The 57671-nt window shown below is 67.1% G+C and carries 53 protein-coding genes (1 of these 53 running past the window's edge); 26 read left to right on the forward strand and 27 right to left on the reverse strand.

Features of this window, described 5'->3' with window-relative positions:
- Positions 1–54: 54 nt before the first annotated feature.
- On the reverse strand, positions 55–1164 hold the full coding sequence (locus ACIBK2_RS41530; protein ID WP_396976000.1) for a DNA polymerase IV: 1110 nt from the start codon (positions 1162–1164) through the stop codon (positions 55–57).
- Positions 1165–1278: 114 nt separating this feature from the next.
- Here ACIBK2_RS41530 and ACIBK2_RS41535 point away from each other — a divergent pair, with 114 nt between their 5' ends.
- Entirely contained in the window at positions 1279–1875 is a 597-nt protein-coding gene (locus ACIBK2_RS41535; protein ID WP_396976001.1) for a DUF1707 domain-containing protein, read from the forward strand.
- 97 nt (positions 1876–1972) lie between these two features.
- Here ACIBK2_RS41535 and ACIBK2_RS41540 read toward each other — a convergent pair whose 3' ends face one another.
- The 5 genes from ACIBK2_RS41540 to ACIBK2_RS41560 all read right to left on the reverse strand — a co-directional run bounded on the left by ACIBK2_RS41540 (position 1973) and on the right by ACIBK2_RS41560 (position 7757).
- Positions 1973–3592 carry an FAD-dependent monooxygenase gene (locus ACIBK2_RS41540; RefSeq protein ID WP_396976003.1) on the reverse strand — a complete coding sequence of 540 codons (1620 nt, stop codon included), beginning with the start codon at positions 3590–3592 and terminating at the stop codon, positions 1973–1975.
- Between the two features lie 95 nt (positions 3593–3687).
- Complete coding sequence (lon, locus tag ACIBK2_RS41545; protein ID WP_396976005.1) at positions 3688–6108, reverse strand: endopeptidase La; 2421 nt, start codon at positions 6106–6108, stop codon at positions 3688–3690.
- A gap of 104 nt (positions 6109–6212) precedes the next feature.
- Positions 6213–6482, reverse strand: coding sequence for a Txe/YoeB family addiction module toxin (locus ACIBK2_RS41550; protein WP_396976007.1), 270 nt, complete (start codon positions 6480–6482; stop codon positions 6213–6215).
- A 4-nt stretch (positions 6483–6486) separates the two neighbouring features.
- Entirely contained in the window at positions 6487–7098 is a 612-nt protein-coding gene (locus tag ACIBK2_RS41555) for a type II toxin-antitoxin system Phd/YefM family antitoxin (RefSeq protein ID WP_396976009.1), read from the reverse strand.
- A gap of 92 nt (positions 7099–7190) precedes the next feature.
- Positions 7191–7757: a dihydrofolate reductase family protein gene (locus tag ACIBK2_RS41560; RefSeq protein WP_396976011.1), complete on the reverse strand. Its 567-nt coding sequence runs from the start codon at positions 7755–7757 to the stop codon at positions 7191–7193.
- Positions 7758–7984: 227 nt separating this feature from the next.
- On the opposite strand from ACIBK2_RS41560, the gene ACIBK2_RS41565 reads away from it, so the two are divergent.
- A complete protein-coding gene (locus tag ACIBK2_RS41565; protein ID WP_396976013.1) occupies positions 7985–8527 on the forward strand; it encodes a hypothetical protein in 543 nt (180 codons plus the stop codon).
- Complete coding sequence (locus ACIBK2_RS41570) at positions 8524–9570, forward strand: PrsW family intramembrane metalloprotease (protein ID WP_396976015.1); 1047 nt, start codon at positions 8524–8526, stop codon at positions 9568–9570. Before ACIBK2_RS41565 ends, ACIBK2_RS41570 begins: the two co-directional genes overlap by 4 nt.
- 5 nt (positions 9571–9575) lie before the next feature.
- Here the strand turns inward: ACIBK2_RS41570 and ACIBK2_RS41575 are convergent, their stop codons facing one another.
- On the reverse strand, positions 9576–10289 hold the full coding sequence (locus ACIBK2_RS41575; RefSeq protein ID WP_396976016.1) for a cupin domain-containing protein: 714 nt from the start codon (positions 10287–10289) through the stop codon (positions 9576–9578).
- Positions 10290–10491: 202 nt separating this feature from the next.
- Here ACIBK2_RS41575 and ACIBK2_RS41580 point away from each other — a divergent pair, with 202 nt between their 5' ends.
- From ACIBK2_RS41580 to ACIBK2_RS41605, 6 genes are all read left to right on the forward strand, one after another.
- Positions 10492–11847: a hypothetical protein gene (locus ACIBK2_RS41580; RefSeq protein ID WP_379283219.1), complete on the forward strand. Its 1356-nt coding sequence runs from the start codon at positions 10492–10494 to the stop codon at positions 11845–11847.
- Between the two features lie 125 nt (positions 11848–11972).
- A complete protein-coding gene (locus ACIBK2_RS41585) occupies positions 11973–12764 on the forward strand; it encodes a TIGR03084 family metal-binding protein (RefSeq protein WP_396976018.1) in 792 nt (263 codons plus the stop codon).
- A 361-nt stretch (positions 12765–13125) separates the two neighbouring features.
- Positions 13126–13818 (forward strand): hypothetical protein, encoded by a 693-nt coding sequence (locus ACIBK2_RS41590; protein WP_396976020.1) that lies wholly within the window; start codon positions 13126–13128, stop codon positions 13816–13818.
- 22 nt (positions 13819–13840) lie between these two features.
- On the forward strand, positions 13841–15049 hold the full coding sequence (gene lhgO, locus ACIBK2_RS41595; protein ID WP_396976021.1) for an L-2-hydroxyglutarate oxidase: 1209 nt from the start codon (positions 13841–13843) through the stop codon (positions 15047–15049).
- Positions 15050–15211: 162 nt separating this feature from the next.
- Positions 15212–15682, forward strand: a complete 471-nt coding sequence (locus ACIBK2_RS41600) for an SRPBCC family protein (protein WP_396976023.1) — start codon at positions 15212–15214, stop codon at positions 15680–15682.
- A 10-nt stretch (positions 15683–15692) separates the two neighbouring features.
- Positions 15693–16265, forward strand: a complete 573-nt coding sequence (locus ACIBK2_RS41605) for a ribonuclease H (RefSeq protein WP_396976025.1) — start codon at positions 15693–15695, stop codon at positions 16263–16265.
- Between the two features lie 79 nt (positions 16266–16344).
- Here the strand turns inward: ACIBK2_RS41605 and ACIBK2_RS41610 are convergent, their stop codons facing one another.
- The 9 genes from ACIBK2_RS41610 to ACIBK2_RS41650 form a co-directional block, all read right to left on the reverse strand.
- The gene (locus ACIBK2_RS41610; RefSeq protein ID WP_396976027.1) at positions 16345–17160 is read right to left on the reverse strand and encodes a hypothetical protein; all 816 of its coding nucleotides are present in this window, start codon (positions 17158–17160) and stop codon (positions 16345–16347) included.
- A 132-nt stretch (positions 17161–17292) separates the two neighbouring features.
- Positions 17293–18465, reverse strand: a complete 1173-nt coding sequence (locus ACIBK2_RS41615) for an MlaD family protein (RefSeq protein WP_396976029.1) — start codon at positions 18463–18465, stop codon at positions 17293–17295.
- A complete protein-coding gene (locus ACIBK2_RS41620; RefSeq protein ID WP_396976031.1) occupies positions 18462–19553 on the reverse strand; it encodes an MCE family protein in 1092 nt (363 codons plus the stop codon). Before ACIBK2_RS41620 ends, ACIBK2_RS41615 begins: the two co-directional genes overlap by 4 nt.
- An 8-nt stretch (positions 19554–19561) precedes the next feature.
- Complete coding sequence (locus tag ACIBK2_RS41625) at positions 19562–20671, reverse strand: MCE family protein (RefSeq protein WP_396976033.1); 1110 nt, start codon at positions 20669–20671, stop codon at positions 19562–19564.
- The gene (locus ACIBK2_RS41630) at positions 20668–21666 is read right to left on the reverse strand and encodes an MCE family protein (protein ID WP_396976035.1); all 999 of its coding nucleotides are present in this window, start codon (positions 21664–21666) and stop codon (positions 20668–20670) included. Before ACIBK2_RS41630 ends, ACIBK2_RS41625 begins: the two co-directional genes overlap by 4 nt.
- On the reverse strand, positions 21666–22709 hold the full coding sequence (locus tag ACIBK2_RS41635; RefSeq protein WP_396976036.1) for an MCE family protein: 1044 nt from the start codon (positions 22707–22709) through the stop codon (positions 21666–21668). Before ACIBK2_RS41635 ends, ACIBK2_RS41630 begins: the two co-directional genes overlap by 1 nt.
- 73 nt (positions 22710–22782) lie before the next feature.
- Positions 22783–24273 carry an MCE family protein gene (locus ACIBK2_RS41640; RefSeq protein ID WP_396976037.1) on the reverse strand — a complete coding sequence of 497 codons (1491 nt, stop codon included), beginning with the start codon at positions 24271–24273 and terminating at the stop codon, positions 22783–22785.
- Positions 24274–24279: 6 nt separating this feature from the next.
- Entirely contained in the window at positions 24280–25143 is an 864-nt protein-coding gene (locus tag ACIBK2_RS41645) for an ABC transporter permease (protein WP_379283202.1), read from the reverse strand.
- Positions 25144–25962, reverse strand: a complete 819-nt coding sequence (locus ACIBK2_RS41650) for an MlaE family ABC transporter permease (RefSeq protein ID WP_379283201.1) — start codon at positions 25960–25962, stop codon at positions 25144–25146. It lies immediately after the preceding gene.
- 560 nt (positions 25963–26522) lie between these two features.
- Between ACIBK2_RS41650 and ACIBK2_RS41655 the strand changes: the two genes are divergently transcribed.
- On the forward strand, positions 26523–27197 hold the full coding sequence (locus tag ACIBK2_RS41655; protein WP_379283200.1) for a serine protease: 675 nt from the start codon (positions 26523–26525) through the stop codon (positions 27195–27197).
- A 69-nt stretch (positions 27198–27266) separates the two neighbouring features.
- On the opposite strand, the gene ACIBK2_RS41660 is transcribed toward ACIBK2_RS41655, so the two are convergent.
- Together ACIBK2_RS41660 and ACIBK2_RS41665 are read right to left on the reverse strand one after the other, a co-directional pair.
- Complete coding sequence (locus ACIBK2_RS41660; RefSeq protein WP_396976039.1) at positions 27267–28730, reverse strand: DHA2 family efflux MFS transporter permease subunit; 1464 nt, start codon at positions 28728–28730, stop codon at positions 27267–27269.
- Between the two features lie 60 nt (positions 28731–28790).
- The gene (locus tag ACIBK2_RS41665; RefSeq protein ID WP_396976041.1) at positions 28791–29411 is read right to left on the reverse strand and encodes a hypothetical protein; all 621 of its coding nucleotides are present in this window, start codon (positions 29409–29411) and stop codon (positions 28791–28793) included.
- A 231-nt stretch (positions 29412–29642) separates the two neighbouring features.
- Here ACIBK2_RS41665 and ACIBK2_RS41670 point away from each other — a divergent pair, with 231 nt between their 5' ends.
- The 8 genes from ACIBK2_RS41670 (at position 29643) to ACIBK2_RS41705 (ending at position 38602) form a co-directional block, all read left to right on the forward strand.
- Positions 29643–30182 (forward strand): DUF6764 family protein, encoded by a 540-nt coding sequence (locus ACIBK2_RS41670; RefSeq protein WP_396976043.1) that lies wholly within the window; start codon positions 29643–29645, stop codon positions 30180–30182.
- A 50-nt stretch (positions 30183–30232) separates the two neighbouring features.
- Positions 30233–31501, forward strand: coding sequence for a serine hydrolase domain-containing protein (locus ACIBK2_RS41675; protein WP_396976231.1), 1269 nt, complete (start codon positions 30233–30235; stop codon positions 31499–31501).
- 42 nt (positions 31502–31543) lie between these two features.
- Positions 31544–32935 (forward strand): cytochrome P450, encoded by a 1392-nt coding sequence (locus ACIBK2_RS41680; protein ID WP_396976045.1) that lies wholly within the window; start codon positions 31544–31546, stop codon positions 32933–32935.
- Between the two features lie 301 nt (positions 32936–33236).
- A complete protein-coding gene (locus ACIBK2_RS41685) occupies positions 33237–34145 on the forward strand; it encodes a L,D-transpeptidase (RefSeq protein ID WP_396976047.1) in 909 nt (302 codons plus the stop codon).
- Between the two features lie 170 nt (positions 34146–34315).
- Positions 34316–35245 (forward strand): carbohydrate ABC transporter permease, encoded by a 930-nt coding sequence (locus ACIBK2_RS41690; RefSeq protein WP_379283192.1) that lies wholly within the window; start codon positions 34316–34318, stop codon positions 35243–35245.
- Positions 35246–35295: 50 nt separating this feature from the next.
- Positions 35296–36108, forward strand: coding sequence for a carbohydrate ABC transporter permease (locus ACIBK2_RS41695; protein WP_396976233.1), 813 nt, complete (start codon positions 35296–35298; stop codon positions 36106–36108).
- A 16-nt stretch (positions 36109–36124) separates the two neighbouring features.
- On the forward strand, positions 36125–37453 hold the full coding sequence (locus ACIBK2_RS41700; RefSeq protein ID WP_396976050.1) for an ABC transporter substrate-binding protein: 1329 nt from the start codon (positions 36125–36127) through the stop codon (positions 37451–37453).
- A gap of 69 nt (positions 37454–37522) precedes the next feature.
- A complete protein-coding gene (locus ACIBK2_RS41705; RefSeq protein ID WP_396976052.1) occupies positions 37523–38602 on the forward strand; it encodes an ABC transporter ATP-binding protein in 1080 nt (359 codons plus the stop codon).
- A 46-nt stretch (positions 38603–38648) separates the two neighbouring features.
- Here ACIBK2_RS41705 and ACIBK2_RS41710 read toward each other — a convergent pair whose 3' ends face one another.
- The 3 genes from ACIBK2_RS41710 to ACIBK2_RS41720 all read right to left on the reverse strand — a co-directional run bounded on the left by ACIBK2_RS41710 (position 38649) and on the right by ACIBK2_RS41720 (position 42004).
- On the reverse strand, positions 38649–40676 hold the full coding sequence (locus ACIBK2_RS41710; protein WP_396976235.1) for a M13 family metallopeptidase: 2028 nt from the start codon (positions 40674–40676) through the stop codon (positions 38649–38651).
- Positions 40677–40761: 85 nt separating this feature from the next.
- A complete protein-coding gene (locus ACIBK2_RS41715; RefSeq protein ID WP_396976054.1) occupies positions 40762–41142 on the reverse strand; it encodes a DUF397 domain-containing protein in 381 nt (126 codons plus the stop codon).
- A gap of 10 nt (positions 41143–41152) precedes the next feature.
- On the reverse strand, positions 41153–42004 hold the full coding sequence (locus tag ACIBK2_RS41720; RefSeq protein ID WP_396976056.1) for a Scr1 family TA system antitoxin-like transcriptional regulator: 852 nt from the start codon (positions 42002–42004) through the stop codon (positions 41153–41155).
- A 136-nt stretch (positions 42005–42140) separates the two neighbouring features.
- On the opposite strand from ACIBK2_RS41720, the gene ACIBK2_RS41725 reads away from it, so the two are divergent.
- The gene (locus tag ACIBK2_RS41725; RefSeq protein ID WP_396976058.1) at positions 42141–42650 is read left to right on the forward strand and encodes a hypothetical protein; all 510 of its coding nucleotides are present in this window, start codon (positions 42141–42143) and stop codon (positions 42648–42650) included.
- Positions 42651–42718: 68 nt separating this feature from the next.
- Here the strand turns inward: ACIBK2_RS41725 and ACIBK2_RS41730 are convergent, their stop codons facing one another.
- The gene (locus ACIBK2_RS41730) at positions 42719–43204 is read right to left on the reverse strand and encodes a DUF4190 domain-containing protein (RefSeq protein WP_396976060.1); all 486 of its coding nucleotides are present in this window, start codon (positions 43202–43204) and stop codon (positions 42719–42721) included.
- A 187-nt stretch (positions 43205–43391) separates the two neighbouring features.
- Positions 43392–44177, reverse strand: a complete 786-nt coding sequence (locus ACIBK2_RS41735) for a pirin family protein (protein WP_396976062.1) — start codon at positions 44175–44177, stop codon at positions 43392–43394.
- Between the two features lie 312 nt (positions 44178–44489).
- Between ACIBK2_RS41735 and ACIBK2_RS41740 the strand changes: the two genes are divergently transcribed.
- Both ACIBK2_RS41740 and ACIBK2_RS41745 read left to right on the forward strand, forming a co-directional pair.
- On the forward strand, positions 44490–44954 hold the full coding sequence (locus ACIBK2_RS41740; protein ID WP_396976064.1) for an NUDIX hydrolase: 465 nt from the start codon (positions 44490–44492) through the stop codon (positions 44952–44954).
- Between the two features lie 64 nt (positions 44955–45018).
- Positions 45019–46362 (forward strand): MFS transporter, encoded by a 1344-nt coding sequence (locus ACIBK2_RS41745; RefSeq protein WP_396976237.1) that lies wholly within the window; start codon positions 45019–45021, stop codon positions 46360–46362.
- An 8-nt stretch (positions 46363–46370) separates the two neighbouring features.
- Here ACIBK2_RS41745 and ACIBK2_RS41750 read toward each other — a convergent pair whose 3' ends face one another.
- On the reverse strand, positions 46371–46979 hold the full coding sequence (locus ACIBK2_RS41750; RefSeq protein WP_396976066.1) for a hypothetical protein: 609 nt from the start codon (positions 46977–46979) through the stop codon (positions 46371–46373).
- 185 nt (positions 46980–47164) lie between these two features.
- On the opposite strand from ACIBK2_RS41750, the gene ACIBK2_RS41755 reads away from it, so the two are divergent.
- On the forward strand, positions 47165–48736 hold the full coding sequence (locus tag ACIBK2_RS41755) for a DUF4185 domain-containing protein (RefSeq protein ID WP_396976068.1): 1572 nt from the start codon (positions 47165–47167) through the stop codon (positions 48734–48736).
- 1 nt (position 48737) lies between these two features.
- Here ACIBK2_RS41755 and ACIBK2_RS41760 read toward each other — a convergent pair whose 3' ends face one another.
- A complete protein-coding gene (locus tag ACIBK2_RS41760; RefSeq protein ID WP_396976070.1) occupies positions 48738–49436 on the reverse strand; it encodes an allophanate hydrolase subunit 1 in 699 nt (232 codons plus the stop codon).
- A 37-nt stretch (positions 49437–49473) separates the two neighbouring features.
- Entirely contained in the window at positions 49474–50229 is a 756-nt protein-coding gene (locus ACIBK2_RS41765) for a LamB/YcsF family protein (RefSeq protein WP_396976239.1), read from the reverse strand.
- A 167-nt stretch (positions 50230–50396) separates the two neighbouring features.
- Here ACIBK2_RS41765 and ACIBK2_RS41770 point away from each other — a divergent pair, with 167 nt between their 5' ends.
- Positions 50397–51212, forward strand: a complete 816-nt coding sequence (locus ACIBK2_RS41770) for a hypothetical protein (RefSeq protein ID WP_396976072.1) — start codon at positions 50397–50399, stop codon at positions 51210–51212.
- On the opposite strand, the gene ACIBK2_RS41775 is transcribed toward ACIBK2_RS41770, so the two are convergent.
- Complete coding sequence (locus ACIBK2_RS41775) at positions 51209–52669, reverse strand: CCA tRNA nucleotidyltransferase (protein ID WP_396976074.1); 1461 nt, start codon at positions 52667–52669, stop codon at positions 51209–51211. The two genes, ACIBK2_RS41770 and ACIBK2_RS41775, sit on opposite strands and share 4 nt — an antisense overlap.
- 99 nt (positions 52670–52768) lie before the next feature.
- Here ACIBK2_RS41775 and ACIBK2_RS41780 point away from each other — a divergent pair, with 99 nt between their 5' ends.
- The 3 genes from ACIBK2_RS41780 to ACIBK2_RS41790 all read left to right on the forward strand — a co-directional run.
- A complete protein-coding gene (locus tag ACIBK2_RS41780; protein ID WP_107659875.1) occupies positions 52769–53305 on the forward strand; it encodes an NUDIX hydrolase in 537 nt (178 codons plus the stop codon).
- Entirely contained in the window at positions 53302–55959 is a 2658-nt protein-coding gene (locus tag ACIBK2_RS41785; RefSeq protein WP_396976077.1) for a DUF6049 family protein, read from the forward strand. Before ACIBK2_RS41780 ends, ACIBK2_RS41785 begins: the two co-directional genes overlap by 4 nt.
- Positions 55960–56220: 261 nt before the next feature.
- A protein-coding gene (locus ACIBK2_RS41790; RefSeq protein ID WP_396976079.1) for a lipid II flippase MurJ crosses the window boundary here: on the forward strand, positions 56221–57671 show its start. Its footprint extends 2956 nt past the window's final position; only the first 1451 of its 4407 coding nucleotides appear in the window; the start codon lies at positions 56221–56223; the stop codon falls past the right edge of the window.

The raw sequence follows: 57671 nt of genomic DNA on the forward strand, positions 1-57671 counted from the left end.
CGATGCCACGGCATCCAGTGTCGTCATCACGGCACCTTCCTCGCTGAACATCGTTCAGCGTGTTGGGCCGGAACCACCGTTAAATCCACAGTCCCACTCCGGGACGAGTTCGAGGCGGACGCCGAGGAGGCGGATGGGGCGGTCCAGGGGGAAGCGGTCGATTATTCGGAGGGCGGTTTCGGTGATTTGGGCGGGGTCGATGGTGGGGGTTGGCAGTTTTTCTTGTTTGCTGCGGGTGTAGAAGGTGTTGGTGCGGACGGTGACCGAGACTCGGGTGCCGATGCGGCCCGCTTCGGCCATTTCCTCGGCTACCTCGGTGGCCAAGCGGGCGACCTGGGTGCGGATTTCGGCGGGGTCGGTGAGGTCGTGCGGGAAAGTTTCGGATTTGCTGCGGCCCACCGGGATTCGGGGTTCGGTGGTGACGTCGGTGTCGCCTTTGCCGTGGCCGAGGACCCACAGGTAGGGGCCGGTGTTCGGGCCGAATTCGGCGGCGAGGCGGTGCCGGTCGGCGGCCATCAGGTCGGCGACAGTGTTGATGCCCAGGTCGGCGAGGCGGGTGGCGATTCGAGTGCCGATGCCCCACAACGCATTTGTCGGGCGGTGCGCCATGACCTCGGTCCAGTTCGCGGCGGTGAGGCGGAAGACTCCGGCGGCCGCGCCCGCATCGGTGGCCGGGCCGTCGGCCGACTTGCCGGTCGATTTGGCGAAGCCGGTGGCGAGTTTGGCGGTGAGCTTGTTGTCGCCGATGCCGATCGAGCAGGAAAGCTCCAATTGCTCGATGGCGCTGCGGATTTCGCGGGCCAGCGCCTCCGGATCGTCGGTGTCGGTGGCGAGGAACGCCTCGTCCCAGCCCCACACCTCGACGCGGCCGGGGAAGGTGCGCAGCAGCGACATGACCTCGTCGGACGCCTCCTCGTAGCTGGCCATGTCCAACGGCAGGAACACGCCCTCGGGACACTTGCGCTGGGCGCTGCGCAGCGCCATTCCGGCCCGCACGCCGAACGCCCGCGCCGGATAGGACGCGCAGGTGACCACCTTGCGCGGCTCGGCGGGGTCGCCATTACCACCGACGATGACCGGCAGGCCGCGCAGCTCCGGGTGGCGGCGGAACTCCACCGCCGCCTGGAACTGATCGAGATCGACATGCAACAGCCATCTGGCCATAGGACCGTCTTACCCCACGGGTGTGACAGGCAGCCGGAATACCGGTCCGACGGCGGCGCCGAGCGGGATCATGGCCGTACGATTTCCCTGAGCACGAACAAGGGGAGCAGACCGATGACCGATGCGCAGGACAAACCTGTCGCGCTGCCCGCGGTTCGGGTCGCGGACACCGACCGGGAAGTCGCGGTACGCAGGCTGCACATCGCGGTGACCGAGGGTCGCCTGGATGTGCTGGAACTGGACCGGCGACTCATCCGGGCCTACTCGGCCCAAACCAGCGCCGAACTGGTCGCTGTCACCGCGGACCTGCCCACGGCCACCGAGCCGGTCGAGTTGCGCACCGGCAGCGGATCGCGCGACAAGCGCGGGCAGTGGATCGTCCCCGCCGAGCTCATCGCCGAGTGTAGGTCCGGCAGTATCACTTTCGACTTCACCCAGGCGCTCTGCGCACACAGCGAGATCGCGCTGCACGCCACCGCGGGCTCCGGCAGCATCAAGCTGATCGTGCCGCGCGGGTGGCGAGTCGATGTCGATCGGGTGCGGACCAAGAGCGGCAGCGTCTCGAACCGCGCGACCGAACCGCTGCTGCCCGGCGCGCCGGTGCTGCGGGTCGATGGGAAGGTCGGCTCCGGTTCCCTCAGCGTGCGGTACCCGCGGCCGCCGCGCCGGTCCTTCCTGGCCTGGCTGCTGCGTCGGCCGCGTCCGGCCTGACCTACCGGGTCACGTTCGACTATCGCCCCCGGACGGCGCGACCGAGAGATAGCTGGTGGCATCTCACCCGTGCCAGTCGTCCGCATTACCGCCCAGATCAGGCACCGGCGGCTGCGTCGTCGAGAGACCTTGCACCGCTGGACAACCCGCCGACGATGCGGCACAGCGCCGCGGTGAGTGTGCTCGGGTACAGCTCTTCGTCGGAGCGACCGGCGACGATCCCGTCCGGCCGGACGAGCAGCGCGCCACCCTCGGGTAGGCCGGTGCGCGCGAACCAGTCGGCGACGGGTAGCGCGTGCACTGTGATGTCGATTCCGGTGTCCCACTGGGCATCACTGACCGCGTCACGCCACGCGGCGGAGGTGCCGGTGACCAGCAGCGCGAAACCGGGACCGTTCAGATCCAGCGTCGAGATCCGCTGGGACCCGTCGATCCACAGATGCGGCACCCGGGTACCGACCTGGCCGGTCAGCTGGTCGACGTGCGGTGTATCGGCGGTGCCCCCCAGGACAGCGGCCGAGGTGTACCGGTACTGGGTCATCACCGTGTTGGTACTCAGTTGACTGGCGAGATCGGCGGCGTTGTCCGGGGTTTCGATGCCGTAGCGGGTGGCGAAGTCGGTGCCGAGCCGGGCTTGCTCGGCAGCGATCAGGGCGCGCGGACGCCGCTCGGGCTGGTAGCTGTCGAGCAGTGCGGGCGCTGCCGTGCCGGACAGCACCGCCGCCAGTTTCCACATCAGGTTGTGCGCGTCCGCGATTCCGGTGTTGGCACCGTATCCACCCCACGGCGCGTGCCGGTGTGCAGCGTCGCCAACCAGGAAGACCCGGCCGCGGCGGTACTCGTCCGCGACGAAAACACCGGTGTCCCATGCGGCTTTCGCCAGCACCTCGACCTCGATGTCCGGTACGCCGATCGCGGCCCGGACCAGCTCGACGCAGCGTTGCACCGGATAGTCGGTGAGATCCGTACGCGCGGCATCGTATTCGAGGTGGAACGACCACTCGTCGGTGTTGTTCTTCGCCAGTACCAGCCCACGCACCTCGTCGTTGACGATCTCGCACTGGCTGAACGTGCGGCCGTGCAGTACCTCGGCGAGGTCGGTCCGCACGAAGAGGTTGAGGTAGTGGTGCGTCGGCGGCAGCTCCCAGCCGGTGATGCCGAGCGCTCGCCGGATCGGGCTGCCCGCGCCGTCGGCGGCGATGAGATAGTCGGCCTCGATGGTCGAGGTCATGGCGGTCCGATCCCGCAGCGTGGCGGTGACACCGCGGTCAGTGGCCGCGAATTCGCTCAGCTCGACGCCGAAGCGCAGGTCACCGCCGCGCTCGCGGGCCGCCTCGGTGAGCAGCGGCTCCAGCTGCACCTGCGGCAGGAAACAGAAGCTGGACGGACTCGGCTCCGGGTTCTGCAGGCTCTTCATGAAATTGGGCAGCTCGAGCTGCTCGGCGGCCAGCAGCGTGGCGCCCCGGCTCGCGCCCCCGAACCGGCCTGCCTTCAACGCGGACGCGGCGGCCCGCTGGACCCGATCCTCGACGCCGAGCTGCCGGAACAGCTCGACGGTCCGAGTGTGCACGCCGCGGGAACGTGGCAGCACCGACACGGCGGTCCGCTTCTCCACGAGTACGAAGGGCACCCCGTGATATTCGAGGAAGAGCGCGGCGGACAGTCCGACCAGACCACCGCCGACGATGAGAACGGGTACTTGCTGCGTCGAGGTCATGCACCGATGTTGTGCCCGTCCGCTTGCACCGCCCTTGCACGCCGATTACACGAGAAAGGCCGGGCACCCGAGGTGCCCGGCCTTGCTCCCGCATGTCAGGCGGTAGCCGCGAAGGCCCGTCCGTCCAGTGCGGGCTCGGCGACCGGCTCGATGGCGTAGGCCAGGATGTCGGCCACGTCGGCGACGGGGCGAACCTCCAGTGCGGCAAGCACTTCGGCCGGGACGTCGTCCAGGTCCGGCTCGTTGCGGGCCGGGATGAACACCGTCTTCAGACCGGCTCGCTGCGCCGCGAGCAGCTTCTGCTTGACGCCGCCGATCGGCAGCACCCGCCCGTTCAGCGTGACCTCGCCGGTCATGCCGACATCGGCGCGCACCTGCCTGCCCAGTGCCAGCGACACCAGCGCGGTGACCATGGTGACGCCCGCCGACGGTCCGTCCTTGGGGACGGCGCCCGCCGGGAAGTGCACGTGGATATTGCGATCGAGCACCGACGGTTCGATGCCGATCTCCTCCAGGTGCGAGCGCACATAGGTCAGTGCAATCTGCGCGGATTCCTTCATCACGTCGCCGAGCTGACCGGTCAGGGTCAGCGAGCGCTCGCCCTCCGCGGCGTTGGCCTCGATGTAGAGGACATCGCCACCGAGTCCGGTGACCGCGAGACCGGTCGCCACACCCGGGACCGCGGTGCGTTCCACCGAGTCGGGGGTGAAGCGTGGGCGGCCCAGGTATTCCTTCAGATCACCCAGATCGATCGTCAGCGACTTCTGCGGGCCGCTGTCGGACTTCACCAGTGCGTCATAACCCAGCTCGGATTCGTAGCCGAGATCGGCCGTGGCCGAGCCCTTTCCGTCCTCGGACAGGCGAGTCGCGGCCTTACGCAACGCCTTCGCGATCAGTCGCTCCATCTGCCGCACGCCGGCTTCCCGGGTGTAGTTGGCGGCGATCTCGCGCAGCGCCTCGTCGGTGACGGTCACCTCGTCGGTGGTCAGCGCGTTGCGCTCCAGCTGCCTCGGCACCAGGAAGTCGCGGGCGATGCCGACCTTGTCGTCCTCGGTGTAGCCGTCGACGGTGATCAGCTCCATCCGGTCCAGCAGCGGGCCGGGGATGGTGTCCATGACGTTGGCGGTCGCGATGAACAGCACGTCCGACAGGTCGAGATCCAGATCCAGGTAGTGATCGCGGAACGTGTGGTTCTGCGCCGGATCGAGCACCTCGAGCAGCGCGGCCGCCGGGTCGCCCCGGAAGTCCGAGCCGACCTTGTCGATCTCGTCCAGCAGGACAACGGGATTCATCGAACCCGCCTCCTTGATGGCGCGGACGATCCGGCCGGGCAGCGCGCCGACGTAGGTGCGCCGGTGGCCACGGATCTCGGCCTCGTCGCGCACGCCGCCCAGGGCGACGCGCACGAACTTGCGGCCCATGGCGCGGGCCACCGATTCGCCGAGCGAGGTCTTGCCGACACCGGGCGGACCGACCAGCGCGAGCACCGCACCGGAGCCACGTCCACCGACGACCTCGAGCCCACGCGAGGCGCGCCGGGAACGCACCGCCAGGTACTCGACCATCCGGTCCTTGACCTCGTCCAGGCCGTGGTGATCGGCGTCGAGCACCGCGCGAGCGGCCGAAACATCGGTGCTGTCAGTCGTTTTCACCGTCCACGGCAGCTCGAGCACGGTGTCCAGCCAGGTCCGGATCCAACCGGTTTCCGGGCTCTGATCGCTGGACCGCTCCAGCCTGCCGACCTCACGCAGCGCCTCTTCGCGGACGTTGTCCGGCAGGTCGGCCTGCTCGACCCTGGTGCGGTAGTCGTCGGCGCCGTCGGGCTCGCCCTCGCCGAGTTCCTTGCGGATCGCGTTGAGCTGCTGGCGCAGCAGGAACTCGCGCTGGCTCTTCTCCAGGCCCTCGCGGACGTCGTCACTGATCTTCTCGGTGACCTCGGCCTCGGCGATATGGTCCTTGGTCCACTCGATCAGCGTGTTCAACCGCTGGGTGACGTCGGGGGTTTGCAGCAGTTCGCGCTTCTGATCGTCGGTCAGGTACGGCGCGTAACCCGCGGTGTCGGCGATCGCCGACGGATCGGTCAGTTGATTGACCGCGTCGATGATCTGCCAGGCCTCGCGGCGCTGCAGTACCGAGACGACCAGCTTCTTGTATTCGGCGGCCAGCTCTTTCGTCCGGCCGTCCGGAGCGGGGATCTCGACCGGCTCGGCCTCGACCCACAGCGCGGCACCCGGCCCGGTCACCCCGTGCCCGATCTTCGCGCGCCGTTCCGCCTTCAGCACGGCCGCCGGTGCGCCACCGCGCATCCGGCCGACCTGTTCGATAGTGGCGACCACGCCGTAGGAGGCGTAGCCCTCGGTGAGCCGCGGCGCCAGCAGCACCGCGTCGGTCTTGGCCGCGCGCGCGGCATCGATGGCAGCCTGCGCCGATTCGTCCAGTTCGATGGGCACGACCATGCCCGGCAGCACGATCGGATCGGTCAGGAACAGCACCGGCAGGTTCTGTGGTGTAGTCACGTGTTCGACCCTTCCAAAAGTTGAGCGATACCAACTCAACCCCGGCCCTTCCCCCTTTGTTCCGAATACCTCCCCACGTTCGCTGTGGGCGAAGTCGACGCGAATCAGTCGTCGTAGTGGCTTCCCACCTGCACGACGACCACCTCGGTATCGGTGACGTAGTAGATCAACCGGTGCTCCTGGCTGATCCGTCGCGACCAGTGCCCGGCAAGTTGATACCGCAGTGGCTCGGGCTTGCCGATCCCGGTGAACGGATCGGCAAGTACGGCGTTGATCATCTTGTTCGCCGCCTTCAGTACCGCACGATCCCGCGGCAGCCAGGATGAATAGCTACGCCACCCCTGGGCGGTGAACGTCAACTTTCGATCAGGCACGCCATCACGCCTTCCGTCGGCGCGGACGTACAGACCGGTGAATTTCGGTTGTGTCGTCCGGCTCGTCGGTCCACAGCGACACGAAGTTGTTTTCAGCTACGCGAGACTGCAACTCATCCATGAAGCGCTTGAAGCGATCCGCGGAGTTGGTTGCTCCGGCGTCGTCGGCATAGATCTTCTCCGCGATTGCCCACAGCGCCGCACCTGGCGCGACCGCGTATTGCTTCGCGCCCTCGACGAGAAGCTTGTCCGGGGCGTCGTCATCGGCGGCAGATTCGTTGTGGAACTTGGGCTCGATCGCCCAGACCACGTCACCGCGCCGGAGCGTGAAAGCGCGAGTCGGTGGCTCTGCCGACGTCTCGTCGTCCGGATCGATCAGGGCGTGCGCTTCCGTGCGGCCGGCACGAGCGTCGTCAGCGGAGGCCAGCAATTGCGCGCCTCCGTGGGTCCGGAGCACGTACAAGGTCTCCATAATCGAGTTCCAATCGGACTCGGCCACCAGCACAGCATTCTCACCGGTCTTCGTGACCACCGTCACCTGATCGTGGTCGTCGTTGACCTTCTTCACCATTCCGAATAAGTCCTGACGAACGGTCGAGATCGGTAGCGCTGACATCGGCAATCACCCCTTTAGAAGTCGTACAACATATCGTACACCTCAATTCGTACAATATGTCGTACAACTACAGTGACAACCGCGCATGCAGGTCAGGAGGTTTTCGGGGCGTAGTGGAGGGCGGTGATGCCGCAGGCGAAGGGGGTGGCGGCGACTGTGGTGAAGGGTTGGTTGGGGCCGATCGGGAAGACGGGGAGGCCGGTGCCGATGGTGGTGGGGTTGATGAAGAGGTGGAGTTCGTCGATTAGTTGGGCGGCGATGAGGGTGGAGACGAGGGTGCCGCCGCCATAGACGATGAGGTCGCCGCCGGGCTGGTTCTTGAGGTCGGTGATGAGCTTGGTGAGGTCACCGCCTGCGACGGTGGTGTTGGCCCAGGGGGACTCGATGAGGGTGTTGGTGATGACGATTTTGGGGGTGTTGTTCATCCAGTCGATGGTGGCCTGGTCTTCGCCGTCGGCTTCGGTGCGGGTGGACCAGGTGGGGATGAAACCTTCGGCGAGGTTGCGGCCGAGGAGGATGGTGTCGACGGAGGACATGAGGGTGGCGATGTAGGCGGCTACGTCGGGGGTCCAGGGAAAGGTCATCCAGTCCATTTCGCCGTTCGGGCCGGACATGTAGCCGTCGATGGTGGTTTGGACCTGGAGCTTGAGCTTGCGCATCGGGTTTTCCTTTTCTAAGGGGCGGGTTGGGGGCCTGCCGTTCTGGTGTGTCTCTACTGTGCTGGAGGCGGTTTACGGATTGTTTACGGTCTGCTGCGGGCGGGTGCGGTGCGGTGGGCGTGTTCGCGGGCAAACCACGGGGGCTGACTTATCGTTGAGGTGGCTGCGCCGCTGGTCGGTGGCAGTTTTTCGGTGGGGCGCAGCGGACCCTCGATGGGAGCATGTGCATGAGTTGGCCGATCCGGACCGGGCATGACTGGCGACAGGCCGGACTGGTGATCGCGGTGGTCGCGGCGTTGCTCGCGGTGCCGTCGGCGGTCGCCGCGCTGGTGCCGACGCGGGAGACGGCGGTTGCGCCCGATGCGGAGATCAAGCTGACGGCGCCGGGGGAGGAGCCTGACACGGTCGGTTTCGGTGGGGTCGGCGGGTGGCAGCGCAGGCCGACGGGGGATCAGACGACGGCCGCGCTGATCGCTCCGGATGGTTCGCGACTGGCGGTCAGCGTGATCGACGGCGTCACGGACTTCGCCGACGCGGCCGACTGGCGGTTGAAAGTGCTTGGTGCACAGGGTTTCAAGGCGGATTTCGACGGCGGGGAGGTCAAGACGCCGAACGGCTTCAGTGGCCGGACCTGCCGCGGCACGGACCGAGCCGGGGTATGCGCGATCGTCGGCAACGAGAAACTGGCGGTCACGCTGGTGCTCATCGGTGACGACGCCACGTTGCCGGAACTGACGCCGGTCCTGGAAACGCTGACGGTGCGGCGATGAAGTGGTTCCAGCCGAAGTCGGCGCTGTTCTGGGCTTACTGTCTGATCTCGTTCCTGGGGCTAGCCGGGCTGGTGCTCCAACTGGCCCCGGTGGCCGCGCTGACCTGGCGCGACATCCTGGTGGGCCTGCCGTTCACCCTCGCGACCCTGCTCGTATTCGGTTGGCTTGTCCTGCATTTGGATCGGCTGCGCGCGCGGCGGCGGATCCGGACACCGTTGGTCATGGGCTTCCTCTGGGGTGCGCTCGCCGGACCCGGTATCGCGATGTTCGCCAACGACAACAACATGCGCATCATTGAGAACCTGGCGGGCGACGCGTTCGCGATCGACTGGCAGGCACCGATTTCCGCCGCGATCGTGGAGGAGGCGGTCAAGGGCATCGGCGTGTTCGCCGTCGCGTGGCTTGCCCGGCCACTGCTGAACCGGCCGATGCACGGCCTGCTGCTTGGCGGCTGCACCGGCCTCGGCTTCCAGGTCGTCGAGAACATCACCTACTCGGCCAACGCCGGATTGCTGTCGGCACAGGACAATTCGGCGACCGCGGTGCTGGTCGGCATCGTGCGACTGCTCACCGGCATCACCTCGCACTGGATGCTGACCGCGCTCGCCGGCATCGGCATCGTGCTGGCGGTGGCGCGATCGGATTGGCCGGCCGGCCGACGCGCGCTGGTCTTCGTCGTGTTCTATCTGCTCGGTGCCGCACTGCATTTCGGTTGGGACGCGCCGAGCCCGGCGAACATTCCGGTCGGCTCGATCCTGGCCAGGACGATCCTGTACATCCTGATCTTCGCCGCCGTCTACACCTGGGTGGTGCACACCGAACGGCAATGGTTCCGCGCGGTGGTCAACTGGGCGGTAACGCGGGGCATCGCGCCTGCGGGCGAGTTGAGCACGTTGATCTCGCGCCGAAGTCGACGCCGAGCCCGTAAAGCGGAACAGCTGAGCGGCCAGTACAACCGTCGCCACCAGGTGCAACGGCAGCGCGTGCTGCTCGACTGGGTCCAGGACACCGGCGCGGGATCGGGCATTCGTATCCCGGTGTGAGGCACCTACTTACACCTGGTGATCACCACCGGCTTCACCTCGGTCGGGATGCCGCCGAACGCGGCGACCGGAACACCGAACGCGGCCGCGAGAATCTCCCTCGGCAGCGAATTCACGGTGGCCACGATGCCGATGTCGTCGTTGGGTTCCTGCGCGCTGGTATTGAAAACCACCAGAACCTGCAGGGACTGTTCGGTGCTCGAGTTGCCGAAGTAATGGAAGAAGCCCTGCGGCACGAACACCAGATCGCCCTGCTTCGCCTCGAAGACATCGTTGCGATAGGTGCCGTCGGGATGGGTGCCGAGGATCGTCCAGTCGGCCTTGCCGGAAATGATGTAGTTGAGCTCCCACGCGGTCGGATGCCAATGCGGCTCCCGGATGGCGCCGACCTCGAGTTCGACGAAGTAGACCGACGCCTGCTGACCGGTGAGCACCGGAAAGGTGCCCTCGTGCGCGCCGCGCAACGTGCCGCCGTCGTATCGGTCCGGCTCGGCGGCGGTGAGGTGGTACAGATGCGAGTCGGTGTCCAGTTTGGTATCGGCCGCCGACGCGGGCATCGCGTTGCCCTGCTCGGCTCGGGCCGACCCGCCCACCGTCGCGGCGAGCGCCCCGCCGAGGGCCGCGCCACCGAGGGCGGCGCCGGTGCCGATGATCCGGCGGCGGCTGAGCCGCTCGTCGTCCTCGCTCGGTAGCTCGTCGGGCACTGAGTTTTCGGACACGCGACCTCCTGCGACGTCGGCGGTCCGCGACCGCGCGTGGGGGATGTCAGGCTCACGCCCAGGTCCAGCTCGGGCGCGCTCATGGTAGCCCCGCCGCACTACCGTGTGCCCGCGTTGACACTCACTCCGGCGCAATGACAATGTTGGGGCCTTGATACCTCATACCGGCGGTTCCGTCGGTTCGGCCTAGGGAGATCCATCGATGAGTTCACTCGCCGCCGGCGTGTTCATCGATTGGGAAGATCTGACGGGCCAGTCCAAGTTCGTGGTCGATCTGGTGACGTTCCCGATCTTCAGCGCGCTGGCGGGCTGGCTGACCAACTGGACCGGCGTGCTGATGTTGTTCTGGCCGGAGCGATTTCGCGGCTTCCGGATCCCGGGTCTGTATCTGCTCTATCCGTATTTCCCGCGCCGGGTGCAGGTGCTGCCGACCTTCTCCGGGGACGGGCAGCAGCTCGGATTCCAAGGCTTCATCCCGGCGCGGGCCGAGAAGATGGCCAGCATCTGCGTCGACAAGGCGCTGATGCGGATCGGCAGTCCGCGCGACTTCATCCACGAACTCGACCTGGACGGCATCGCCGACTACGTCGCGGTGCTCGCCCGCAAGCAGGTGCAGCCGCTGGTCGACGAGCTGATGAACCGGGAGAACCCGGACCTGTGGCGGAGCGTGCCGCGCGCGGCCAAGCAGATCATCTACCAGCGGGTGGATCGGGAGATGCCCGCGCTGTCGCGGCGCGCGTTCGAATCGCTGGGCGACAACGTCGATCAGCTCATCGACATCAAGAGCTTCGTCATCCGGTATCTGCAGGACAACCCCGGCATCCTCAAGGATCTGACCACCACGATCGCGGCGCCGGAGTTGCGCTTCATGGTGCGGATCGGCCTGCTCGGCGCGCCGTTCGGCCTGCTGCTCGCGCTGTATATGCATGTGCACCAGCACATTCCGGTACTGGGCTGGGTGCCGGGCTGGGTGATCGTGCTGCTCGCCTCGGCGGCGATCGGCGTGATCGTCAATGTCATCGCGGTCAAGATGGTGTTCGAGCCCGGCGACCCGCAGCCCTGGTACAAGTACCTGTGGCAGCAGGCGCTGCTGGCCAAGCGGCAGCCGCAGGCGGCGACCGACCTCGCGCACATCCTGGCCTATCAGGTGCTCACCCTGCCGAACCTGTCGCGGGAACTGCTGGACGGACCCAACGGCGACAAGACCCGCCAGCTGCTGGAACGGCTCGTCTCCGACGAGATCCATCGGCAGCTCGGCCCGACCACCTCCTTCGTGCGGGCGGCGCTGGGCCGTCGCCAGTTCGACAACCTCAAGGCGGGCGCGGCCGGTGCCGCCGTCGGGCTCGCGCCGAGCCTGGCCGAGGACGAGGAATTCATCCTGGAGCAGGCCAAGACCATCGATGTGTTCGCGGCGCGCAAGCTCCGGCAGCTGACGCCGGGGGAGTTCATGGAGATGTTCTATGCCTCGGTCGAGCAGGACGCGTGGCTGCTCTATCTGCACGGCGCGGTGCTCGGGTTGGCGGTCGGCGCCTCGCATCTGATCATTTTCGGCTGGTAGCCAAGCCTTCTGGGCGGTCGGTCTAAATACAAGCACGCGTGCTTGCATTTTTCGGCGGCCGCTGCGATGCTGAACCGCGACGGCACACGAGGTGGTGTGCGTTCGACTGATCGGCAGGGGAACAGATGGCTGACCTCGAGGCGCTGCTCAACGATTTCGCCGACGAGTGCGCGGACCTGGAACGCCTCGTCACACCGCTGGCGGCGGCCGACTGGGCCCGCCCGACACCCGCGGCAGGCTGGACCATCGCCCATCAGATCGGCCATCTGGCCTGGACCGATGAGGTCGCCACGCTCGCCGCCGCCGATGACGCGGGCTTCCAGCGACTGGTGGCCGAGGCCGCGCCCAAGGCGACAACCTTCGTCGATGAGGCCGCCGAGGAAGCAGCGACCACGCCGCCCGCCGAACTGCTGGACCGGTGGCACCGCGGCCAGAAGACCCTTACCGACGCACTGCGCGTGGTCCCCGCGGGCAGCAAGCTGCCGTGGTTCGGCCCGCCGATGAGCGCGGCCTCGATGATCACCGCCCGCATCATGGAAACCTGGGCGCACGGCCAGGACGTGGCCGACGCGCTCGGCATCACCCGCACCCCCACCGCGCGGCTGCGCACCGTGGCCCACATCGGCGCGCGGACCAGGAACTACGCCTACACCGTGCACGGAAAGACGCCGCCCGCAGCCGAATTCCGGATCGAGCTCACCGCGCCCGATGGCACGATCTGGTCGTGGGGACCCGAGGACGCCGCGCAGCGGGTGACCGGACCGGCCCTCGATTTCTGCCTGCTGGTGACCCAGCGCCGCCACCCTGACGACCTCGCGATCGAGACGGTCGGCGCGGACGCGGCGGAATGGCTCACCCTCGCACAGGCTTTCGCGGGACCGACGGGAACGGGTCGCACGGCGGGTCAGTTCGCCTGACCTTCGCCGGAAACGGCAGCGACGGCCGGATGCGTACATCCGACCGTCGCCCACCCGACCCGATCCATAGTTTCGGGAGCGGGCGAGCGCCACACTTGGGTGCGCCGTTCGTGTCGGCCGGACGCCATTGGCCGGGTGTCTCGATGTGGCAGTCGAGGATGACGCTCGCCAGCTAGAGAATTATTTACCCGCCCTTGAGGTGCCGGAAACATAAACAATCGACGAATTCGGCGCCGATCCGTCGCGGAGTGTGATTCTGCTCTCTCCGAGGCAATGCCCCGTACGGCCGCGCCGTAACCTGGACAACCGTATGGCTTTCAACGATGTGGGCCGCTGCCGGGGAGCAGGGAAGGAACGCATCGTGACCAGAAATAAGCATGTCCAGATCGCTCGGCACGCCGCGATCGTCCTCGCGGGCGCCGCCAGCCTCAGCCTCACTGTGATCGCCGGTTCATACATCGTGCACCAGATGGCCGACCTCAACCGGACCGGCGGTGTCGCCGCACCGCCCGCGCAGGCCGCCGAGGATTCGTCCAGCGAGGCCGACTGGACCGACACCGTGCTGACGGGCGGCCACTACGAACTGCCCGCCGTATTCACCAGGCACCCAGTAGATATGGTCGTGCCGATCCCGAAAGCGGCCGACCACCACACAGATTCGGTGGTCGTCTCACACCCGCGCACCGTCGGCGGAAAACTGCTGCTCGGCGACGCCTACGTGGACGCGCAGGTGGCCGCTGTGCGCACCGACACCATCTCGATCACCGTCGGCACCAACGCCTTCACCATGCTGACCGGCCACACCCCGCTCGACGAGCACCCGAAGTCCGCGGGCGTGACCCAGCTGCGCACCGAATTCGACACGCGCAGTGGTGAAGTGGTGCTGATGCTGACCGATCCGGCGCTCGGCGACCACGACCTGCACCTCAACCGCATCCCGGCACCGAACACCAAACCCGCGCCGGACACGACCGCGGTGCACGAACCGACCACGACGGATCCGGCGACCTTGCCGAGCACGCATCGCGGCACGGAACCGACCGTGGCGGTGTAACTCTGGGCCTACTGTTCTCGGTATGCCGAACAGTACGTACGATTTCTGCGTGATCGGCGGTGGCATCGTCGGGGTGGCGACGGCGCATCGAATACTGCACCGCCATCCCGGCGCGACCCTCGTGCTGCTGGAGAAGGCCGACGCGCTGGCCACCCACCAGACCGGACACAACAGCGGTGTCATCCACTCGGGCATCTACTATCCGCCGGACAGCCTGAAGGCGCGGCTGTGCCGCCGCGGCGCCGCGTGGACCAAGAAATTCGCTGCGACACACGGGATTCCGTTCGAGGTGTGCGGCAAGCTGCTGGTCGCTACGGACGCTGTCGAGCAGCGCAGGATGCTGTCCTTGCACGAGCGTTCGGTCGCCAACGGCGTCGCGGTCGAACTGCTCGACGCCGCCGAGCTCCATCGGCGCGAGCCGAGGGTGACCGGCGTCGGCGCGCTGTTCGTGCCGGACACCGGCATCGTCGACTACACCGCCGTCACCACCGCGCTGGCCGACGAGGTCCGTTCGGCGGGTGGGCAATTGGTCTTCGGCGCCGAGATCACCTCGCTCACCGAAACCGATGCCACGGTCACCGCCGCGGGCCCGGCCGGGTCGTGGACGGCCCGCACCCTGGTGGCGTGCGCGGGGCTACAGGCCGATCGGCTGGCTCGAATGGCCGGGCTGCGCAACGATTTCCGGATCGTCCCGTTCCGCGGCGAGTACTACCAGCTGCCGCCGGAGCGGGCCGGGCTGGTGCGCACGCTGATCTATCCGATCCCCGATCCCACGCTGCCCTTCCTCGGCGTGCATCTGAGTCCGACCATCGACGGCACACTGACCGTCGGCCCGAACGCGGTGCTCGGGCTGGCCAGGGAGGGCTATCGCAAGGGCAGTTTCGACGCCAAGGACGCACGGGCGGTGCTCGGTTTTCCCGGCGTGCACCGGGTGGCCGCGGCGAATGTCCGAACCGGGCTGCGCGAACTGCGCAACTCGCTGTTCAAGCGCGGTTATCTGGCCGAATGCCGGCGCTACTGTCCCGAGCTGACCCTGGCCGATCTGCGGCCACGCGAGGCGGGCATCCGCGCGCAGGCGGTGCTGCGCGATGGAACGCTGGTGCACGACTTCATGATCGAGCGCACGCCGCGCTCGGTGCACGTACTCAACGCACCGTCGCCGGCGGCCACCTCCGCCATGCCGATCGCGGAGCACATCGTCGATCAACTGTGTGCCGATAGTCGAACCTAGAACGAGACCGACCGGTCCGATCCAGCTATTGACCAGCCATGAGCAACCAAGCAACCGCCCGGTAGCAATGTGGAAAACCGGCACACCAAATACCGCGCAACCGCTCCAATAAAGAGGAGAGCTGTAGTACTTTTAACGCCAGTCGTGGAACAGGGAGGGCCTATGGGCCACATCAAGTACGCGAGTGACGTCGGGGCACCGGTCGAGGTGGCCTTCACCTATACGGACAACCATCTGTTCGTACCGGACTGGATGTTCGCGGTCGCCGCCTTCGAGCCGACCGGCGAACTCGACTCCGGCCTCGGTGCCCGCTTCACGACCAGCGCGCGGCTGGTGCTCTGGCGGCCGACGATGACATGCGAGGTCACCGAATATCGTCGCAACGTGGTGATCGGGTATACGCTGCGTGGGCGTTTGTCCGGGACCCTGACGCTGCGCTTCGATCCGCTCGGATACGGGCGGTCGGTGCTGACGTCCGAGGCGGAGTACAGCCCCCCGCGTGGCTTGCTGGGGCGCCTCTGTGTCGGTCTGGTGGATTCCGCCGTGAAATCGGCGCTCCGCCGCACCGAGTCCCAATTGCGAAGGGAGATAGAAGAATTCCACGGTACCGATCTTGTCGGTCGGATTGCGTAGGGTGCCAGCCATGATCATCGTGAGCACCGACGGATCCTGCCTCCGCAACCCCGGCGGCGCCATCGGCTGGGCTTGGGTCAATCATCAGGGCTCCTCGTCGAGCGGCGGCGGCCCGTCCGGCACCAATCAGGTGGCGGAGCTACGCGCGGTACTGGAGGCGATTCTCGCCCATCCCGGCGCCGAACCTCTACTGATCGAAAGCGATTCGCTCTACGCGATCAAGTGCGCGTCGGAATGGATCTCCAGTTGGCGGCTCAACGGCTGGCGCACCTCCACCGGTGGCGCCGTGAAGAACGTCGAACTCATCCGGCAGATCGATAAATCCATCGCCAGCAGGCCCGGCCCCGTCCGGTTCCGTTGGGTCCGTGGACATGTCGGCAACTACTTCAACGAGCAGGCCGACGCGCTTGCCGGTGAAGCGGCTCGGAAGGTGGCCGCGACCACGGCCGTCGCCGAGGCGAACACCGCGGAACTTCCCGCGGTGACTGTGGAAGAAACGCCGACGGCGCCGGAAGCGCCGATCGACCAGGCCGCGGGGAAGGCGGCCGCGCCGTCGGCGCCGCAGACTCTGATGCTGTTCTGATCCGGCAGCACAGGCAACGACTGCCCGAATGACCTCCGGCGGTGGTGGCTCGGCCCACCGCCGGAGGCACTCGTTATCGCTAGTTGCCCGGAGCCGGGGCAGGCGCGGGTTGCCCACCCGGAGCTGGCGCGGGCGCACCGGGTGCCGGGGCACCAGGCGCGGGAGCACCGGGCAGCCCGGTGCCCGCACCCTTGAGCATCGGCGAATCGAGCTTCTCGACCAGCCACTTGTCGCCGGACTTGGTCAGCTGCGCGATCACCACGACGAACTGCCGCTCCGGCGTCGTCTGGGTGAAGTTGGTGCGGAACTGCGTGAGCGTGACAAGCACCTTGGCCTCGGACTTGTCACCGGACTGGTAACCACACTGCACGTCGTCGACCCAGGACTTCACCTGCGCCTGCACCATGGCGTCCTTGAGCGCCTTGGTCGCGTCGTCGAACTCCTTGAAGAATTCGCCACTCGCGCCGGACTTCACCTTGGTGAAGTAGTCGTCGAGGTTCTTGGTGTAGTCGTAGCTCGAGACGTCCTTGCCGAAGTTGCAGCCGGCCGCGGTCGAATCGTGGATCGCGTCGATCTTTTCGCCGCGATCCTTGCCCTGCAGGAAGAACACCACCACCGCGGTGATCGCGGCCACCGCGAGCACGCCCGCCACGAACGCGGCGATCAGCGGCAACGAGGTGGACCGACCCGAGGCGGCCGGACTGCCCGCGCCCTTACCGAGATCGGTCTTCGGCGCCTCATCGACCTTTTCGGTCGCTACCTTGTCGGACTTCGACGGCTCTTGGTCCGCCTTCGACAGTTCGGGCTTCGCCACCGCGGCAGCCTCGGCCTTTTCGGCCGTGGTGTCCGCAGCGGTCTCGGCATCCTTGTTGGTGTCGGCGTCGTCGGTGGACATCGATACAAACCTGCACTTTCCCGGCGCGCGGGCGCACCGATCGACTGACGGGCCCGCATCTCGGGCGAACCGTACGCGTTCTCTCGGCGAGTATGCCCGGACCCACGGTTTCGCCGCGGGACCGGGGGCATCTCACTTCACCGGGGGCAGGGTCCGCTCGTTCGGATCCACACCCGGCGGCATATGCGCGCCGTTGTTCGGCACATCGGGTCGCGGCGCATTCGCCGCACCACGGATTTCGGAACCAGGCGGCGGGTTCTCGCAGTAGTTCCACTTGCGAATCGTGCCGTCCTGGACGACTTCGTTGCGCAACTGCGTCACGTTGTAGGTGCAGTACGGCCGCGGCCAGATGTCGATGATCGCGTGGAACTCGCCGTCGTGCGCGGGCACACCCAGCGCGTCCGCGCCGAGCGCGAGCGAGGGGAACAGCGCGCGCAACGCGGGCAGGCGCAGCTGCGCGGCCTTGGTCATCGCCGCGAAATTCGTGGCCAGGCTGGTGATCGGGTCGCTGGTCTTGTCGAGCACCGCGCCGAGGCTGCTCAGCTGTCCGGGCGCCTTCTCCAGGATGCCCTGCAGTTCGGCGTTGGCATTGTTGAACTGGCTGAACAGCGTGCCGGAATTGCGGGTCAGCGTGCCGAGGTCGGGCTGGGCGTTCGAGGTGGTGTCCGCGATGGTGCGCAGGTTGGCGATCAGGTTGGTGGTCTGCGGCAACAGACTGTCGAAGCCTGCCATGGCCAGGCTGATGCCATTCACCATGCCGCGCAACTGATCCGGGCCGCCGCTGAGCGCGGTGTCGAGCTCGCGCAGGATGACGCCGAACTTGTCCGGATCGACCTGTGCGATGAGCGCGCTGGAGTTGTCGAGGACCGACCAGATCGGGGTCGGTGTCTTGATCTTGTCCGCGTCGTACTTGATCACCGCGCCGTCGCCGAGGAACGGCGCCTGCTCGGTGCCGGGACGGAAGTCGATGTACTGCTCGCCCGCGCCGGAGAGGGCCTGCACCGAGATCGCGGTGTCGACCGGGATCTTGTACTTGCTCTCGATCTCGGCCGCCGCGGCGATGGCCTGCCCGCGATCGGTCAGCTTGATCGAGGTGACCTTGCCGACCCGGTAGCCGCGCAGGGTGACATCGTTGCCCGGCTGCAGCCCGCCGGAGCGGTCCAGGTTCACCGTCACGGTGTAAGTGGACTTCAACGGGTTCACCCGCATGATGCTGATCATCAGGTAGCTGGCGCCGATCAGGAACACCAGCACCAGGCCGATGCTGGACAGCACCAGCTTGTGCTGCATCAGTTTCGCCATCATCGGTGGCCCCCCTGCACTCGACCCTGCACGATCTGCAGGACCTGGATCAGGCTGCCCGCGAGGTCTTGGATGTCGCGCAGATCCTGGAATCCGCCGTGTTGCGGATCGGTCAGCGCGCTGAGATCGAGGTTGGTCGCGGTGGCGTAGACGGCAAAGCTCTTGCCGCGGAAGGTGGCATCGACCTTGGGCCGGATCACCTTCAGCCGATCGAGCAGGATGCCGAGGTTGTCGCCGGTGTTGGCCAGCGCGTCCATCAGCCGGTGGGTGTTGTCGAGCAGGCTGCCCAACTGCTGGCCGGAGGTATCGGCGTAATCGCCGAGCGCGGCACTGGTGGTGGACACCTTGGTCAGCAGATCGCCGATGGCCCTGTTGTTCTCGGCGATCGCGCCGATCATCTGCGGCAACGTATCGGCCACCTGACCGAGCTCGCCGCGGCGGGTCTCGATGGTGTTGGCCAGCGCGCTGAACTCGTTCAGCACGCCGTCGACCTTCGCGCTGTTGTCGTTCAAACTACCGACCACACCGGTCATTTCCTTGATCAGATGCGACAACTCACCGCCGCGACCGCCGACGATCGAGTCCATCTCCGAAGTCAACTTACTCAGACTCGCGACCCCACCACCGTTGAACAGCATCGAGATCGAGATCAGCAGCTGCTCGACCGTCGCACCCGCCGACGTCTTGTCCAGGCCCAGAGTGTCCCCGTCGTGCAGCACGCTCGTGCCCGGTTCGGTCTTCGGCTTGGACACCGCGACGAACACATCACCCAGCGGAGTGGCCTGGCGCAGCTCGGCGGTGCTGTCCTTGGGCAGCTCGATATCCTTGCTGATGGTCAGGTCGACGACCGCCTGGAAGTTCTTGGTCTTGATGTTGGAGACCACCCCGACATCGGAACCGCCGATCTTCACCTTCGCCTGGTCCGGCAGGTTCAGCGCGTTCTCGAAAACCGCGTGCACAGTGTAGGTTTCGCCGGACACACCGGGCTTGGGCAGTGGCAGCTTCTCCACCGTGAGACCGCAGCCCGAGGTGATGCCGACACCGGCCACCGCCGCGACGGCGATCAGCGCGCGGCGTGCCTTGATCGTCATTCGGTACGTCATTTCGTCAGCCCCAGCAGCGCGGCGGTGAGTCCGTAGTCGGGTCCGAAGTCCTGCATGTTCCCGGTTCGGCACCCGTCTGCCTTCATCTGGATCCGCTCGCAGAACAGGCTCACCAGTTCGCCGCTCAGCGTGGTGCCGATGAGCGCGCTCAGCCGGACGTAGCCGTGCTCGCGGTTCATGATCTTGTCGACGTTCTGGAAGACCATCGGTGCCACGTCGACGATTTCGGTGATGCCGTAGGCGTTGTCGCGCAGCTGCTGGGTGACCTTGGTCAGGCCGGCCAGGCTGCCCGCCAGCTGATCCTGATGCTGGGACAGGCTGCTGCTGGTGTTGTTCAGGAAGTCGTTGATCTGATTCAGCGTCGCCTCCAGGCCGGGCGCCTGATCGGCGAGCAGCCCGGTCATCTGGGTCATCCGGTTGCTGAAGTCGCGCACCGACTGGTCGTTGTCGGCCAGCATCGTGGTGAGCTCGTTGAGCTTGATGATGATGTTGGAGACCGCGTCCTTGTTGTCCACGCCGACCTTCAGCGCGCCGGACAGCGCGTTGAGGGTGTCGCGCATCTTCTCGCCGTTGCCGTTCACCATCGGGTACAGCACCCGGCCCGAGAGCGGGCCGATGCCTTCGCTGCCCGGTTCCGGCTTGAGCGCGGCGGCGAACTGATCGATGGTCTTGATCATCGTGTCGAGTTCGACCGGGGTCTTGGTCTTGGCCAGCGGCAGGTGCGCGCCGTCGGCCAGGGCGTCGCCCTTGGTGTAGACGGGGGTGAGCTCGACGTGCCGGTCGGTGACGATGGACGGCGAAATGATCGCGGCCATCGCGTCTTTCGGGATCTTCACGTCCTTGTCGATGGACATGTGCACCTCGATGAAGGTGCTCTTCGGCACGATCTTCTCGACCTTGCCGACGTCGAGCCCGAGCACGGTGATCGGGTTGCCCTCGTAGATGCCCGCGATGTTCTCGAAGTCGGCAGTGACCTGAATCGTCTGGCCGAGCGCGTTGTTCACCGAACTCGGCACCAGCGAGCAGCTGCCGACGGCCAGTGCGGCGGCGCTGACCACGAGCATCTTGGCGATGGTCCGTACCTTGACGGCCTTCAGGAAGGTCATCCCTGGCACCCCTCTATAACTTGAGCGAAGCACAGCCAGTTGTCCGGGAAGATCCACGGCAGCCCGACGCTGCCGTACGGTCCGTTGCCACCCCAGGAGTTCGCCAGGTAGCGCACCGTCGGCGGCATCAGCGACAGCAGTCGGTCCAGGTTGTCCTTGTTCTTCTGCAAGCCCTCGGACATGGTGTTCAGCTGCTCGATGGTCGGGCCGAGCTGGTTGTCGTTCTGCGCGCCGATCTGCTGCAGCTGCTTGGTCAGCGACGCGACATTGTCGAGCAGCTGGCGCAGCAAACCCTGACGCTCCATCACCCGGTTCGCGATGGCCTCGCCCTGGGTGATCACCAGCAGCACGCTGTTGCGGTTGTCACCGAGAATCTGGGTGACCCGATTCAGATCCTTGAGCAGGCTGTCGACCTCGTCCTTGCGGGTATCCATCACCTTGGCCAGGGCGCCGACGCTGTCCAGCGCCTGCGCCATCAGCTGGGGGGAATCGCCCATCTGCTGGTTGATCAGGTTCAGCGAGTCGGACAGCTTCTTGGTGTCGAGCGCCTCGAACTTCGGCGTGCCCTCCTGCACCACGTCGGCCAGGTTGTACGGAACCGCGGTGTTGGACACCGGGATTCGGCCGCCCTTCAGGCCGGAGCCGTCGCCGGGATCCAGATCGACGTACCTGGCGCCGAGCAGCGTGGCCATCTTGATCGAGGCGCGCGCGTCGGGGCCGAGCTGCACACCGTTGTCGACGCTCAGCGTCAGCAGCACGTGGTCGCCCTCTAGCTTCGCGCCGTCCACCCGGCCGCTGGTCACGCCCGCGACGTTCACCCGGTCGCCGACCTTGATCCCGGCGGCCTGCACGAACTCGGCCTTGATCGACTGCTCACCGACGCCGACCAGCTTGACCGCGCTGGACGCGAGCAGCAGCGCGACGATCAGCGCACCGCCGAGAATGCCGAGCCAGAAGTAGCGGTTGGCGGCGAATCTTGCCTTCATCTTCGTCATCACGGGCGGCACACCGCCGAGTGCGAAGTGCCACCGATCTGCGAGAACAGGCCGCGCGGGAACAGCACGCCGTAGAGCGAGACGTCCAAACCGCAGAGGTAGGCGTTGGCGTAGCCGCCCTCCTCGGTGTGCCTGCCCGCCGCCGAAATGATGTTCGGCAGGTCGATCGCGGCCTGATCCAGCTTGGCGCCGTTGGCGAGCAGCAGGGTCAGCGCGGCGCTGGTGGAGTTCTGGGCGGCCTGCAGCTTCGGCTGGATCTGATCGACCATGGCGACCAGCGAGCTGGTCGCGTTGGCGATCTGCACCGTCGAGGTCTGCAGCGACTGGCCCTGCTCGTACAACCCGCCGATCAAGGCCCGGGTCTGGGTCACCAGGGTCTCCAATTCATCACCTCGTCTGGCCAACCCCGCCATCACACCGGAGAGGTTGGCGATCACATCGGACAGGATCGCATCGCGGCGCTGGAAGTCGGTGGCCAGCTGCGCGGCCTGAACGATGAACGCGCTCAATGAGACTCCGTCACCCTGCAACGCCTGGATGAAGGTGTCCGAGAGGCGGTTCACCTGCTCGGGCTGCAGCGCCTGGAACAGCGGCTGAAAACCGTTGAGCAGGCCCGAAACGTCGAACGACGGCTCGGTCCGGTCCAGCGGAATCGACGCGTTGTTCTTCAGCTGTGCCGGGCTGGACGACTTGCCCGGCGCCAAGGCCACATAACGCTGGCCGATCAAGTTCTGGTAGCGGACAAGGGCTTTGGTGTCGTCGAACAGCGTCTGATCCCGCTGCACGACGAAGGTCACCTTGGCCACTTGCTTTTTCGACTTCGGGTCCCGTTCGAGCGCGATCTTCTCGATCTTGCCGACCCGTACACCGGCCATTCGGATGTCGTCGCCTTCGTGCAAACCGAGCACGTCGGTGAAGGTCGCCGAATAGGTGTTGGTGTCGCCATCCACGATGCGCGCCAAGGTATTCCAGACCAGCACCGTGACAAGGATGGAAACGATCGCGAAGATCCCGAAGCCGATCAGCGGTTTACGAATACTCATGACTCCACCTCGCTAGCGCTCGGTTCCGTCACGTGCATTGCACGCTGGCACATGATTCGCTCGCTGCGCTCGCTCATCGGCCCACCCGGTTTTCGGCCACGTGCATGGTCCCGCCCTTCAAAATCGAGCTCAGCAGCAGGTATTCGGCGGTGGTCGGTTGACGGCCGAGCAACATGGCGATGGCCGCGTCACCCTGGTAGGAGATATCGCCCGCGGCCGGGATGCGCGCGGCAGCCGGTGCCACGGGGCCTGGAGCAGGCGCGGGCGCCGGGGCCGGTGGCTGACCGAGCCCGGGCAGCATCGGGAACAGACCCTCGAGCGGCGTGCCCGCGAACGGACGCGGCGCGGCGGGCACGATGCCCTCGGCGGGCCGCGAATCCGGCGTGGTGACACCGGGAATCACCGGCAGGCCCGGCATCGGCACCACCGGCGGCAGACCGGCCGCCGACTCGAGCGCCCTCGGCTTCAGGTTGTCCGGCAGCGGCGGCAGCTCGTTCACCGCAGGCGCGGTGGCACAGCTCGGTCCGGCCAGCTCGCCGTAGCGCGGGCAGTCGGCCACCGTGTACGGCTTGTACGGGGTGAGCGTGATGCCCGCGTCCCAGCGTTGCTGCTGCTGCGGACCCCAGGTGAAGGTGGAATCCATCCGGCGGGTCATCTCGCTGAGATTCAGGATCGTCTGGGTGATCGCGTTCGGATCGGCGGCGACCGCGCCGAACATGTCGCTGGTGCCCGCGGTGACCTGCTTGCCGATGTCGCCGTTACGGGCGAACAGATCGTTCACGGTGTCGACCGTGCTGCTCGTGCCGGTGATCAGCGCGACGAGCTCGCTGCGCCGATCGGCGATGGTGCGCGCGGTCTGCACCGAGGTGCCGAGCACGTCGAGCAGTTCCGGCGAGGATTCGTTCAGCGCGTGGAACGAGCTGGAGAAGTCGCCGAGCATCACGCCGAGGTTCGGGATCGCGTCATCGACCGATTGCAGCCAGTGGTCGAACCGCTCGACGGTCGAGCCTGGCATCCGGCCACTGCCGTCGAGCGCCTGGGACAGCGTGCCGAGCACGCGACCGAACTGCACCGGATCGATCCGGTCGAGGATGTTGCGCACCGTGGTGAGGGTGTCCTGCAGCGCGAGCGTGCCCTTGCTGCGGTCTTCCTCGATGATCGAGCCGTCGTGCAGGTACTGGTCCGCCGGACCGTTGAAGACCAGCTCGACCGAGGTGACGGCGAACAGGTTGCTCGGCACCACCCGGGCGGTGACGTTGGCGGGCACGCCCTTGGCGAACTCCGGCTTCACCTCGATCTGCACCTTCTGCAGCTCGCCCTTGGCCGCGACCTCGACCTCCTTGACGGCACCGACCAGCACGCCGCGGAACTTCACGTCGGCCTGCGAGGGCAGACCGTCACCGGTGGTGGTGAGGTTCGCCGTGACGTTCACCTTCTCGACGAAGTAGCCCTGGTACCGCAGCGTCAGGAAGCCGAGCACCAGCGCGAGCACGATCAGGCCGGCCAGGCCCGCGACAAGCAGCTGACGCATCGTGGGTCCACGCCCACTGGGATCGATGATCATCTGGTGCTACCCCGAGATCCTGATGCCGGGGTTGATGCCCCAGATCGCCAAAGTCATGAACAGGTTCGCGAAGACGACGGCGATGATGCACACCTTGATCGCCCGGCCGGCCGCGACGCCGACGCCTTCCGGTCCGCCGGAGGCGAAGAAGCCGTAGTAGCACTGGATGAACGTGGTGATCGCGACGAACAGGATCGCCTTCAGCAGCGAGTAGATCACGTCGGTCGGCACCAGGAATTGGTAGAAGTAGTGCTGGTAGGTGCCGCTGGCGGTGCCGCCGATCAGCTGCACGGTCAGCGAGCAGGAGATGTAGGCCATGGCCAGGCCGAGGCAGTACAGCGGGATGATGGCGACCATCGCCGCGAACATCCTGGTGCTGATCAGGTAGGGCAGCGGCCGGATCGCGATGGACTCCAGCGCGTCGATCTCCTCGGAGATGCGCATGGCGCCCAGTTGCGCGGTGAACCGGCAGCCCGCCTGCGCGGCGAAGGCGATGGTGGCGAGCAGCGGGCCGAGTTCGCGCGTGGTGGCGAAGGCGGAGATGGCGCCGGTGATCGGGCTGAGCCCCAACAGGTTCAGCGAGTTGTAGCCCTGGATGCCGACGGTCATCCCGCCGAACGCGCTGAGAATGACCACCACGCCGATGGTGCCGCCGCCGACGACCAGGTTCCCGTTGCCCCAGCTGACGTCGGAGAGCAGCCGCCACACTTCCTTGGGATAGTGCTTGAGCGCCAACGGGATCGAGCCGATCGAGCGCAGCAGGAAGAACACCTGGTGGCCCAGCCGGGCCAGCAGGTCGACCGGCGCGTTCGCGGACTTGCGAAGCTGCTGGAACGGCCGCAGCAGCGGGGGAACATATGTCGACGACACTCAGACCACCTGTGACGGGAACAGTGCGTTGTACACCTGGGTGATGACGAGATTCACGCCGAACAACATGATGGCGGAACTCACCACCGCGGAATTCACCGCGTTGGCCACGCCGCCGGGGCCACCGCGAGCGTTCAATCCGTTGTCGCAGGCGATGATTGCGGCGAGTAGCCCGAAAATCAACGATTTGACCAGCGCGACAAAGAGATCGGTAGTAACCGCGAACGACGAGAACGTGCCGATGTAGGAACCCGGCGTACCGTTCTGCGCGAAAATGTTGAAGATGTAACCAGTCAAGAATCCGACAAAAACGACGAAGCCACAGAGCAGCACACTGACCAGCATCGCCGCGCCGAGCCGGGGGGCGACCAGCCTGCGCATCGGGTCGACGCCCATCACCTTCATCGCGTCGATCTCCTCGCGGATGGTGCGCGAGCCGAGATCGGCGCACACCGCGGAACCGACGGCGCCTGCGATCATCAGCGAGGTGACGAGGGGAGCGCCCTGCTGAATGATGCCGAGGCCGTTGGCCGCGCCGATGAACGAGGTCGCGCCGACCTGGCCTGCGATCGAGCCGACCTGGATCGATACGATGACACCGATCGGGATGGCGACCAGCAGGGTTGGCGCGGCGGAGACACTCGCCATGAACGCGCACTGGCGGATGAACTCTTGAAAGGGGAAGCGGCGCCGGAAGATTGCGATGAACAGTTCGGCGACCGCCGCGATCCCCATGGTGATCTGGCGGCCGAAGGTCTCCAGCGAAGCCTTCGGATGGTCGGCCCAGTAACCCTTGGTCCAATCGACCGCATCACTCATCCGTGATCCTGTTGGAGGACTCTTGGTCGACTGCACTGGCTAACCCCTCTCGACGCCGGTTGGCTGCCCCGACGACTTGTTTGCTTGACGCACCTTACTACGTAGTAAGCCAGAACACACCACCCTCCTGTGATTGCAGTCATAGACCTCGGTCACTGTGCTCTAAACGCTATGACGCAGGCCACCGACATTGGGTCGACGCCCAAAAAGGTGGGTGGATCTTCTGGAACAAGTTACAGGTCAACCCCGCGAATCCCCCGCCCAGACATGATCATCGCGCCAATTTATTCGGAAAGAGTTCATTCAAAATCGCATTTGTTTCCGGAACCGAACAGAACGGGCTGTACTACTGTTCGAGTACAAACTCGAAGCGGCCATCGACCTTTTTCATAGCCGGTCGCTATTATTACAAATAAGAGACATAATGTGCTTATGTCTAAAAATGGGGTTAAGGCTCGCCCGCATGGACACCCCGAAGTAGATGACGCGCCCGGACCCGAATACTGACACGATGGGTGCGACAGATTGATATCGTGCGGGCTTCCGACGTCTGGAGGGACATGTTCAGCAAACTCGCCAAGGTGGCCACCGCCGCCTTCGCCGTAGCCCTCGGTGCGGCGCTACTCGGGACGGGCGCGGGGGCCGCTCAGGCCGAGCCGGGTCCGCCGGTCGTGGGTGGTGGTTCCGGCATCATCATCGATAACCAATTCGAGTGCACCGTAACCACCGTCGGCCACGACAACGCGGGTCGGCTCGTCGGCCTGACCGCGGGCCACTGCGGTGATCCCGGTGCCGAGGTTTTCGCGGAGGCCAACCGCGGCGCCGGCGTGATCGGCCGGTTCGTCTACTCCAACCATGATCTGGACTACGCCGTGATCCAGTTCGAGCCGGGCAAGATCGTCCCGGTGAACCGGGTCGGCAACGTCACCATCACCGGGCTCGGCGCACCCGCGGCGTTCCCGAACATCGTGTGCAAGGAAGGCCGCACCACCGGCAACACCTGCGGCATCAGCTGGGGCGACGTGTTCGGGTCGAACATGGAGACCTGGAGCCAGATGTGCGTCGTCGAAGGCGATTCCGGCGCGCCGGTCGTCATCGGCTCCACCCTCGTCGGCATGGTGAACGCCTACCTGGCCATGGCCTGCTTCGGCCCCGAGGTCGGCACGAACATGAGCACGATCATGGATGACATCAACGCCCGTGGCGGCGTTGGCGCAGGTTATCTGCCTATATAGGTCTCGACCAGACACAAGAACTGAGCGGGCGCACGGTTGATCGAACCGGCTGCGCCCGCTCATTTCTCGTTAGCGGGCCGGTTTTTCGTCATGGACCGCCGGAGCGAGGGCAGGTCCGGCCACCGCGCACTGCGGCATGCAATCGACACTGTCCAGGGTGGCGGCGCGGCGCGGCTGCCGCAGCAGCGCGGCCGCGAGGACCGAACCGGCGAGCAGCAGGCCGACACAGATCCACATGGCGGTGCCGAAGCCATGGTTGAAGGCGACCGGATCGCCCAGCGCGCCGGAGATTCCGGCCAGGCCGGGCAGGGCCGCGACGGCGAGCAGTTGCGCGGTCCGCGCGACTGCGTTGTTCACCCCGGACGCGATGCCCGCCTCGCTGGACGGCACCGCGCCGAGCACGGCCCCGGTGAGCGGGGCGACCAGCGCCGCGAGACCGAAACCGAAGACGAGCACGCCGGGCAGCACATCGGTGAGATACGCGGTGTCCGGCCCGATCCGCAGCAGCAGCACCAGGCCGCCCGCGGCGAGCAGCGGACCGACCGTCATCGGAATACGCGGCCCGTGCTGCTGCGCCCAGCGCCCGGCGGGTGCCGAGAGCACCAGCATGATCAGCGTGATCGGCACCGTCGCCACGCCCGACATCAGCGGTGAATATCCCGCCACCAGCTGCAATTCCAGAACCAACAGGAAGAACACACCGCCGAGGGCCGCATAGACCGCGAGGGTGACCAGGTTCGCCGCGGTGAACACCCGCGACGCGAACAACACCGGCGGCACCAGCGGGTGATCGCTGCGCATCTCGATCACCACGAACGCGGCGAGCAGCAGCACGCCCGCCACGATCAGCAGCGGCATGGTCTCGATCAGACCGAAGGTCAGCGCACCCAGCGCGAGCGCGACCACCACGGCGCCCGGCACGTCCAGCCGCGCCTTGGCATTCGGATCATGGCTCTCCGGCACGTGTTTCAGCGCGACGAGTACCACGACCAGGGCGAGCGGCACGTTGATGAAGAAGATGGCGCGCCAGCCGGCCAGCTCGATCAGCCAGCCGCCGAGGAACGGCCCGAACGCGCCGGCCACCCCGCCGAAGCCCGACCACAGCCCGATCGCCGCGCCTTGATCACGCCGGTCGATCGAGGAGGAGATCAGCGCGAGACTGCCCGGCGTCAGCATGGCGCCCGCGATGCCCTGCAGAATGCGCGCGAACACCAGCATCTCGATGTTCATCGCGGCGCCGCACAGCACCGAGGCCACCGCGAAACCGATGGTGCCCCAGACGAACACCTTGCGCCTGCCGAGCCGGTCGCCGAGCGAGCCGCCGAGCAGGATGAACGAGGCCAGCGTCAGCGTGTACCCGTTCAACGTCCATTGCAGCCCGGCCACATCGGTATCCAGCGACGCACCGATGCGAGGCAGCGCGATATTGACGACGGTGGCATCGAGCGAGGCCACCGACGAACCGAGGATGGTGGCCAGCAGAATCCAGCGGCCGGTGGTGGATTTCAGCCGGGGTAGATCAGTCGTGCTCACCGACCCAACTTAGCCGCCCGGCACCCGGTTGCCGGGCAGTTCACGCTGGGCGAAACGGTGTCAGATCTCTTGGACGCAGACGACGAAGTGGCGCTGCTCGTAGACGTATCCGGTGCCGCTGCCGCAGACGTTCACGTCGTCGGCGCCTTCCACCCGTTTGACCACCTTGACGCCCTTGACCGGCGAGGCGCCGGTGCAGTCGACCCGCTTGGGGTCGTCCCCGCCGACGTCCATGCAGCCGCCGACCACCCAGTCGATGTCGAGGCAGTACGCGCCCTGTTCGATGCCGTTGAGGGTCTCGGCGTAGTAGTTGTCGGCGTCGCCGACGCACTGCGTGCTCTTCGGCGCCTTGCCGATCACCTTGTAGTTCGCCGCGCGGCTGCCGCAGGACGCCTTCGCGATGGTGGCGTTCGAGGTGGTGCCGCCGAGGGTGACGCAATCGCCCTCGTTGGCCTGGAAGTCGGTGTTGCCGCCCTTGCTGGTCGGCGTCGGCTTGCCGGAGGTCGGCCGGCCCGACGACGGCTTCGGCGTGCTGGTGATCGAGACGGCGTTGATGGTGCCGTTGTCCACCGCGGGCTGCGCGTGGCCGCTGACCGTCGAATTACAGCCGACCAGTGCTAGTGCGGCGGCCGCGATGAATGTCGCGAACGCGACACGACCCCAGGTCAGTTGACCAGACACGAAACAGTCCTCCCGAGCTGTCACGCTCCGAACTCACGCCCCCGTAAGAATCCGAAGTAAACAAAATAAAGCTGTGCTTGAAATACACGCCATGCATACACCATGGGACGCGCACACGTCGACTCGACCGTGCGGCCTCGCGCATTCGCGACTCGCAAGCGCTCTGTGGAATCGAGGTTCCAGCAACCGATCTGAGTACAGTGGGGTTTCAGAGTTGGAGAGGAGGTACCCGTGAAGCTGATCAGCGTGATCGTCTGCTCGGCCGCCGCGATTATCACCTCTCTTGTGGTGCCGGCCGTCGCCTCAGCTACCGATGCGCATTGCACTTCGGAAAACGGGACGGACATCACAGTCATCGACGGGCGCACCGCCTGTCGCGCCGCTACCGACCTGCTCGGACAGGCGAAATCCCTGGGTATCGACGGTGTCGGCTATGCGAGCGCCACTACCGGGGCCACCGCGGTCGGCGTCGGCGTGCGCGGTGGCGTCGGCGCCAGCAACGGTGCGGGCGGGATGCCCATCGCGATCGGCATGGGCCAGGACGCGATCGCCCTGAGTTCCATTGACAGCGACGAGGTTTCGCAGAGCCCCGGCGTGCCGGTCGTCGCGATATCGGTCGCGCTGGACGGGTCGCGGGCCGGCGCGCAGAGCGCCGATCACACGGTGGTGTGCCTCGGCGGCGGCGCTTTCGCCTGGAATTCGCGGACCGGCGACACCTGCCTGAGCACGCCCTTCGGCCGCTGGCAGACCCCGGCGCACCAGCTACCCTGAGGGACGCACCCCGCGACAGGTGGTCAGGAGGTGACCCCATGGTTTCGGCAATGGCACCGGGTGGCTTCGACGCCGCCGACTCGGCGAATCGCAAGCTCGCCGCACCCAAAGAGATGCTGGTCGACCCGCGGTTCATCCGCCTGGCCGATCAATTCTTCGGCATGTTCAGCCAAACGAATCGTGGCGGCGGCGCCTTGGCCGTCTATCTCGACGGCAAGCCGGTCGTGGACATCTGGGGCGGCTGGGCCGGCAAGGATCGGCGCTGGAACGGCGACACCGTCGCACTGACCTTCTCCACCGGCAAGGGCGTCGCCTCCACCGTGGTGCACCGGCTGGCCGAACGCGGCCTGATCGACTACGACGCGCCGGTCGCCCGGTACTGGCCCGAATTCGCCGCGCACGGCAAGGACGACATCACCGTGCGCGATGTGCTCTCGCACCGCGCCGGGCTGCATCGAGTACGCGGCCTGGTCCCCGGCCGCGAGGGCATCCTCGACTACGACGCGGTGATCCGGGCGCTGGCCGACAGCCCGCCGGACCCGCGCCGCATCCGCACCTCCGGCTATCACGCGATCACCTTCGGCTGGCTGGTCGCCGAGATCGTGCAGCGCGTCACCGGCGATCCGTTCACCGATGTGGTGCGCCGGGAGATCGCCGAGCCGCTCGGCCTCGACGAATTCTGGTTCCGGGTACCGGAAGCCGAGCGCTATCGGATCGCCAAGATCTTCCCGCATCTGAGCCCGCCGGGAATCCGATGGAACACCGCCTCGTCGGTGCTGTCCTGGGTGCGCCCGATCCGCGGGCTGGCCGAGGCGGGCATGCCGGAGAGCTTCGACGAGCTGGTCCGCGACCCGCGGGTGCATGATGCGGTGATGCCCGGCTGGAACGGCGTCTTCTCGGCGCGGGCGCTGGCCAGGATGTATGGGGCGCTCGCCGACCACGGCCGGGTTTTCGTGCCTGGCACCGGCGAGACCGTGCAGTTCCTGCGACCCGAGACGATCGAGACCATCAATCAGGTGCAGCCCGCCGAGAGCCGCGACTACGTGCTCGGGCTGCCGCTGCGGTTCACCCTCGGGTATCACCGCCCGGTGCTGATGTCCAAGCAGCAGCCGCGAAAAGCGTTCGGGCACTACGGCGTCGGCGGGTCGGGGGCTTACGCCGATCCGGAGTTGGGCATGTCGATCGCCTTCGTCACCAACCGATTGGGCAATGCGGTGACCGCGCTCGGCGATGCCAGGCTGGCCCGGCTGGCCGCGACCGCGCGAAATACGGTGCGCAGGGCCAAACCCACGGTTGTCGTCGACGAGACCGATTCCTAGACCGGGTCGAACCGACGGACCGGTGAGTTCGTACCTATAGATATGGACGTGGGCACAGCCGAGCCCGGCACCGAGGTGCCGCGGGCGCCACGGCTGATCGTGCTGCACGCACTGGCCGCGGGCATCGACTTCGAGCGGTACTTCCGCTGGCGCCGGGCGCGCGACGGGGATCCGTTCTTCGTGCGCTTTCCCGGGTTCGGGTCGGGACTGTTCACCGGCACGGCCGCGGGTGCGCGCGAGCTGTTCCGGGCGCCGGTCGACACGCTCGAACCGCCGCGGCCGAATCCGATCGAGCCGCTGGTCGGCACGGCGTCGTTGATCCTCGCCTCGGGTGAGCGGCATCGTCGCGATCGGGCGCTGCTGGCACCGGCCTTTCACGGTGCGCGGATCCGTGCCTACGGGGAGATCATCCGGGATTCGGTGCTCGAGGAGATCGAAGGCGGCACCGGCCAGGCCTGGCGGCCCGGCGTGCGGATCGATTCGCGGGCGGCGGCGCGGGCGATCACACTGCGGGTGATCCTGGAGGCGGTGTTCGGCGTGGACGGCCACGAGCGCCGGGCCGAATACACCGGGGCGGTGGGCGAATTCCTCAACGCCTTCTCCGGACCGCTGATGCTGGTGCCGCTGCTGCGACACGGGCTGTTCGGGCAGGCGCCGTGGGATCGGTTCGTCGCGGCCCGGGCGCGGCTGGATCGGTTGATCCTCGACGACATCGCGCACCGGCGGACGGCGACCGGGCGACTGAGCACCGACATCCTCGGCATGTTGCTCAGCACGAGCTACGACGACGGCACCGCGATCACCGACGACGACCTGTGCGAGCAACTGCGCACGCTGCTGGTCGCCGGGCACGAGACCACGGCGACCACGCTGGTCTGGGCACTGTTCCACCTGCACCGGGAGCCGGCCACGCTGGCCCGCCTGCGCGCGGAGTTGCGCGCCGCCGGACCCGAAGCCGGGCCGGTCGAGCTGGCCCGGCTGCCTTATCTGGACGCGGTGTGTCAGGAGACGCTGCGCCTGCACCCTGCGGTGCCGATCGTGGTGCGCAGGCTGACCGCGCCGTACACGCTGCGCGGGGTCGAGTTGGCGGCGGGCGACACGATGGGAGTCGCGGTGCCGTTGCTGCACTCGGATCCGCAGGTGTGGCCCGACGCGCAGCGATTCCAACCGGAGCGGTTCCTCGACCGCAAGTACGGGCCGTTCGAGTTCGCGCCGTTCGGCGGCGGGCATCGGCGCTGCGTCGGCGCCTCGCTGGCGGATTACGAACTGCGAATCGCGTTGGCTACCATCGTGACTCGAGTGCGGCTGCGATTGGCCCCTCGGTATGCGAACGGCCGTGCGCCAATGTCGGTGCCGCACAACATAGCAACCGGTCCGCATCGCCCGATTCCGTTCGTCGTCGAGAGTGATTTACATCACGAAGACGTTTGTTAACACCGGCCGAGCGACCTACCTGCGACATCGATCGAAGCACCGGACTCGCCGACGTGACCGGTACCTTTCGGGAAGCCGGACGACCACCTCCGGGTTATGTGACGGCTACCACACCGAACGGTATGAACGAATCATTATGAAACGCAACTGGCTTCGAGCCGCACCGGGACGGTAGGAAGGAGGTCGGGTCGGGCCGTCAATACCCGTGGGGTGAGCTCTGCCCGCTCCACGCCGATGAGAGATCTCGTGGCACGCGTGCGCCTGCGCGGGTGCGGCGAGAGATGGAATGGACGAGAAACCTATGCATGTCGCTTCGCACACCGGGTCGCTACCTGCCCACCGCAGGGGAGCACAGCTAACCCGCAGGCTGCGGGCCGGCGCCCTGTTGTCCGCGACGATCGCGGCGGCGGGCGTCCTGCTGGTCGCACCCGCGGGCGCCGACCCGTTGTTCCCGTTCGGTTCCGGTTCCGCCGGTTCCGCGACGGACCCGGCGCCGCAGCAGCCGAACTTCGCGCCGCCGTCGATCAACCTCGCCGACGGCGAGGTCGTCGGGGTCGCGCAGCCGATCATCATCAACTTCAAGGACCCGGTGCCCGATCACGGCGCCGCCGAAAAGTTCATCAAGGTCACCTCGTCGAAGGACGCGCCGGGCCACTTCTACTGGCGCGGCGACAAGCAGGTGCGCTGGCGGCCGAACGAGTTCTGGCCGGACAACACCGACGTGACCGTCGAGGCGGGCGGCACCCGCAGCGCCTTCAAGATCGGCGACGCGTTCGTCAGCACCGCCGACGACAACACGCACATGATCACCATCACCCGCAACGGTGAGGAGGTGAAGACGATGCCGACCTCGATGGGCAAGACCAAGCACGAGACCCCGAACGGCACCTACGTGGTCGGCGAGCAGCTGCGCAAGATGATCATGGATTCGTCCACCTACGGTGTGCCGACCACCGACCCCGAGGGCTACAAGCTCGAGGTCGAGTACGCGACCCGCATCTCCAACAGCGGCATCTTCGTGCACGCCGCCCCGTGGTCGGTCGGCCAGCAGGGCAACTCCAACTCCAGCCACGGCTGCCTCAACGTGAGCACCGAGAACGCCAAGTGGTTCATGGAGAACTCGCGCAAGGGCGACCCGGTGGTCATCGTGAACACCAAGGGCGGCTCGATCGGCACCAGCGACGGCCTGGCCGGCGACTGGAACGACTGACCTTCCCGCACAACCGAAGACACGTCATCGAGCCGAACATTACGATCAATTAAGCAATTTGCTGATCGTGATGTTCGGCTTCTTGATTCACTTGGCCCGTGCTCGAGAAGTTCAGCGTCCGGCAGGATAGCGTTAACCGATTGTTTGCTCCTGTCCGTAGAGTGCGCGACGTGCGAGCGAAGCCGGAACGAGTATTACCCCAACCGCGCGGACGCGGTTTGCGGAACCGGCCCTGGCAGGATTACGCCCTGTTCCTGGTGCTCGTGGTACCGAATCTCGCGCTGCTGACGGTGTTCGTCTATCGGCCGTTGATCGACAACATCCGGCTCTCGTTCTACGACTGGAACATCTCCGATCCGGTGGCCACCTTCATCGGGGTGCGCAACTACACCGAATGGTGGGGCCGGTCGGACTCCTGGGACATCGTCACCAACACGGTGGTGTTCACCCTGGCCGCGGTGGTCGGCAGCATGGTGCTCGGCCTCGCGCTGGCGCTGCTGCTCGACCGGAAGCTGTTCGGCCGCAATGTGGTCCGCTCGGCGATCTTCGCGCCGTTCGTGATCTCCGGCGCCGCCATCGGCGTGGCCTTCCAGTTCATCTTCGATCCGAGCTTCGGCCTGGTCCAGGATGTGTTGCACCGCTTGGGCGTCGACAATGTGCCGGACTTCTACCAGAACCCGCACTGGGCGCTGTTCATGGTGACGGTGACCTACATCTGGAAGAACCTCGGCTACAGCTTCGTCATCTATCTGGCCGCGCTGCAAGGGGTTCGGGCCGAGCTGATGGAGGCGGCCGAGATGGACGGCGCGAGCCGGTGGACCACCTTCACCAAGGTGCTGTTGCCGCAACTGCGCCCGACCACGTTCTTCCTGTCCATCACGGTGCTGCTGAATTCGTTGCAGGTCTTCGACATCATCAACGTGATGACCCGCGGCGGGCCGCTGGGCACCGGGACCACCACGATGGTCTACCAGGTCTACGAAGAGTCTTTCCGTAACTTCCGCGCCGGGTATGGCGCGACCGTGGCCACCATCATGTTCGTGGTGCTGCTGGTCGTCACGCTGGTGCAGGTTCGCGTCATGGATCGGAATGAGCAGTGAAAAGCGCAGGCGCTGAAACGGTTTCCTACCAACGTCGGCAGCGCGGGGTGATGCTGCTCGGCTACGGCGCCATGGTGTGCGTGCTGATCATCGTCGGCGTCCCGCTGTTCTGGATCTTCATCACCTCGTTCAAGGAACGTCCGGACATCTACGTGCAGCCCGCGGTGTACTGGCCGCACAGCTGGCATCCGGAGAACTACGGCGACGCCACCACGACGCTGCCGTTCTGGACCTTCCTGCGCAACTCGCTGATCGTCACCGGGATCATCTCGGCGGTGAAGTTCGTGCTCGGCGTGCTCAGCGCGTACGGCCTGGTGTTCCTGCGTTTTCCGGGCAAGACCGCGGTGTTCCTGATCATCATCGCGGCGCTGATGGTGCCCAACCAGATCACGGTGATCTCGAACTACGCCCTGGTCGCCCAGCTCGGCTGGCGGAACTCGTTCCAGGGCATCATCATTCCGCTGTGCGGCGTGGCCTTCGGCACCTTCCTGATGCGCAACCACTTCCTGTCGCTGCCCTCGGAGGTGATCGAGGCGGCCAGGATGGACGGCGCGAGCTGGTGGCGGCTGCTCACCAAGGTGGTGCTGCCGATGTCCGGGCCGACCATGGTCGCGTTCGCGGTGGTCACCCTGGTGAACGAGTGGAACGAGTACCTCTGGCCGTTCCTGATGGCCGACGACACCTCGGTCGCGACGCTGCCCGTCGGCCTCACCCTGCTGCAGAACACCGAGAATCCGAGCGTCACCAACTGGGGGCCGGTGATGGCGGGCACGTTGCTGACCATGCTGCCGATTCTCGTGGTGTTCCTGCTACTGCAACGCCACATGATCAAAGGCCTCACCTCTGGTGCGGTCAAGGGTTAGATACAGGAGAAATCACGTGTCCACTTCTCAGTTCCCCGCGCTGTCCCGGCGCGGATTCATCGGGCTGGCCGGCGCCGTCGCCGCCGGCGCGGCACTGACCGCATGCGCGGGCACCGGCGGTGGCGCCAAGCAGACCGGCGACGGCAAGACGCTGACCTTCTGGTCCAACCACCCCGGCACCTCGAAGGACATCGAGACCGAGCTGATCAACCGGTTCCAGGCGAAGTACCCCGACCTGAAGGTGAACCTGGTCGACGCGGGCAAGAACTACGAGGAGGTGTCGCAGAAGTTCAACGCGGCGCTGTCCGGCGGCGATCTGCCCGACATCGTGGTGCTCTCGGATGTCTGGTGGTTCAACTACGCCCTCAACGGCACCATCGAACCGCTCGACGCGCACTTCGGCGACGCGGGCGTCAAGCTCGACGACTACGTCGACTCGCTCGCCTCGGACTACCTGTTCAACGGCAAGCACTACGCGCTGCCCTACGCCCGCTCGACGCCGCTGTTCTATTACAACAAGGACGTGTGGAGCAAGGCAGGCCTGCCGGACCGCGGCCCGCAGAGCTGGCCGGAGTTCGACGAGTGGGGCCCCAAGCTGCAGGAGGTCGTCGGCGCGGGCAAGCTCGCGCACGGCTGGGGCGACGCGAAGAACTACCTGGCCTGGACCTACCAGGGACCCAACTGGACCTTCGGCGGCGCGTACTCCGACCAGTGGAAGCTGAAGTTCACCGACCCGGGCACCATCAAGGCGGGCACCTTCTTCCGCGACATGATCAACACCAAGAAGTACGCGGGCATCAACCCGCAGATCGCCGTCGACTTCGGCGCGGGCGTGATCGCCTCCACCATCGCCTCGACCGGCGACCTGCGCGGCATCACCAAGAACGCGGCGGGCAAGCTGGAGTTCGGCACCGCCTTCCTGCCGCACCCGAACGGGCCCGGCGTCACCACCGGCGGTGCCGGTCTTGCCATTCCGTCGCGCATCTCCGATGAGCGGAAGGTGAACGCGCTCAAGTTCATCGAGTTCATCACCAACGCGCAGAACACCGCGTACTTCTCCCAGGGCACCGGGTACATGCCGGTGCGCAAGTCGGCCACCGCCGACCCGAGCGAGCAGGACTTCCTGGCCAAGAACCCGACCTCCAAGGTCGCCATCGACCAGCTCGCGGTCACCAAGTCGCAGGACTACGCCCGGGTGTTCGTGCCGGGCGGCGACCAGATCATCGGCACCGGGCTGGAACAGATCGGGCTGCAGAACGCCGATCCGGCAACGGTTTTCGCCGATGTCACCGGCAAGCTGCAGGCGATCATCGACCGCCAGATCACCCCGAAGCTGCCCAAGTAATACCCGCACCCCGGTGGCGGCCACCCTGGGTGGCCGCCACCGTGAGTTCACACGAGGAGATCGACGCCCATGGCCACAGTGCAGTTCGACGGGGTGACGCACCTGTATCCCGGTGCGCCGACACCGGCCGTCGACAGCCTGGAAATCGACATCGCCGACGGGGAGTTCATCGTGCTCGTCGGGCCATCGGGCTGCGGCAAGTCGACCAGCCTGCGCATGCTGGCCGGGCTGGAATCGGTGGAGGCCGGGCGAATCCTGATCGGCGGCAACGACGTCACCGGTCTGCCGCCGCGGGCCAGGGATGTGGCGATGGTGTTCCAGAGCTACGCGCTGTACCCGAATATGACGGTCGCGGAGAACATGGGCTTCGCGCTGCGCAACGCGGGCATGAGCAAGGCCGACACCCTGGTCCGGGTGCAGGAGGCCGCGAAGATGCTGGAGCTCGAGCAGCTGCTCGACCGCAAACCGGCGAAACTGTCCGGCGGACAACGGCAGCGGGTCGCGATGGGCCGGGCGATCGTGCGCAGGCCGCAGGTGTTCTGCATGGACGAGCCACTGTCCAACCTGGACGCGAAGTTGCGCGTCAGCACCCGGTCGCAGATCGCCGCGCTGCAGAAGCGGCTCGGCACCACCACGGTGTACGTCACCCACGATCAGGTGGAGGCGATGACCATGGGCGACCGGGTCGCGGTGTTGCTCGACGGCAAATTGCAGCAGATCGCCGCGCCCCGTGAGCTTTACGACAACCCGGTGAACACCTTCGTCGCCGGTTTCATCGGCTCGCCCGGCATGAACCTGCTGGAGGCGCCGGTGCGCGACGGCGACGCGATTCTCGACGATCTGCGAATTCCCTTGCCCCGCACCGCGAAAACCGGCGACCGGGTGATCGTCGGCATTCGACCGGAATCGTGGGAGGTGACCACCGAGGACAGCGGTCTCACGGTGGCCGCCGAACTGCTCGAGGAGCTCGGCGCGGAATCGTTCGTGTACAGCCACGGCGTCGCCGCGGACTGGAACAGCCGCTCCGGCAAGGTGGTTGCCCGCGTCGACCGCCGCTTCCAGGTCGCGCTCGGCGATCAGCTGCGCCTGCGGCCCAAGCTCGACGATGTGTTCTTCTTCGACGCGGACACCGAGCAGCGTCTGCGTTGACCGGGCGAGGGCATTACCAGGTAATGCCCTCGCCCGAGTCCTCGAACTACCAGATCTTCACGCGCTCCGCCGGATCCAGATACAACGCGTCGCCCGAGGTGACCTCGAACGCCTCGTGGAAGCTGTCGATGTTGCGGACCACTGCGTTGCAACGGAATTCGGGCGGCGAGTGCGGGTCGACGGCGAGGCGGCGGATGGCCTCCTCGCTGCGGGCCTTGGTGCGCCAGACCTGAGCCCAGCCGTAGAAGACGCGTTGCAGGCCGGTGAGGCCGTCGAGCTCCGGGGCTGCGGCGCCGTCGAGGGAGATCTTGTAGGCCTGTAGCGCGATGGACAGGCCGCCGAGGTCGCCGATGTTCTCGCCGATGGTGAATTCGCCGTTGACGGTGTGCTCGTCGGGCAGTTCCTTCGGCGAGAGCACGTTGTACTGGTCGATCAACGCCTTGGTGCGCTTGCCGAATTCGGTGCGGTCGTCATCGGTCCACCAGTCGACCATGTTGCCGTCGCCGTCGTACTTGGCGCCCTGGTCGTCGAAGCCGTGGCCGATCTCGTGGCCGATCACCGCGCCGATGCCGCCGTAGTTGGCGGCGTCGTCGGCGTTCATGTCGAACATCGGCGGCTGCAGAATCGCCGCGGGGAAGACGATTTCGTTCATGCCAGGGTTGTAGTAGGCATTCACGGTCTGCGGCGTCATGAACCACTCGTCGTGATCGACCGGGCCGCCGAGCTTGTTCAGGTCGCGATCGTGGTCGGCGGCATAGCCGTTGCGGTAATTGCCGACCAGGTCGGCCGGATCGATGACGACATCCGAATAGTCGCGCCACTTGTCCGGGTAGCCGATCTTCGGCGTGAACTTCTCCAGTTTGGCCAGCGCGGCCGCCCTGGTGTCGGCGCCCATCCAGTCCAGCTCCGCGATATTGCGGCGGTAGGCCTCCTGCAGGTTGGCGACCAGTTCCACCATCTTGGCCTTGGCCGCAGGCGGGAAGTGTTCGGCGACATACAGTTTGCCGACCGCCTCGCCGAGCAGGTCCTGCACCAGCGAGACGCCGCGCTTCCAGCGTTCCCGAATCTCCTGGGCGCCGGTCAGCGTGCGGCCCGCGAAGGCGAAGTTCTCCTCGATCAGCGCATCGGTGAGATACGGTGCGCGCGAACGGATCAGCCGCCAGGCGGCCCACGCCTGCCAGTCGGCCAGCGATTCCGCCGACCACACCTCATTGAACGTGCTCAGGTAATCCGGCTGGCGGACAATGACTTCGGCGAACAGGTCGGGGCCGGATCGGTCGACGCCCTCGGCGAGCGCCGAAGTCCAGGCCGCCCAATCGAATTCGGGGTAGTCGGCGACCAGCGCGTCGAAGGTGGTCGGGTTGTAGCTGCGTTCGGCGTCGCGGCGGCGGACCACGTCCCAGTGCCCGGCGGCGAGCTTGCGCTCCAGTTCGAACACCCGCTGGCCTACCGTGTCCAGATCCTGCGGGAGCAGCGCGGCGATCCGGGGATCCGCGGCGGCCAGCGCGAACATCCGGCCGATGTGCGCGATGTATTCGGCGCGGATCTCGGCGGATTCGTCCTGGCGGTAATACGCCTCGTCGGGCAGGCCGATGCCGGACTGCGAGGCATGCACCAGGTAGCGGGTGGAGTTCTTGTCGTCGGTGTCGACGTAAAAGCCGATGGCGCCGCTGACGCCGATGCGCTGCAGCCTGCCGAGCAGGGCCGCGAACGCGCTGCGGTCGGTGATCGCGTAGATGGCGGCGAGCTCGGCCGAGATCGGCGCGAGCCCGGCGGCGGCCACGGTGTCGGTGTCCATGAAGCTGGCGAACAGGTCGCCGATCTTGCGGGCGTCGGTACCCGGCGCGGCCAACTCGGCGGCGGCGTTCTGAATGATCACCTGCACGTCCCGCTCGGCCTGGTCGTACAGCGTGCGCAGCGCGCCGTCCACCGCGCGGTCGGCCGGTATCTCGTGGTCGGCCAGCCATTTGCCGTTGACATGCGCGAACAGGTCATCCTGCACCCGCACGCCCTGGTCTAGATAGGACAGATCGATACCGGAGGGACTGCTCAACTCGGAAGTCACGATCTCCAGTATGCCGACGATGCGCAAAGGTTGGCCCCCGGCCGCGAACGGCCGGGGGTGCGCGGTCAGTAGTTCAGGGAGATCTGTGGGTCGTTCAGACGGTGAGTGCGATGCGGTCGAACTCGCCGTCGTGCGCGCCGAGCAGGAAGGCGTCCCACTCCTGCGGGGTGTAGCCGAGCACGGTCGAGCCGTGCCGGAGCAGGGTGTGACCGTCGGCGGCGGTGTGCGCGGTCAGCGCGCCGGGCGTTCGGCCCGACGTGCGCAAGGTGTCGAGGAACGCGGTCCATTCCGGTGCGGTGACGGTGATGATCGGTTCGTCGGCGGGCGGGTTGGCGGGATTGCGGCGGTATTTGCTGTCACGGACGAGCACCGCGTCACCATCGAAGCGGACCTCGACACATTGGTTGCCGTTGTTCGATCTTGTCGACCGGAACCAGTCGGTGTAAACCGACCGGGGAGTAACGGTGGTGGCCATGGGCAGGATTTTACACTCGGGCATACCGCCTGATCAGGGTCGATGACTCGACACGGTCCAGCGATTGCTCTTGTGCGCGAACGTAAGCGAAGCTCAGATCGCGCACCAGTTCCGGGTCGTCGACCGCCCCGCCGAAGACGGCGCTCTCCGCCCAGCCGAACGTCGGCAACTGCTCGCCGGCGAAGTCGATCAGATGGAAACTCGACCCGCCGAGCACCGCGCCCGCGGTCGCCGCGAACGGGATGACCCGCACCTCGACGGTGTCGAGCTCGTCGATCAGCTCGGCCAGATGAGTCAACTGCGCGCGCAGCACATCCGGGCCGCCGGTCTGCTGCAACAGGGTGCCCTCGCCGATCACCGCGGTGAGCTCGACCGGCTCCTTGCCGCGCAGCCGTTCCTGCCGGTGCAGCCGAATCGCGACCAGCTGTTCCACCTGGACCGGACGGATCATCACGTCGGCGCTGATCAGCGCGCGGGCGTAGGCCTCGGTCTGCAGCAGGCCGGGCACCACCAGGCTGTCGTAGCTGCGGATGCTCTGCGCGCCGTATTCCATGCCGTACAGCCGCTGCAGTTCCGGACCGATCAGCGCCGACGACCTGGTCCACCAGCCGCGCTGCTTGCTGGCGTCGAGTAGGGCGAGCAGCTCCGCGCGTTCCTCGGCCTCCACCTCGAGCAGCTCGAGCACCGGGCCGATGGTGTTGCCGGTGAGCACGCGCCTGCCCTTCTCCACATGCGACCAGTTGGCCGGGGTGAAACCGACCCGCTTGGCGAAACCCGCCGAATCGAAGCCGCGCTGTTCGCGCAGTTCCCGCAGCCGCAACACCAATTCCCACCGGGCAACGGCGGGCGAGACGGGTGCCATGACAGGCGATCGTACGCGGGTTCGACTCACCGGCGTGTGACTATTGTCAACGCAGGAGTGCGGCATTAGGGTCGGGTTTCAGCGGTCGATTCTCTCCCCCTTCACGCGATCCACCCGCATCGAGGCGAGGTTCGTCATGAGTTTGTCCCGCACTGAATCCGGCAGTCACCCAGCATCGTCCGATTACACGACGATGCAGGATGCCATTGCCCGCTGCCGCAGCTACCGCAAGGACCACGGGCTGTACGGCGTGGTCGATCCGGCGCTGGGACGAATCATGTTGGAGGTAGGCGCGGTCGGCGCCGTCGTCATGCCCGCCGCGCTCGGTCGCCGGGTGCGGGCGCGGCTGATCGAGGCGGCGCCCGATGACCGGGCCGGACCGATCGTCGGGCACCCGCGCTCGGACCGCTGGACCTTCCTGACCGGCCCGACCGACAACTCCTATCTGGACACCGAGCTGTTCGCCGACCTGTTCCGGGTCTGCGCCTCGGTCGCCCTGCCCGGCAGCAACATCGTGCTGCCCTCGCCGGCCGACGAGGGCAGCGGCTACCGCAAGTGGATCGCCCCACCCGAGCGCGACTTTCGCCCGGAAATGGGCGACGTCCTGGCCGCCACCCGGGCCTGCGCGGCGATCAGCAAGGCGTAGGGCGTGAGGGAGCGTCAGCGAGCGAACCAAAGACACAGGTGCGCTCGCGCACGCGCCGGAGCCGAGCGCTAGCGAGGCGTAGGCGCGGGTGTGAGCGTGATGCTGAACTTGTCCTCGAGCTTCTGATTCCATTCGCGCTCGCACTGGTCGAGCTTGGTCTGATCGCCGTTCGCCTTGTTCACGCAGTCGACGAAGTCCTTGCCGCCGCTGTTGACGAAGAAGCTGTAGCCGACGATCGTGACCACGATGGCACCGATCAGGCCGAGCGCGCCGAGGATCAGACCGGCAATCGCCATGCCCCCGCCGCCCGCGCGACCCGACCGGGTCTTCACCAGCGCGACGATGCCGAAGATGACGGCGAAGGCGCCGAACAGGTAGCCGCCGACCAGCGTCCAGAAGCTCAGCAGGGCCAGGATGCCGAGCACCAGCGCGGTGATCGCCAGGCCCTTGCCCTTCGGCGACTCCTGCCAGTACGTGGGCGGACCGGGCTGCCCGCCCGGCGGCGGGTACCCGGCGGGCGGCGGGTATTGGCCGGGAGGCGGATATTGCGACATGGACTTCCTCTCCGTCGGTGCCTCGCGCCGCTCGATCCGGACCGGGGTGGTCCGGCGGGTGCGCGGGGATCGCCTACTGATCGCCCGCGCTACGGGCGGATGTTAATGCGAGGTATGCCCATTTTGTCGCAACCCAGCGTTCTGGGCTCCCCGGACGCGCCCGGTCGCAGTGATTTCGGCGCTGCGCCTACTGCGCGCCCAGCCGGGCGTGCATCTCCCAGACCAGGATCTCCGACGGTCTGCGGGCGATGACGCGCTGGCCACCGGTTCTGGTCAGCCGGACCGCGTCGCCCTCGTCCAGGGTGCCGACGCCCTCCATCTCCACCTCGCCGTTGGCGACGAAAACGTGCAGGTAAGGGGCGTCGGGCAGATCGATGGCCTGCTCGGGATCGCCGGTCATCCTGGCCACGTGGAACGCCGCGTGGCTGCTGTTGATGGCGATGGCGGTGCGGTCGCGGTAGCGCGGCAAGCCCGCGGCCACCGTCACCAGGCCGCCGGTCGCGAGCGCGTCATCGATCTCGAGCTGTTGATAGCCGGGGGTCAGGCCCGGCTCGTCGGGGACCACCCACATCTGCACGAAATGCACCGGCTCGTCGTGCTCGGCGCCGTCGATGCGCCACGCGTCGTTCTTCTCCGAGTGCAGGATGCCGGTGCCCGCGCTCATCCGCTGCGCGAGACCCGGGTAGATGATGCCGCTGTGGCCGAGCGAATCCTGGTGCACCAGGCTGCCGCCGAGCACCCAGGTGACGATCTCCATGTCCCGATGCGGATGCGTGTCGAAGCCCTGACCGGGGGAGACGACATCGTCGTTGTTCACAAGCAGCAGGCCGTGGTGGGTGTTGTCGGGATCGTAGTGCTCCCCGAACGAGAACGAATGCTTCGAATCCAGCCAGGACACCCGCGTCTTCATGCGGTCGCCTGATCGATGGACGTCGATGTGTGGTGTCATGAGCGAACGAAGTGAGCGAGTCATATCGCAGCGTGCGGCACGCAAGCCGGAGCCGAGCGCCAGCGAGGCGCAGGCTGGAGTGTGGACATCAAGGTCCTCCTCTCGGGACCGTGCACCGATCACCTTTCAGGGTAGGAGCACCTACGGCGCGGTACTCCACATTCCTAGTAAATTGTCCTGCACTCGGCATTTTACGCGAGCGACCAGCGGGTGAACGTCAGGCGAGCAGAACCAACCGGTACGTCGAAACGGCGGGCGAACACGGATGCGCCGGTGCGGTATCCGGGCCGGATTCGTAAGATGATGCGCCGCAATGCAACCGGAGGTGACGAGCAGATGCGACCCGAGGCACTCGCGCGCATCGAGCGCCAACTCCGCAGCGAGGCGCGGCGCGACGGTATCGCGCATTTCGTCGTCGGCGTCGCGGTATTCCGCGACCGCAAACTGCTGGTGGTGCGCCGGGTACCGGACGACTATCACGGCGGCATGTACGAACTACCCGGCGGCGGAGTCGAATCCGGCGAGACCTTCGCCGAATGCGTCGAGCGTGAGCTGTTCGAGGAAACCGGCCTGCGGGTGCGCCGCATCACCGACTTCCTCGGCGGCATCGACTACGCCACCAGAACCAAGTCCAGGGTGCGCAAATACAGCTTCGTGGTGGACGTAGAACCGGGCGAGATAGCCCTGGAACCCGGCGAACACGACGCCTTCGCCTGGATCGACGCCGACGCCCTCGACGAACTCCCGATGGCACCGGACATGCGCGAGGCGGTCAGCGCCCTGGTCACCGACGCGCACTGATTCGGCGCGTCCGCGCCGCGACCAGTACCCTCGCGGCGTGTCCACTGGTCGCTCGGAGAGCTCCATTCCCTCGGACGAGCGGCCGGAGCCGCTGTGGACCGCGCTGCGCGAAAGCCCTGGTGTGTTGCGGCTGGCCGTCGTGCGGTTCACCGGGCAGTTCGGCGACGGGATGTTCCAGGCGGCGCTGTCGGGGGCGATTCTGTTCAATCCGGAGCGGCAGACCGATCCGCTGGCCATCGCCGCCGGATTCGCGGTGCTGTTGTTGCCGTATTCGCTGATCGGGCCGTATGCGGGGGCGCTGCTGGATCGGTGGGATCGGCGCACCGTGTTGCTGGTGGCGAATGTGGCGCGGGCGGTGCTGATCGCGATGGTGTGCGCGGGGCTGCTCGCCGGTATCGGGGAGACGCCGCTGCTGTTGCTCGCGCTGGCGGTGGTGGGGATCAGCCGGTTTGTGTTGTCGGGCGTATCGGCGGCTTTGCCAAGGGTGCTCGCCCAGCACTGGCTGGTGCCGATGAATTCGGTGCTCGCGACGGTGGCCTCGGGCTGTGCCGGGATCGGCGCGGCCACCTCGGTGGCGGTGATCGGGCTGATCGGCGCGGGCGATTTCGCCTCGGCGGTCGCCGTCGCGGTGAGCGGTATCGGGTCGGTGGTGAGCGCGGTGCTCGCGGCCGGGTTCGCGCCGCGGGTGCTCGGACCGGACGCGGGCGCGACGGCGAGCGAGAGCGCGGTGCGTGCCATTGCCACCGGTCTGCGCACGGGTGCGACGGCGGTGTGGGAGTCGGTGCAAGTGACCACGGCGATGCTGGGCATCGGAACGCACCGAATCGTGTTCGGGCTCAACACCTTGATCATGGTGCTGGTGCTGCGGCAGGCGCCGGCGGACGGTTCCGGCTTGAACAGCGGGCTGCTCGGTTTCGGCGTGGCCATCGCCGCCACCGCGTCCGGCATGCTGGTGGCGGCTGTTGTCGCACCGCTGCTGATTCCACGGATCGGCCGGTCGAAGACGGTGCTGGCGGGTCTGCTGACCGCGACGGTGGTGCAGTTGACGCTGGTCACCCCGATCGGTATCGCGGACGCGGGATCGGCCGTGCCACGGGCGCATCAGCTCTTGCTGGCCGGGGCGTTCCTGCTCGGACTGGCCGGGCAGACGATCAAGCTGACCGGCGACGCGACGATGCAGATCGATATCGACGACGCGCGACGCGGGCAGGTATTCGCGTTGCAGGACACGGTGTTCAATATCGCGTTCATCCTGGCGATTGCCGCCGCAGCGCTGGTTATCCCGGACAACGGCCGGTCATTGCCGGTGATTGTGGCCGGCGCCGGAATCTATTGCGCGGGCATTGCCGCCATCGCGCTCAATATGCGACGGCGGAAGATCGGCGATGCGCCGACGAATATTCGGTGAGGTCGAATTCAGGTGATGATCGGATCGTCGTCGAGGTGACGGCCGGTCGGATTCATCCATTGGGCCAGGTAGCCGGGTAGGTCATCCGGGGGTCGGTGCGACGGTGGCGCGTCGGTGAGCGACGGATGCTCGGGCGTCGGCAACTGGTCGGCGTCGAAACCTGCGGGCCCCGGCATCGAATCCGGCTGGCCGGCAACGGCATCGGCATCGGTGTGTTGTTCGGCCATCATGTGCTCGACCATTATGTGCTCGTCCGTCATCTGCTCGGTGCGCACGATCCAGCCCAGCGGCTCGCTGATGGCGTCGGAGGCGGTACCGGTGATGGGGTGATTCCAGGTGCCCAGCCCGGTCGGGTCGGTATAGAAGTGGTCCAAGACGCCGTCGTCGTCCAGATCCAGGGCCGCCACGTCGGCGATGCCGGAACCACAGGTGTCCCACATGGCGTCGTCGGCGAAGCCGTCGCCGTCGAAGTCGAGCCGGATCGCGTCGGCCGAGGCCGAGGCCGGTCCGGCCAATTCCAAATCGGCCTGGCTGTGCCAGACGTGCACCGTGCCGTCGCCCGTACCGAACACGTACTCGATCTCGTTCATATGTGTTTGGACGCGCGCGACCGACATTCGGTTCCCTATTTCTCACTCGCTATTCCGGTACGTTCGTTTCGCTTCCGACCGATTCGACAGGAGTCAGCCAGCCATGGGTTTTCCGGCGCAGCATCCCGATAACGCGCGAAACCTACTAGCTGGGTGGGTAACCCGGCGGCATCCGCGCACTCGGATCGCCGCATAACCCGGCCCCGCCCGACGTGACGCGCCGCCTCGGCCTCCAATCCTCTTGTGCACCGGCCCTGTTCGGTGTGCTGCTCGGCGGGTTACTCACCCTGCCCGTCCCGGCCGCACAGGCAGCCCCGTTTCCGTGGGCGCCGTCGCCGGTGAACAGCTGCGGTGAGGTCGGTTTCGATCCACTCAATCGTGAGCGCGATCCGGCGCTGCCACCGCTACCACCGGTGGTGCTGCCGGAACGTATCGATATCCCGGTGCCGATCCCGCAGCTCACGCCGATCACGGTGCCCGGCCCGGCACCGGACAACACCAGGATCGACGCGGCTCCGCCGGCCGCCGATCCGTGCCACACCCCGTGCCCGGACATCCGCGACATCTCGAAATCGCCTGAGCGGGACCCAGATCCGAGCCTGGTCCCGGAGACCGGCAACCGGCCGAGTTCGGGCGACCCGATCAAGGTGCCGCGCGTCGAGTTCAAGCCCGAGATCGAGCCCATCCCGGTACCGGTGCCCGGCGGCCCCGGCATCGAGCCGCAGCCCGCACCGCCGCCGGTGGTGCACCCCGCCGAGCCGGGTCCGCCGGCCGCGCCGGTGGCCGAGCCGCGCGTCACGTCGGTGGAACTGGCCGGCCAGATCACCGGGCACGGCTCGCAGAATCGCACCGACCTGCGCTGGCAGGTGGACGGCACCGACCTCGGCGTGATGTGGGAAACCAGGCCGGGTGAGGTCGCGGTTGTCTTCGGCGACACCTTCGGCAAGGGCTGGCAGGCCGGCGGCGCCGGGCACGACGACCAGGACTGGCGCAGCAACGTGCTGGGGTACAGCACCGATCACGATCTGTCCGACGGACTTTCGCTGGACAGCATGGTGCAGGACAGCCGCTGCCACGCCGCCGAGATCCTGGACAGCCGCAAGCTCAAGAACTGGGAGACGACCACCATTCCGACCTCCGGCTTCGCCCTCGGCGATCGCCAGTATCTGAGCTACATGTCGGTGAATCGGTGGAGCCGGATTCCCGGCCTGTGGTCGAACAACTACGGCGGTCTCGCCTACTCCGACGACAACGGCCGCACCTGGACCAAGGACCAGCATGCCAAGTGGGACAACCTCTTCGGCGTCGGCCGCTTCCAGGTCGCGGCGATGGTGCCGCAGGGTGACTACGTCTATATGTTCGGCACGCCCAACGGACGTGTCGGCGTGATCGGACTGGCGCGGGTGCCGAAGGACGACGTGCTCAACACCTCGGCCTACCAGTACTGGGTGAACGGCAGCTGGGCGCCCGCGGCCGAAAACCAGGCGACGCCGCTGGTTCCCGGCCTGGCCAGCGAGGTGTCCGTGCGCTACGACCGGGACAACGCGCAGTGGCAGCTGGTGTATCTCGACTCCGCCCGCGGTGCGATCGTGGTGCGCAATGCGGCGGTCCCGCAAGGCAACTGGACCGAGGCGGTCCCCTTGTTGTCCACCAACGACTATCCGAAGTCCTACGGCGGCTTCATTCATCCGTGGTCGACCGGTAAGGACCTGTACTTCACCATTTCGTCCTGGGACAGCTACAACGTGTATCTCATGCACGCGCAGCTGGATTCGGTGAACTGAGCTACGTCTCCGCGACGAACCGGACGAAACCGCCCGCGCGGATCAGCGAGGGTGGATCGCGGTCCACGTCCCACATCCGCAGGCCGGTGGTTCCGATGAGGTGCCAGCCGCCGGGGGTGCTGCGCGGGTAGACGGCCGAATATCCGCCGGCCAGTGCCACCGCGCCCGCCGGGATGGTGGTGCGGGACTGTGGTCGGCGCGGCACGGTCAATCGGGCGTCGGGTGACTCCAGATAGCCGAAGCCGGGGGCGAATCCGACGAAGGCGCACCGCCAGACCGTCCCGGTGTGTTCGGCGATCACCTCCGCTTCGGTCCGGTCGAGCAGTCGCGCGACCTCGGCGAGGTCGGCACCGTCGTAATGCACCGGGACGAGCAGGGGATCGTCCGGAGAATCGTTGTCCGGCGGTGTTCCACGGGAAACAATGTCCGAATCCTCTGCTGCGGTGGACTGTTGCAGTTCGCGCAGCAGGGTCACGATCTCCTGGCGGACGGATTCCGCATGCTCCGGCGAAAGTAGCGTCACGAGAACGGTTTCGGCAGCGGGCAGGACGTCTTGTGCCCCGTCCGGCAGGCGGACACGCAGGGCCGCAACCAGTTTCGCTACCTCGTCATGGCGGGACGACAGCACCAGCAACGCGCCATCACCTGCCGCCCGGATCAGCCGATCCGGGTCGAAATTCGCTGGTGCCGAATCGGTCACCGGACCGTGCCACTCGTCGAACGGCCGCCGGTCATGCTCAGCAGAACGCCTCGACCGGCACCCCGACCTCGTCCAAGGCGGTGCGAATGAGCCGGGCCATCTCGACGGCGGCCGGGGTATCGCCGTGCACGCAGATGCTGGCCGCGCGCACCGTGACTTCGCCGGAACTCTCGACCGTGCGCGCCGTGCCCGACGTGGCGATCGAAACCGCCTGTGTGACGGCGGCATCGGTGCCGAGCACGGCACCTGGCAAACCGCGCGCGGCAAGTGTGCCGCCCGGCGTGTACGCGCGGTCGGCGAAGCCCTCGCCGACGAAACGCACCTTCGCCGCCTCCGCCGCGTGTTCCAGCTGAGATCCGGCGGGGCCGAGCAGCGCCAGTTCCGGGTCGTAGTCGACGATCGCGGCGAGCACCGCGTCCGCGAGCTGCCGCTCCCGCGCGGCCGAATGGTAGAGCGCACCATGCGGTTTCACGTAGCGCACCCGATCGCCCGCCGCCTTGGCGAACGCGTCGAGACTGCCGATCTGATACAGCACCTCGTCCCGCAGCTCGGCGGGGTTCATCGTCACCTCGCGGCGGCCGAACCCGGCCAGATCGCGGTAGCCGACGTGGGCACCGATCCTGACCCCCTTTTCCACGGCGAGCCCGCAGGTCCGGCGCATGATCGAGGGGTCGCCCGCATGGAACCCGCAGGCGATGTTGGCGCTGGTGACGATGTCGAGCATCGCCGCGTCGTCGCCCATCTGCCACGGACCGAAGCCCTCGCCGAGATCACTGTTCAGATCCAGCGGCATATGCACCCTTTCCATGGCGGTGTATCGAAGACAGCACCCCGATTGTCGTTGCGACGGTGCGTCACAAGCAAGAATGCCCGGTCAGCGGGTTCCCCTCGGCGGCGAACGCGACCTGGGTCACAGCACGATGGTCCGGTTCCGCATCGGCAAGTACGCTCGGACCAATCATGGCCACGTATTTCGATCCGAAGTCCTGGTCGCCGCTACGGGCCGTCGATCTCGGCAAGCGCCTGTTCGAGCAGTCCTGGCTGGAGCAGTGGATCACCGTCACCACCTCGTGGGTGGACGCGGGCGCCGACCTCGGTGCGGGCACCGTCACGGCGCTGATGCCGGATGTCCTGATGACCGTGCTCAGCGAGGGCATTCTCAGCCGATTCGGCGGGCAGGAGGTCAGCGCCACCCTGCTCGGTCACGACCTGCACGCCACCCTGCAGGTGTTGAAGGTCCGTCGCCGCGGCGCGCACTTCCAGACCAAGACCGTGCTGTCGCGGCTGCGCTGGGACAACCATCCGATCGAGGCCGTGACCGTGATCGCGCACGGCGTCCGGCTGATTCCCGGCGTGCCGACGAAGGTGCGGGCCGCCCAGCTCGACCTGGAGGGCACCGTCACCACGGCCGCGCTGGTCGGCTGGATCAACAGCCAGCCGCTGGACTGGGTACTGGATATAGATGACAGCGGACTGATCCGGGCCAAGCACCGGCGCCGACGGCTGACCGCGCTGGTGGACGCCTCGGTGACGGACAACCGGGTCACCGTCGACCTGCATCGCGCCACCTGGCTCGGCCTGCGGATGCCGCGCCGGATGATCGGCACCCCGGCGCTGCTGCTGGAGCAGCTACCGAATCAGGCGCGCATCGTGCACGCCACCCGCGAGGGCGACCTGGTCCGCTTCCGGATCGAACTGCCGGAGATCACCGGCTCGTTCGACCTGGCCCAGATCCGCTCCGCCATCGTCACCGGAACGACGCTGATCGTCTTCTAGCCCTGGGCTTTCCACCAATCCCGCAAGGCCGACTCCGCCTCGTCACGGGTCATCGGGCCGCGATCCAGCCGCAGTTCCTTGAGATACCGCCACGCCTTGCCGACCTCGGGTCCCGGTGGCAGGCCGAGCAATTCCATGATCGCGTTACCGTCCAGGTCCGGGCGGACCTTGGCCAGATCCTCCTGCTCCTGCAGTATCGCGATCCGCGACTCCAGATCGTCATAGGTGCCGCGCAACGCGGCGGCCCGGCGCTTGTTGCGGGTGGTGCAGTCGGCGCGGACCAGTTTGTGCAGGCGGGGGAGCAGTTCGTCGGCATCGGTGACGTAGCGGCGCACCGCGGAATCGGTCCACTGGCCCTTGCCGTAGCCGTGGAAACGCAAGTGCAGGAACACCAGCCGGGCCACGTCCTCGGTGAACTGCTTGGGGTACTTCAGCGCCCGCATCCGCTTGCGCACCATCTTCGCGCCGACCACCTCGTGGTGGTGGAAGCTGACGCCGCCACCCGGCTCGTTGCGTTTGGTGTCCGGCTTGCCGATGTCGTGCAGCAGCGCGGCCCAGCGCAGCACCAGGTCCGGGTCGCCCTCCTCCAGGTCGATGGCCTGCTGCAGCACGGTGAGCGAATGCCAGTAGACGTCCTTGTGCTGGTGATGCTCGTCGATCTCCAGCTTCATCGCGGGCACCTCGGGCAGCACCCGCTGGGCCAGCCCGGTCTCGCACATGATGTTGATGCCGTCGATCGGGTGCGCGCCGCCGATCAGCTTGTCCAGCTCCACCCGGACCCGCTCGGCGGTGATCCGATCGATCTGATCGGCCATCGCGGTGATCGCCGTGTGCACCCGCGGATGCAGCTCGAAGCCGAGCTGGGAGACGAACCGGGCGGCGCGCAGCATCCGCAGCGGGTCGTCGTTGAACGAATCCTCCGGCGCCGCAGGCGTATCCAGCATGCCCGCGAGCAGCGCGTCCATCCCGCCGAGCGGGTCGACGAACTCCAGCGAACCGTCCGCGCCGATCCGCACCGCCATCGCGTTGACGGTGAAGTCGCGGCGCACCAGGTCGTCGCCGAGGTTGTCGCCGAAGGTGACCTCGGGATTGCGCGAGACCCGGTCGTAGTTGTCGCTGCGGAAGGTGGTGATCTCCAGCTGCTGGCCGCGCTTGGATCCGCTGACCGTGCCGAACGCCAAACCGCCGGTGTCCCACAGATGATCGGCCCAGCCACGCAACAGCTCCTGCACCTGCTCGGGCCGCGCGTCGGTGGTGAAGTCCAGATCGGTGCCGAGCCGGCCGAGCACCGCGTCGCGCACGCTGCCGCCGACCAGGTACAACTCATAGCCCCGCGCCGCGAATATCTCGCCGAGCGGTTCCAGTACATCCGACAGCCTGCCAAGCGTCACCGCCGCGGCAGCCAGCAATCGGGTACGTCTATCCAGCTCTGCGTCCTCGGACTCGGTCGAAACCACGAATCAGCAGCTTACCGAGCCCTGGCAACCGAGATTCCAGCGCAGTGTCGTCTGCGCGGGGCGTGCGTCAGCGCAAATCCAACACAGTAGGATTGCTTGGTGTCTCCGGCCGATCGTGCGAACAGTCGACGCCGCCAGCCTCGGCGCCGCGGTTCGGCGGCCAACGCGGCGAAACCGCGCATGCGCACGGTCCGGGAAACCTCAGCTGGCGGGCTTGTCGTCGACGGCCTGGACGGTCCGCGGGAAAAGCGCAGCGCGGCCCTGATCGGGCGGACGGATCGGCGCGGGCGGTTGCTGTGGTCGCTGCCCAAGGGACACATCGAAGAGGGGGAGACCTCCGAGCAAACCGCGATCCGTGAGGTGGCCGAGGAGACCGGCATCAACGGGGTGGTGGTCGCCGAACTGGGCAGCATCGACTACTGGTTCGTCACCGATGGGCGGCGGGTACACAAAACCGTGCATCATTATCTACTGCGTTCCACCGGCGGCGAACTGTCCGATGCCGACGTGGAGGTCACTCAAGTGGCGTGGGTGCCGTTGAGCGAGTTGAATTCTCGACTGGCGTACGCGGACGAACGCCGGTTGGCCGAGGTGGCGAACAAACTGATCGACCGGATGGAGACCGGCAAGCGATGACCCAGACTTTTCGGCATCGCGCAGCGATTCCGTTGGGGGTGGTGGCCGGGCGACGGGTTGACCTGTCGGGTCGACTGTTCCGGATCATCGCTGCGGTCCTGATCACCCTGGGTTCGGTGACGACGCTGCTGGTGCCGGCGGCACACGCGCAGCCCACCGGTACCGGGACCACGTCGGGGCCGAAATTCCTGAAGCTGTCCCTGGATTCGGTGACGCCGACCGCGGTCACCACGACCAGCGACTCGACGCTCACCGTGTCGGGCTCGATCATGAACATCGGCGATCGCATGGTGAAGGACGTCACCGTCCGGGTGCAGCGCGCGGCCGTGGTCTCGGCACCGCGCGACCTGCGCGCGACGTTGCAGCAGGACCAGGTCAATTACGAGGTGAACGGCGACTTCGAAGACGTGGTGCCGCGGCTCGACAAGGGCGAGCGCACCAAATTCACCGTGACCATCCCGCTGCGCCCCGGCGAGAGCACCACCAAACGCTCGCTGAACATCAGCGAACCAGGTGTGTACCCGCTGCTGTTGAACGTGAACGGCAAACCGGACTACGGCAATCAGGCCCGGCTCGACGACGCCAGGTTCCTGCTTCCGGTGCTCGGCGTGCCGCCCGCGTCGAAGGGCGCCGACGCGCCCGACGCGAGTCAGGCGGTGACCGCGCCGACCGACGCGCCGGTGGCGACAACGATGCTGTGGCCGCTGGCCGACCGGCCGCGCGTGGTCGCAGGCATCCCCGGATCGGCGGAGGGCAAGGTCGAACTCACCGACGACGAGCTGGCCGCCTCGCTCGCCAAGGGCGGCCGCCTCGATCAGCTGCTCGGCGCGTTGGAGACCGTGTTCGACACGACGCCGACCCGCGACCGTGCCCTGGCCGCCGCGGTGTGCCTCGCGGTCGATCCCGATCTGCTGGTCACGGTGCAGGCGATGACCAAGGGTTATCGGGTGCTGGCCAGCCCGTCGGATCCGGAAGGCGCCACGCGGCCGGGTACCGGTGCGGCCCAGGCGCAGACGTGGCTGGACCGGCTGCGTGCCCTCGCCGGAACGATGTGCACCGTGGCACTGCCGTTCGCCCAGGTCGACCTCGACGCGCTGGCCGCGGTGAACGATCCGGACCTCTCGGCCAGGGCGATGAACGCGCCCGCCGAAATCGTCAACTCGATTCTGGTCACCAAGTCGGTGCGCGGCGTGAGCCTGCCGGATTCCGGCAGCATCGACAATGGTGCGGGAATCCTGTTGCGCAGCCACGGTTTCGGCACGGCCGTGCTCGCCGACTCCGCCGTCACGCCGGAGGGCACGGCGGGTACGTCGGAGGCGGCGGTGCCGACCACCGGCCGCGGCGACAGCAAGAATCAGCCGACCTCGAACCAGACCACGGTGAGCCAGACCTCGGATGTCGCGGACCCGGACGTGGTTCGACTGCCCGCGGTCACCGCGCCCGTGCCGCCGCCTGCCGCGCCGACGCCGCCCGCCAATCCGGCTGCGCCGAACGGGAATCCGACGGCTGCCCCGGCTGTCGATCCGGCGCTGCACGTCGCGTCGTTCGACATCTGGTCCGCGACCGCGCTGGCCGCGCTCGGCTCGAACCCGCCGACGCCCTCGTTCACCCCCGCCAAGGTCCGTTATGAGGTCAGCAACGACTCCCGTGTCGCCCGGTTGCAGGACGCGCTCGGTGCGATCTCCTGGTCCGCGCTGAATCCGCAACCGAATCAGCCGCGTTCCCTGCTGCTCGTCCCGCCGCAGCAGTGGAGTGCGAGCAAGGACGAGGGCACCAGCCTGCTGCGGCAGATCGAACTGCTGGTGCGCAGCAACCTCGCGACGCCGCGCCCGTTCCAGGATCTGGTGCAACAACCCCCGGACCCGCAGCCCTACGAGCTCGACTATCTGCCGCAGGCCGCGGCCGACGCGGTGCCGGACCGGTTCATCGCGCCGGTGGCCGAGCAGGGCCGCCGGATCAGTGAGCTGATGCGTGCGCTGGTCGAGGTGCCGGACGCGGATCCGACACCGGGCCAGTTCCTCGACCCGCTGCGCGACGACCTGATCCGGGTGCTGAGCCTGTCCGATCGGCGGACCGGCGACGCCACCGCGGCCGATACCTTCGCCCAGCGCCGGACCGATCAGACCACCAAGGCGCTGGACAACATCTATCACTCGGTGACCGTGCTGCCGCCCGGCGGTGTCTACACCCTCGCGTCCGAGCAGAGCCCGTTGCTGCTGGTCGCGCGGAACAATCTGCCGGTGTCCATCCGGATCAAGTTCCGCATCGAGGCACCGCACGAGGCGAAGATCACCGACCTCGGCGAGCAGCAGCTGCCGCCGAAGGGGACACGCTCGTTCCAAATCCCGACCGAGGTGAGCGACAGCCGTAACCTGGTAATTCCGATCTCTCTTACCACACCGGACGGCATCCCGCTGGGGAATGCCACCTCGGTTTCGGTGCGCTCGAACGCCTATGGTCAAACCCTGGCAATAATTACCGCATGTGCCGGAGTACTGCTGTTCCTGTTGGCCGGGCGCCGCTTGTGGCGCCGGTTCCGCGGCCAGCCGGACCCGGCCGACGAAGGTTTCGATCCGAGCACCCGGCGCCGGGTCAATCGATACCGGCGGGCCAAGAACCGCGTAATACAGCAGGAGCAGCAGGAGGCACAGTGAGCGACGGTGAGCTAGCGCCGTCAGTTGTGTCACCGGCCGCGTCCACCGGATTTGGACGTCCGACAAACCACAGTGGCAGAGTGGAGGACAATCGCGGAAGGCTCGCGCCGGCGCAGGGGCGGTGTGAGTAATGGGCAGTACCAGGAGGAACGGTGAGCGATTCGGCCTTGACACCGCTCGCCGAGCCGACCGGGATGCGCGGCCTCGCGCATTCGCGACACGCAAGCGCTCTGAACTGCCGGGCCGGGCGCAGGAGGCATGATGAGCGACGATGACTCATCGGCGCATCGGCCTCGATCCGATCGGCGAGACGGGCCACCGGCCCGTCGGGCGCCGGTCGCGCCATGGGAACGGCTACCGCCGCAGGCGGAGGCCGAGGACCCGGACATGAACGCGGGCCCGTACGAAGCGCCGCCACCCCGAGTGCCGCACATCAGCAGGCCCTCGGCGCCGCCGCAGCCGTGGCCCGGCCAGCGCATGCCGCCCGGGCCACCCCAACGACCACCGGGGCCGCCGCAACGGCCCGCACCCGCACCGCACCCTGGGCAGCGGCAATATCCGGCGCCGCCGCCCGCGCAGCCTCGCCCGATCCCGCCCGCCCAGCGACCAGGGCCGCCGCCCGGTCAATCCGGCGCGATGCCTGCCAGCCCGCCGCGTCCAGCACCCGGTCAATCCGGGCAGCTGCCGACCAGCGCACCGCGCCCGGCACCCGCGCGTCCCGCACCCGGTCAGTCCGGCCCGATCCCGACCAGCGCGCCACGTCCCGGTCCGCCGCCCTCGGGCCCGATTCCCGTTGCGCCGCAGTCCAGCCGGATGCCACCGCCGCGCTACGCCCCGCCGCAAGCGCGGCCGGAGCCGTACCCACCGCCGCACCGCCGCGCACCCGCAGCGGTCGCCGAGCCTGCCGAGACGGGCCATCGGCCGCGGACGCACGAGTTTCCCGCCGCCACGAAAACAGCCGAGCGGCCGAATTCGAGCGCGCGGCTGCTGAGCGACTCCGGCTCGATGGCGGTCGTGACCCTGCTCAGCCGGGTCACCGGCTTCGGTAAACAGCTGCTGCTGCTGACCGTGCTCGGCCCTGCCATCGCGTCGGCGTTCACCGTGGCCAGCCAGATCCCGAACATGATCGCCGAACTGGTCCTCGGCGCGGTGCTCACCGCGATCGTGGTGCCGACCCTGGTGCGCGCGGAACAGGAGGACCCCGACCACGGGGTGGCCTTCGTCCGGCGACTCGTCACGGCGGCGTTCGTGGTGCTGGCCACCGCCGCGCTGCTGGCCACCGCCGCCGCGCCGCTGCTGACCACCTACGTGTTCCTGTCCGACGACGGCAAGGTCAATACCGGGCTCACCACGGCCCTGGCCTTCCTGCTGTTGCCCGCGATCCTCTTCTACGGCATGTCCGCCCTGCTGACGGCCATCCTCAATACCCGGCAGCAGTTCAAGCCCGGTGTCTGGGCGCCGGTGCTGAACAACCTCGTCGTGCTGAGCGTGCTCGGTCTCTATGTATTGATGCCGGGCGAGATCAGCCTGAATCCGGTGCGGATGGGCGAGCCGAAACTGCTGGTGCTCGGCGTCGGCGTGACGCTCGGCGTGGTGGTGCAGGCGGTGAGCCTGGTGCCCGCGATTCGACGTGAGCACATCGATCTGCGCCCGCTGTGGGGTGTCGACGCGCGGCTCAAGCAGTTCGGCGGGATGGGCGCGGCCATCATCCT

The organism is Nocardia sp. NPDC050175 (genome assembly GCF_044459885.1).
Lineage (GTDB): Bacteria > Actinomycetota > Actinomycetes > Mycobacteriales > Mycobacteriaceae > Nocardia.

Excerpts from the sequence above, each read along its gene's own strand:
- ACIBK2_RS41620 (WP_396976031.1), bottom strand. The coding sequence starts at position 19,553 with ATGACGATCAAGGCACGCCGCGCGCTGATCGCCGTCGCGGCGGTGGCC.
- ACIBK2_RS41765 (WP_396976239.1), bottom strand. The coding sequence starts at position 50,229 with ATGCCGCTGGATCTGAACAGTGATCTCGGCGAGGGCTTCGGTCCGTGG.
- ACIBK2_RS41615 (WP_396976029.1), bottom strand. The coding sequence starts at position 18,465 with ATGATGGCGAAACTGATGCAGCACAAGCTGGTGCTGTCCAGCATCGGC.
- ACIBK2_RS41740 (WP_396976064.1), top strand. The coding sequence starts at position 44,490 with ATGCGACCCGAGGCACTCGCGCGCATCGAGCGCCAACTCCGCAGCGAG.
- ACIBK2_RS41605 (WP_396976025.1), top strand. The coding sequence starts at position 15,693 with ATGATCATCGTGAGCACCGACGGATCCTGCCTCCGCAACCCCGGCGGC.
- ACIBK2_RS41725 (WP_396976058.1), top strand. The coding sequence starts at position 42,141 with ATGAGTTTGTCCCGCACTGAATCCGGCAGTCACCCAGCATCGTCCGAT.
- ACIBK2_RS41585 (WP_396976018.1), top strand. The coding sequence starts at position 11,973 with ATGGCTGACCTCGAGGCGCTGCTCAACGATTTCGCCGACGAGTGCGCG.
- ACIBK2_RS41685 (WP_396976047.1), top strand. The coding sequence starts at position 33,237 with ATGCATGTCGCTTCGCACACCGGGTCGCTACCTGCCCACCGCAGGGGA.
- ACIBK2_RS41735 (WP_396976062.1), bottom strand. The coding sequence starts at position 44,177 with ATGACTCGCTCACTTCGTTCGCTCATGACACCACACATCGACGTCCAT.
- ACIBK2_RS41535 (WP_396976001.1), top strand. The coding sequence starts at position 1,279 with ATGACCGATGCGCAGGACAAACCTGTCGCGCTGCCCGCGGTTCGGGTC.
- ACIBK2_RS41635 (WP_396976036.1), bottom strand. The coding sequence starts at position 22,709 with ATGAGTATTCGTAAACCGCTGATCGGCTTCGGGATCTTCGCGATCGTT.
- ACIBK2_RS41730 (WP_396976060.1), bottom strand. The coding sequence starts at position 43,204 with ATGTCGCAATATCCGCCTCCCGGCCAATACCCGCCGCCCGCCGGGTAC.
- ACIBK2_RS41695 (WP_396976233.1), top strand. The coding sequence starts at position 35,296 with ATGCTGCTCGGCTACGGCGCCATGGTGTGCGTGCTGATCATCGTCGGC.
- ACIBK2_RS41640 (WP_396976037.1), bottom strand. The coding sequence starts at position 24,273 with ATGATCATCGATCCCAGTGGGCGTGGACCCACGATGCGTCAGCTGCTT.
- ACIBK2_RS41600 (WP_396976023.1), top strand. The coding sequence starts at position 15,212 with ATGGGCCACATCAAGTACGCGAGTGACGTCGGGGCACCGGTCGAGGTG.
- ACIBK2_RS41530 (WP_396976000.1), bottom strand. The coding sequence starts at position 1,164 with ATGGCCAGATGGCTGTTGCATGTCGATCTCGATCAGTTCCAGGCGGCG.
- ACIBK2_RS41630 (WP_396976035.1), bottom strand. The coding sequence starts at position 21,666 with ATGACGAAGATGAAGGCAAGATTCGCCGCCAACCGCTACTTCTGGCTC.
- ACIBK2_RS41625 (WP_396976033.1), bottom strand. The coding sequence starts at position 20,671 with ATGACCTTCCTGAAGGCCGTCAAGGTACGGACCATCGCCAAGATGCTC.
- ACIBK2_RS41680 (WP_396976045.1), top strand. The coding sequence starts at position 31,544 with ATGGACGTGGGCACAGCCGAGCCCGGCACCGAGGTGCCGCGGGCGCCA.
- ACIBK2_RS41785 (WP_396976077.1), top strand. The coding sequence starts at position 53,302 with ATGACCCAGACTTTTCGGCATCGCGCAGCGATTCCGTTGGGGGTGGTG.
- ACIBK2_RS41750 (WP_396976066.1), bottom strand. The coding sequence starts at position 46,979 with ATGTCGGTCGCGCGCGTCCAAACACATATGAACGAGATCGAGTACGTG.
- ACIBK2_RS41555 (WP_396976009.1), bottom strand. The coding sequence starts at position 7,098 with ATGTCAGCGCTACCGATCTCGACCGTTCGTCAGGACTTATTCGGAATG.
- ACIBK2_RS41650 (WP_379283201.1), bottom strand. The coding sequence starts at position 25,962 with ATGAGTGATGCGGTCGATTGGACCAAGGGTTACTGGGCCGACCATCCG.
- ACIBK2_RS41560 (WP_396976011.1), bottom strand. The coding sequence starts at position 7,757 with ATGCGCAAGCTCAAGCTCCAGGTCCAAACCACCATCGACGGCTACATG.
- ACIBK2_RS41770 (WP_396976072.1), top strand. The coding sequence starts at position 50,397 with ATGGCCACGTATTTCGATCCGAAGTCCTGGTCGCCGCTACGGGCCGTC.
- ACIBK2_RS41675 (WP_396976231.1), top strand. The coding sequence starts at position 30,233 with ATGGCACCGGGTGGCTTCGACGCCGCCGACTCGGCGAATCGCAAGCTC.
- ACIBK2_RS41610 (WP_396976027.1), bottom strand. The coding sequence starts at position 17,160 with ATGTCCACCGACGACGCCGACACCAACAAGGATGCCGAGACCGCTGCG.
- ACIBK2_RS41570 (WP_396976015.1), top strand. The coding sequence starts at position 8,524 with ATGAAGTGGTTCCAGCCGAAGTCGGCGCTGTTCTGGGCTTACTGTCTG.
- lhgO (WP_396976021.1), top strand. The coding sequence starts at position 13,841 with ATGCCGAACAGTACGTACGATTTCTGCGTGATCGGCGGTGGCATCGTC.
- ACIBK2_RS41705 (WP_396976052.1), top strand. The coding sequence starts at position 37,523 with ATGGCCACAGTGCAGTTCGACGGGGTGACGCACCTGTATCCCGGTGCG.
- ACIBK2_RS41715 (WP_396976054.1), bottom strand. The coding sequence starts at position 41,142 with ATGGCCACCACCGTTACTCCCCGGTCGGTTTACACCGACTGGTTCCGG.
- ACIBK2_RS41580 (WP_379283219.1), top strand. The coding sequence starts at position 10,492 with ATGAGTTCACTCGCCGCCGGCGTGTTCATCGATTGGGAAGATCTGACG.
- ACIBK2_RS41720 (WP_396976056.1), bottom strand. The coding sequence starts at position 42,004 with ATGGCACCCGTCTCGCCCGCCGTTGCCCGGTGGGAATTGGTGTTGCGG.
- ACIBK2_RS41655 (WP_379283200.1), top strand. The coding sequence starts at position 26,523 with ATGTTCAGCAAACTCGCCAAGGTGGCCACCGCCGCCTTCGCCGTAGCC.
- ACIBK2_RS41540 (WP_396976003.1), bottom strand. The coding sequence starts at position 3,592 with ATGACCTCGACGCAGCAAGTACCCGTTCTCATCGTCGGCGGTGGTCTG.
- ACIBK2_RS41565 (WP_396976013.1), top strand. The coding sequence starts at position 7,985 with ATGAGTTGGCCGATCCGGACCGGGCATGACTGGCGACAGGCCGGACTG.